Origin of the sequence: Candidatus Frackibacter sp. WG13 (genome assembly GCF_900114655.1) — a bacterium.
Classification (GTDB): domain Bacteria; phylum Bacillota; class Halanaerobiia; order Halobacteroidales; family Acetohalobiaceae; genus Frackibacter.
This window is the reverse complement of the sequence record NZ_FOTT01000021.1, coordinates 1-52,398: the sequence shown is the minus strand read 5'-3', so window position 1 is coordinate 52,398 and position 52,398 is coordinate 1. Positions and strand designations below refer to the sequence as shown.

The following is a 52,398-nucleotide window of genomic DNA, read 5'->3' as shown; positions in this document are numbered from 1 at the left end:
CAGCACTTCAAATCTATCTTCATCAATTGCAGGAAATATTATCTGCTGAAAAGGATGAGCCCAGCTATCTTGAAGTATTTTTTTAAGATATTCGGGCATATTTAAGACAGAATCATTAAAAGACAGTTGTTGAAATTCATTTTTAGAAAACATAAAAGCACCCCAATTAGTATTATTTGTTATACTAATTATACCACATAATCACTGTTATATCAACGATTATGGAGGTTTTAAATGCTTTTATTATTGTATTTAAAAGACTTAGTTTAGTATTTATATTTTAATGAATTGGAAAATATTATATGCTTTTTGTGTTGGAATCATAATTTAATTAAAAAGCAACTAACAAGAACCCTGCGGCTGATTGCCACCAGTAATAGCAAATCCACTGCCGAAGAATGATTTCTTGTAATCTATTGTCGCTCCCTCTAACTGCTCTTCCATCTTTTCACTTAAAACAAACTTAAGATTTCTAACCTCTACTACCTTATCATCTTCATCTTTTGACTCTACAAGAGTCAATCCATAGTTAGGACCACCTCAGCCAATAGACTGCAAAAAAACTCTAATTAAAGCTTCTGGCTTATTCTCATCGGCTAATAATTCTTTAAATTTAGTTACAGCTTTATCAGTAACAGTTAACATATTAATCACTCCTTAAATCTTTGTTTCCCCTCCCCCGTTAGTAGGGGTATTTAAATTATATAATAAAACCCTTATACTGTCAAGGGTTTCTAAATATAAAAATGGCACGGGTGGCAGGATTTGAACCCGCAGCACCTGGATTTGGAGTCCAGTGCTCTGCCAATTGAGCTACACCCGTACATAAAATTTACTTAATTTATCTTTAATTGTTAAATGGCACGGGTGGCAGGACTTGAACCCGCAACACCTGGATTTGGAGTCCAGTGCTCTACCAATTGAGCTACACCCGTACACTAAATATATCTGTATTTCTCTAACACAATTAATACTTTACCATACTATCTATTAAATTGCAAGCGTAATCATTAATTTTTTACCCATCATCACTTAAAGATTCTGCCATCTCTAGAATCTTATTCCCTAGCACATTCAAACTCTGCATTTCAGCATGGATTTTGTTAACTACACTAGCCTGTAAATCACTAGCCTCAGCAAGCTTCTCAGAAACATTATTTAACTCTGAACTAATCTCATTAACTTTTTCTAGCGTCTCTTCTATATTTGTAGTTGACTCAACACTTTTCTCTGCTAAATTTTGTACTTCTTTTGCTACTACCGCAAATCCTTGTCCCTCTTCACCTACTCTTGCTGCTTCAATCGACGCATTAATCCCTAATATCTTTATCTTATCAGCAATATCTTTAATAATTTCAACAATATTATCCGTATTCCTAACTCGAGCCTCAGTTTCATCAGAAATTTCTTCTAATTTCTCTCCCATTTCTACCATATCTTCTGCTTCAATTGCAATCTCTTCTACTTGATTATTTACTTCTTCAGTAGTACTTAATAAATCTTTAGACATTGCTAATAACCTTTCTTTCTTTTCGGTTGGTTGGGAAATAGTAATTCCACCAACTAAAGTACCATTCTCATTAAAAATTGGATTACCAACACCAATATAAGGCACACCACAAACAGACTCATCTACCTCATTTACAACCCTTCTCCGTTGTTTTAGCGCCTCATCTACTACCCAATTCTTATCAATTGCTTCTCCAACCTTAATTCCAAAGTCTAATCTCTCACCAGGATAATAGGCCAACACTTTTTCTGTATCCGTTATTAGTATCCCTATATCCTCTAGCATAAATTCATTTAATAGTGGAGCAATCTTTAATAATGCATCTATTTCTTCTGAATTATAAGACAATTTAACAGACTCCTTTCTATTTAAGCAAATTTCATAATTAGATTTCAAGCATAATTAACACAAAAATTTTGGCGTCAACAATTAATTATGCAAGATTTTTATTCAAAATCTTAATTTTTATGTTATATTGCTATTATAAGTACTTTTTCGACAAAGACTATTATTTTTCCTTTAAAATTAATTATAAAATAAAAAAGACCACCTTAATGGTGATCTAATAATTTAAAATCTATGTACAATTAAATTAATTTATAATTTGGTGGAGGTGGGCGGATTCGAACCGCCGTCCTTAAGTATCTCCACTCGGGGTTCTACGAGCGTAGCTTCTGCTTTAAAATCACAACTCTAGCTCCCAGAAGCAGGATCTAAAGTTGCTAGCTTGTAAAGTTCCCCATCCTTCTACAAGCTTCAAAGGATGAGTAGCCTGCTAGTTATGACACTTATAGGCATCCACAGACAAGTTACCTATAAGTGTAACGGATGCTTACGCAGCCGCTAAAGCGTAATTATTATCGTTTGCAGATAATTTTAAGTTTCCAGTATTTTACGAGTGAAAGGAGTCCTCGGCTCGCTTTCCCGGTGTCCATACTCAAGTCGAGTCCCAAGACACCCCCAAATTATTTGGCAGAAAGCTTAATATCTATTCAATTGTTCATCCTTAAATGCTCTTTCAATCTCTCGTTGAGCAGTACGACGTTTAATATCTTCTCGTTTATCATGAAGATTCTTACCTTTAGCTAATGCCAGTTCAATCTTTACCAGATTCCTCTTAAAGTAGACACTAAGCGGAATTAGAGTATAACCACTCTCTCTTGTCTTACCAATAAAGCGCCTAATCTCTTTTTTATGCATTAAGAGCTTTCTAGGTCTTTCTGGTTCATGATTATAGCGATTACCATGACTATAAGGCGCAATATGCATATTATAAAGAAGAAGTTCGCCACTCTCTACAATAGCAAAACTATCTTTTAAGTTAACTCTACCCTGGCGAATAGACTTAACTTCTGTCCCCTGTAAGACAATGCCTGCCTCATAAGTCTCTTCAATATGATATTCATGTCTTGCTTTGCGATTTCTTGCAACTACTTTATTCTTATCACTCACAGTCTATTCACTCCTTAATAGAGCGTGCATTTAATATTATAACAGTTCTAAGCTAACTGTCAAGGAAAAACGGAATAAAATCGAGGTTTTTAGTTGGGAACTATTTACAATTATTCAGCTAGTACTAAATCAACCTGTCTTTCAACTAAATTCACCTTATAAACCTCTACTTTAACCTCATCTCCTAAACGATAGATATTTCCTGTTCGCTCACCAATATAAGACTGCTTATCTTCGTGATAAGTGTAATAATCATCAGTTAAATTACTAACATGGACTAACCCTTCTACTGAATTTGGTAGTTCCACAAAGAAACCAAAAGACATCATGCCACTAATAATTCCTTCATATACTTCTCCTTCTTTACCCTGCATATATTCTACCTTCTTCAGGTCTTTAGACTCCATCTCTGCGTCAGCAGCCTTTCGCTCTCTAATTGAAGCGTGATTAGCCGCTTTTGATAAATCATCTTCCAATCTCTTACTCTGCTCTTCACCTAAAACCCCTTGATTAATTACTCTTTTAGTAATTCGATGGATAGCTAAATCAGGATACCGCCTAATTGGTGACGTAAAGTGGGAATAATATTCTGCCGCTAAACCAAAGTGACCTATATTTTTTACTGCATAATGGGCTTGTTTCATTGAACGTAATAATACAGTATTAATAATCCTTTCTTCAGCTTCTCCTTTAACCTTTTTTAAGACTGTCTGCAATGCTTTAGGATGTGTCTCATCACTGATACCTTTAATATGATAACCAAAATTATGAATAAATTCATTTAACGCTTCTAAATCGCTCTGGTCAGGATAATCGTGAACTCGATAAATAAAAGGAACTTCCCGCCAGTATATCTCCTCAGCCACCACTCGATTAGTAGCTATCATAAACTCCTCAATCAACTTCTCAGCTATACTTCTCTCCACTTTAATAATATCTATCGGTTTTCCATCTTCATTTAATATTACTCTTGATTCTGGAAAATCAAAATCAATACTACCTTCCTCAACCCTGCCTTCACGCAACTCTTTACATAATTCCTCCATCAACCTTAACTCATCAATGAAGTCATTATATTCTGCAATCAAATCTTCATCTTCATTAACCAAGATCTCTCTTACTTTATTGTAAGTCAGACGATGATTAACATTAATAATACTTTCTAATATTTCATGGTCAAGTAAGTCTCCACTTTCCAAATCGTAAGTCATCAGAACTGTCATTGCCAATCTATCCTCACCAGACCGAAGACTACATAGATTATTAGATAACTTCTCTGGTAGCATAGGAATCACACGGTCTACTAGATAGATACTTGTAGCCCTAGTCCTTGCTTCTTCATCTAAGACTGTATTCTCTTTAACATAATACGAAACATCAGCAATATGAACTCCAAGCCTTACTTTATCCCCATCTAACTTCTCAATTGAAACTGCATCATCAAAGTCTTTAGCATCTTCGCCGTCGATAGTTACCATCTTTAAATTTCGTAAATCTTTTCTACGTTCTGATTCGTTTTCTGGAATCGTCTCTGGTATATCTCGTACATATTCCTTAACCTCTTCTGGGAAATCTTTAGGAAGCTCTAATTTACGGATAATTGCTTCTATATCTACTCCTGGTTCACCTAAATCACCTAGTATTTCAATAATCTTGCCTTCCGGATTACGACGTTCTTCTGGCCACCGTGTAATCTCAACAACCACTTTCTGGTTCTGTCTTGCCCCATTAATCTCCTTTTGTGGCACAAAAATATCATAGTAAATATGAGAGTCATCTGGAACTACAAATCCAAAATTACGACTTGATTCAAAACTTCCTACAATCGTTTTATTATGTCTGTCTAAAATTCTAATAACTTCTCCTGATAGCTTCTTACCACTTTTAGTACCTTTTATTCTTACAATTATGTGATCGTTATTCATTGCTCCATTCATATCACTAGCACTAATATAGACGTCTTCTTTCTCTATATCATCCGGAATCAAGAAACCAAATCCCTTACTATGGCGTTCTAATCTACCAACGACTAAATTCATCCTATCAGGAACGCCATACCTTCCTCTTCTTGTCTTTACTATCTCACCATTCTCTTCCATCCGCTCTATAATATCGATAAACCTATCTTGCTCTTCCTTAGGTATCTCAAAAGCAGCCAATAATTCTTCTGCTGTCAATGGTTTATAGGCTTCATTTCTCATGAAATTTAATATCATTTGCTTCGCACTCATTTTACCCCTCCTTATTCTTTAACTCCAATAAAGTAGACACCCTTTATCTTATAGGGTGCCCAAATAAGACTAAATCTATACTCCCTCATTAACCTTCTCTCATAAATACCGCTTCTGCTTCCGCAACCTTCTCCCCATCTTGATTTATTATCTTAGCTGCTGTATCGATAGTTCTCCGCTTCTTTCTTTCTATCCAACCTGTTGTCGTCAATTCTCTTCCAATCTTGATTGGTTTGCGAAATTTAACCTCCATTTTGGCAGTGACTGCTTTAATTTCTTGTAAATAAAGCACATTAGCCATCACTTCGTCTAAAAGTGTAGAAATTAAACCACCGTGCATAATACCTGTAAAGCCCTGGTGTACTTCTTGTGGAGTAAATTTAGTCTCTACAACATCGTCCTTCAACTCAAAATCTAACTTTAAACCGATCGGGTTCTTAGGTCCACAGGCAAAACACATTTCATCGCCTTCAATCTTCATCTTCATTCCTCCTGCCTAAAATGTACTTCCTGATATCTATTTCCAGATTGAAATTAATTTTCCTGTTTTTTCACTATCTTTGTTCAAATTTTTCAAAAGTCATCGCACTCATAAACTCATTTTGAAAATCTTGTCGTCCGGATAATTCTAAATACTCCACTTGTTTAGCTATCTGCTTAGACTCTTTTCGTTTGGTTTGGCTCAACAAGGCAGCTTTAGCCCCACTACCAGCAGCATTACCAATTCCTCTAATTTCTAGCTTAGAAGAAGTCGGTAATACACCGACCGTTACTGCATCTTGTGGTTGAATATAATTACCAAATCCGCCTGCAATTAAAACTTCTCCAATCTCTTCAATACCAATTCCTAATTCATCCATTAAAATTTTAATTCCAGCTCTAATTGCACCTTGGGCTAATTGAATAGCTCTAATGTCTTTTTGGCTGATCGTTACTGATTCTTCACCTGCAGCTTCTTCTGCCTTGACTAAGATCAATTTTCTACCTTTATCACCCTCAATAATTCTTTCTTTTATCTCCGGTACGACTGAATTATCTATTTCATCAGGCGACAATAGTTTACCACTTTTATCCATGATACCTGCTTTTAATAACTCTGCCAACAAAGAAATAATTCCTGAACCACAGATGCCTTTAGCTTTTTGGTTCCCGATTACACTAACTTCTATTCTATCGGTAATTCTTATCTCCTCAATAGCTCCCTGCACTCCATTCATACCAAACTCTAATCCAGCCCCTTCAAAAGCAGGCCCAGCCGCCGCTGCACAAGCCATCATCTTCTCTTTATTTCCTAAAACTATTTCACTATTTGTTCCTAAGTCAACCAATAATTTAAAATCATCACTTTGGTCTATTCTATTGGTCAACAAACCTGCTACTATATCTGAACCTACATAGCTAGCAACATTAGGTAAATAAGTAACTGAAGCATTAAGCTTAATACCTAATTCATCTGCTGAAATAGATTGTGGCTCATTAATTACGGCAACGTATGGTGCTTTGGCTACGTGCTCTGTCTTCAAACCCAATAATAGATGACTCATAACCGTATTCCCAACAAAGACTAATTCATAGATTCTTTCCCTAGATACTTCGTATTTATCGATTAACTGATCAATGATTTGGTTAATTACTTCGATAATTCTATCTTGTAGATCCTTAGTCCCACTCTCTTTTTCTAGGGTATGGTTGACTCTAGAAATAACATCACTACCATAATCACTTTGCCGATTAGCCATTGCTACTTTACCAACTTGTACACCAGTTACTAAGTCTAACAAGTATCCAACAACAGTAGTCGTTCCTATGTCAATAGCCAAACCATAGACTACATCAGTAGTATCATCTTTTTCTATGTTAATAACTTTCTTACCTTGTCTAACTATAGTTACTTTATAATTAGCATCACGTAAAATATCAGGTAGTTCTTTTAATAACTCTAAATCTACTTCTAACTCCTCACCAATACTCTTAATAATTCTTGTCCAATCAGAAGCTTGGTCTTCTAATGTAGGTTCTTGTAACTCTAAATAATCTTTTTTAATCGTTGGCTCTAAATTTAAATCATCCTCATCACCTTCATCCAAAATCCTTAAAGTGGCTCTACCATCACTTATCAACTCAACTTCAACTTCACCTTGAATTTCAGTTAAGCAGGCCAATCTAATTCCACTCTCTAACTCTAATTCAGATAATAAGTCCCGTTCTTTAAGACTTATTTCAGATACTTCTCCTTTTACTTTAACTTTGCATTTACCACAAATTCCATTTCCACCGCAGATAGCATCAGTTTCTATATTATGTTTTCGCAAAAAATCTAAAAGATTCTCTCCTATCTCTGCTTCTAAGACCAATTCTTCTTCTGACGTCTGCACTCTTACTTCCACCACTAGTTATTCCTCCTTTATCAACTTATTATTATTAAAATTCTGTATTTACTGACATTTTCCTTTGTAGAATTTAGTTCTTCACATATATTTAATAATAAAAGACCCTCTAGCTCAACCATTACATTAGCTAGAGGGTCTTTATTCACTATATAAACTTATACATTCTAATTTATCCAAATAACGGTGCAAATACTAACGACACGATAGTCATTAACTTAATCAAGATATTTAAAGCAGGTCCAGAAGTATCCTTAAACGGATCACCTACTGTATCACCTACTACTGTAGCATCATGTGTCTCTGTACCTTTACCGCCGAAGTTACCACTTTCAACATACTTCTTAGCGTTATCCCAAGCTCCACCAGCATTAGCCATCATAATTGCCATTAATACACCTGCAGATAAAGCACCAGCTAGTAATCCACCTAAAGCTTCAGCACTCCATAATCCAACAATGATCGGCGTAACTACTGCCATTATACCTGGTAATATCATCTCTCTTAAAGCAGCAGCAGTACTGATATCTACACATTTAGCATATTCTGGTCTAGCTTCACCTTCCATAATTCCTGGAATCTCTCTAAATTGACGTCGAACCTCTTCAATCATCTCAAAAGCAGCCTTTCCTACTGCTTCCATAGTAATTGCCGAGAATAAGAAAGGTAACATAGCACCAATAAATAGACCAATGATTACGTTTGGATTAGTTAAGGCGATCGTTTCTAAGTTAGCTGCTTCTGTAAATGCTGAGAAAAGTGCTAAAGATGTTAAAGCAGCAGAACCGATAGCAAAACCTTTTCCAATCGCTGCTGTAGTATTCCCTACTGCATCTAATTGGTCAGTAATATCTCTAACTCCTGATTCTAATTCTGCCATCTCTGCAATACCACCAGCATTATCAGCAATCGGACCATAAGCGTCAACTGCTAATGTAATACCAGTAGTCGATAACATTCCAACAGCAGCTAAAGCAATTCCATATAATCCACCTAATTTAAAAGCAATAAAGATTGCAGCTGCAATAACAATGATCGGTAAGGTTGTACTTCTCATACCAACAGCTAATCCACTAATAATATTAGTAGCTACACCAGTCTGTGACTGGTCAGCAATATGCTGCACTGGTGGTTTGTGATCAGATGTATAGTATTCAGTAATTCGACCAATGAGTATTCCGGCTACTAAACCAGCTAGTATTGCCCAGAAATACCCCATCTTTCCAATTAGTGAACTAACTAAGAAATAAGTAGAAATTAAAGTTAAAACACCTGCAACTAAAGTTCCGCGTTCTAAAACAGCACCTAAGTTAGCCTCATCCTTTGCTTTAACGAATCTAGTTCCAATAATAGCAGCAACAATACCAATCGCAGCTATATACATCGGCAATAAGACAAAATTAACACCAATCTCTGGCATCTTAGCCGCTAAACTAGCACCTAAAGCCATTGCAGCAACAATAGAACCTACATATGACTCAAATAGGTCAGCACCCATACCGGCCACGTCACCTACGTTGTCACCTACATTATCAGCAATTACACCAGGGTTTCGTGGATCATCTTCTGGAATACCAGCCTCTACCTTACCTACTAAGTCAGCTCCAACATCAGCAGCTTTAGTATAAATTCCACCGCCAACACGAGCAAATAAAGCAATTGAACTAGCTCCAAAAGCAAAACCTCTGATAGAGTTTACGGACTCAATTCCTCCAAATAATATGTAAAGTCCACCTAATCCTAAAAGACCTAAGCCAACAACCGACATCCCCATAACTGCCCCACCAGAAAAAGCAATCTGCAAAGCTTCATTCATTCCACTACGAGCAGCATTAGTAGTTCTTGAATTAGCTATAGTAGCTATCTGCATACCAAAGTAACCAGCTAATGCTGAGAAGATAGCTCCCGTAACAAAAGCAATAGCAGTTTGAATATTAAGGAAAATACCTATAACAATTGCTACAATAACTACAAAGATAGATAGATTTCTATATTCAGTATTCAAAAATGCCATAGCTCCTTCGTTAATGGCTGCAGTTAATTCCTTCATTCTTTCAGTTCCCATATCTGCTTTAGTAACCTTATTACGTAGAATGAAAGCAAAAATTAGAGCTACTATTCCTGCTAAGGGTACTACATAAATTCCCACAACATATTCCTCCTTTTAAATTTATATTTTATTTTATGCCATATTTTAAACCCCTAGGATAGGGGTTTAAAATTTAAAGCGCAGCTAGTAATAATGAACTAACCATAAATAAAATTGCTGCTACCGTTGTTAATTTACTTAACTTTTCATCAACCTGCTTGTCTTGACCTAAAAGAGCAGACGCACCTCCATCAATAGCACCAGACATTCCTGCGCTCTTACCTGACTGTAATAATACTCCAGCAATGACTGCTATTGATATAATAATATGAAAAACTTTTAATACTGCCATCTTATTTTGTACACCTCCCATGAACTAGACCACTATTAATTTTAACATAATCCTCTTAAAAAAACAACAATATTTTTAGATTTAATGACATTTATTGGTTTTATAGACGAAGAATATAATTTAGACTCCTGTATAATTATAATATTAAGGAGTAGAGTGTATTCTTTAATACACTCTACTCCTATTCTTACCTAAAAATTATAAATTATAAAAAGCATCAATTCCTTTATAGAAACCGATTGGCCCTAATTCATCTTCAATTCTTAATAACTGATTATATTTAGCTACCCGGTCTGTACGCGATGGAGCACCAGTCTTAATCTGTCCAGCATTAGTGGCAACTACTAAATCAGAGATAGTCACATCTTCTGTCTCTCCTGAACGATGTGAAACTACCGCTGTAAATCCAGCTCTTTTTGCCATTTCAATTGCTTCTAAAGTCTCAGTAATAGTCCCGATCTGATTAACCTTAATTAATATCGAATTACTTGCTCCCATCTCAATACCTTTAGCTAATCTTTCAGTATTAGTTACAAATAAATCATCACCAACAATCTGAATCTCTTCTCCTAGCTTGTCAGTCATCTCTTTCCAACCATCCCAATCATCTTCAGCTAATCCATCTTCAATAGAGATAATTGGATATTTGTCTACTAATTCAGCATAGAAATCGATCATTTCAGTGGTCGTCTTTTCAACTCCCTCGCCGGCTAAGATATACTTTTCATCTTTATAAATCTCAGTTGCAGCAACATCAAGAGCAAACATAACATCTTCACCAGGAACATATCCTCCTGCTTCTATTGCTTCTACAATTACTTCTAATGCTTCTTCATTAGAACCTAAATTAGGTGCAAATCCACCTTCATCACCAACAGCTGTATTTAGACCTTTTTTCTGTAAAACTTTCTTTAAGTTATGGAATATTTCAGCACCTATACGTAAAGCTTGACTAAATGTATTAGCACCTACTGGCATAACCATAAATTCTTGAATATCAACGTTATTATCAGCATGTTCACCACCATTTAAGATATTCATCATGGGTACCGGTAATTCTTTTGCATTTACACCACCGATATAGCTATAAAGTGGTAAGTTTAGAGCATTTGCTGCGGCTTTGGCTACTGCTAACGAAACTCCTAAGATAGCATTTGCTCCTAACTCTCCTTTATTCTCAGTACCATCTAGTTCAATCATAATCTCATCGATATCGACTTGTCTAGTTGCGTCCATACCTATTAATTCTGGAGCAATCTCTTCATTAACATTATTAACAGCTTGTCTTACCCCTTTACCTAAATATCTCTCTTCATCTCCATCCCTTAATTCTACTGCTTCATAAGCACCTGTTGAAGCCCCTGAGGGAACTGCTGCTCTTCCCACAGCCCCACTATTTAAGATAACCTCTACCTCTACTGTTGGATTACCTCGCGAATCAAGAATTTCTCGTGCATAAATATCTTCAATACTAGTATGGAACATATTAATCTCCTCCTTATATTAATTTAAACAATATATTATTCAAACAGTGACTCCCCCGTCATTTCTTCAGGTTGGTTAATCTTTAATAACTCTAACATAGTTGGAGCTACATCTGCTAAATTACCCGCTTCTACTAATTCTACATCTTGATTGTCTTGACTAACATAGATAAATGGTACTAAATTAGTAGTGTGAGCAGTATAAGTATCACCTGTTTCACAGTCTAGCATCTGTTCAGCATTACCATGGTCAGCAGTAATTAAGACTTCTCCACCTAAGCTTAGTATCTTATCCACTGCTTCTTTCAAACCATCATCTACAGCTTCTACAGCTGCTCGGCAAGCAGTTAGATCTCCAGTATGTCCTACCATATCTGGATTAGCAAAGTTCATAATAATCACATCATAGTCTGTTTCATCTAACCTCTTAGATAGACTTTCAAGCACTTCATAAAGACTCATTTCAGGCTTCTCATCGTAAGTATCTATCTTAGGAGATGGAATCAGTTCTCTATCCTCCCCTGGGTTAGGCTTCTCCTTACCGCCATTAAAGAAGAAAGTTACATGAGCATACTTTTCAGTCTCTGCAATTCTTAATTGTTTTAAGTCATTCTTCCCTAGAACTTGCCCTAGAGTATTAGTGATTGTCTCCGGAGGATAAGCTACTGGGGCTTCAATGGTCTCATCATACTCTGTCATACAGACAAAATGCACTTTTGGAAGTTCAGACTTTCGCTCAAAACCATGAAAATCAGAATCAGTTAGAGCACGAGTAATCTGACGAGCCCGATCAGGTCTAAAATTATAAAAGATAACAGAATCATTATCTCTAATTGTAGCAATCGGTTCTTCATTCTCTACTATTACTGTTGGGAGCACGAACTCATCGGTAGTATCTTCTTCATAGGCTTGTTCTACTGCTTCTAAAGCACTTTGGGCAGTAACGCCTTCACCAGAAACCATAGTATTATAAGCTTTTTCAGTTCTATCCCACCGTTCATCACGGTCCATAGTATAATATCTACCGCTAACAGTTATAATCTGCCCTACCCCTATCTCTTCTATTTTTTCTTCTAAATCTTTAATATATCCCTTAGCACTAGACGGTGGCACATCTCGACCATCTAAAATTGCATGGATATAAACATCCTCTATTTCGTTCTGTTTAGCTAATTTTAATAGACCATAGAGATGTTTTATATGACTATGGACTCCACCATCTGATAACAATCCTAGCAAATGAAGGGCAGAATTATTTTCCTGACAGTTCTTTATTGCTTCTAAAAGCACATTATTCTTAAAGAAAGAACCATTTTTAATTCCTAAACTAATTTTAGTTAAATCCTGATATACAACTCTTCCAGCACCTAAATTTAAGTGACCAACCTCTGAATTGCCCATCTGTCCTGGCGGTAAACCAACCTCTTCACCAGAAGCTACTAAGGATGTATGTGGATAACTATTCCATAACTCTTCAAAGTTTTTCGTATCTGCTTGTTGGATTGCATTTCCTTCTTCATCTTCGTCTAACCCCCAACCGTCTAAAATAAGTAAAGCCAAGGGTTTAGGTCTCTCTGTCACATCATTTACCTCCCTTAACTAATCAAACTTAACTATATCAGCAAAAGATTCTGCTTCTAAGCTAGCACTACCTACTAAAGCACCATCAATATCAGAGGTAGCCATGAATTCGGCAATATTATGAGGCTTAACACTACCACCATACTGAATTCGCATTTTATCAGCTACTTTACCAAACTCTTCCCTTAATACTTCACGAATATATTTAATTACTTCATTAGCATCCTCAGCTGTTGCTGACTTACCAGTACCAATCGCCCAAATTGGTTCATAGGCAATAGTAATAGTCTCTAAATCAGACTCCTCCACCTCTTCTAAAGCTGCTAAAGCCTGTCGTTTAACAATATCTTTAGTTTCACCAGCCTCTTTTTCTTCTAACTTTTCACCAATACAGATAATTGGCTTTAACTGATGAGCTAATGCAGTCTTCACTTTCTTATTCACATCTTCATCTGTTTCATTAAAATATCCTCTTCTTTCGGAATGACCTAAAATTACATATTCACAACCTACATCATTTAACATCAAAGGAGAAATCTCTCCTGTATAGGCTCCCTCTTCTTCCCAAAACATATTCTCTGCTCCTAACGCTACATTAGTATCTGCAACCTCTTTATTAATATCAGATAATGCTGTCGCTGGAGCACAGATAGCTATATCAACATCTTCCACTCCTGAAACTAAATCTACTAATTCTTTAACCATCTTTACTGCTTCACTATTTGTCTTATGCATCTTCCAATTACCAGCAATAAAAGGCCTCCTCATAAACACACTCCTCCCAGTTTCTTTAATTGACAATTAAGTTCATCAAAATCTTTTTTGGTTTAAGCTGCCTACGTATTAGCATGAAGGCTATGCTCTTTTTAGATAACTTTAAAGTAATTATTATTCTTTATTGTCTAATGCCTCTACGGCTTGCAATGGCTTCCCTTCCATGAACTGCAGCGATGCGCCTCCGCCAGTTGAGATATGCGTCATCTGATCGTCTAACCCGGCTTTTTTGACTGCTGCTGCTGAGTCTCCACCACCGATGATAGTCGTTGCATTAGATTCAGCTAAGGCTCTTGCTACTTCTGTGGTTCCTTTAGCAAACGGATCCATTTCAAATACTCCCATCGGTCCATTCCAAACTACAGTCTGTGCATCTTTAATGACTTCAGCAAAGCTCTTTATTGTTTCTGGGCCAATATCTAATGCCTGCCAGCCTGGTTCAATTTCGTTTGCGCTCACTATCTTTTGCGCTGCATCAGCAGTAAAATCATCAGCGACCATGACATCTACTGGTAATGATAAGTTAACCCCTTTTTCTTCTGCTTTCTCGATTAATTCTTTAGCTAAGTCTATCTTTTCTTCTTCTACTAAAGAATCACCAGTCTCATACCCTTTGGCTGCAAGAAATGTATTTGCCATTCCTCCACCAATTAATAAAGCATCAACCTTATCAAGAAAAGTTTCAATAACACCGATCTTACCTGAAACTTTGGCTCCACCAATAATTGCTACAAATGGTTTGTCTGGATTTTCTATCGCCTGCCCCATAGTCTCTAACTCATTCTGAATTAGAAAACCCATTACTGCTTCATCAACATATTTAGTAACCCCAGCAGTTGATGCATGGGCACGATGAGTGGCTCCAAAAGCATCATTAACATAGATATCTGCTAATTCTCCTAATTGCTTAGCAAACTCTGGGTCGTTCTTCTTTTCGCCTGGATTAAAACGAGTATTCTCTAATAATACTACATCCCCATCTTCCATTTGCGAAATAGCTTTTTTTGCTTCTGCCCCTACTGTTTCGTCAGTTTTATAGACAGTTTTATTTAAAAGATTGGCCAGTTCTTTAGCAACTGGGTCTAATCGCAAATCTGCTTTTGGCTCTCCACCTGGCCTACCTAAATGAGCCATTAAGATTACTTTTGCATCTTCCTTAATCAAATATTCAATTGTAGGTAAGGCGGCTCTAATTCTAGTGTCATCAGTCACTTTCCCATCTTCCATTGGTACATTGAAATCTACTCTAACTAGTACTTGTTTATTCTGCACTTTTACATCCTTTAGTATCTTCTTTGCCATATTGACTGAACCCTCCTAATTTAAGATTTAACCGCAGAAATAGTTATCTATTACAACTACTTCTGCGGCTAAATGATATTTTTATAACATAGCTGCTAAATCTACTACTCTATTAGAATAGCCCCATTCATTATCGTACCAAGATAAAACCTTAACTTGATTACCAGCAATCACTTTTGTTGATTGTGCATCAATTAATGAAGAGTATGGTGAACCAATAATATCACGTGATACAACCTCATCTTCAGTATAACCAAGAACGCCTTCCATTTCACCTTCAGCTGCTTCTTTTAAAGCAGCATTTACTTCTTCTTCTGTTACATCGGTTGATAAATTGAAGACTCCATCAACAATAGAACCATCAGGAACCGGCACTCGCATTGCCATACCATCAATCTTACCTTCTAATTCTGGTAATACTTTAGTCGTAGCAATAGCCGCTCCAGTAGTAGTTGGAATAATATTCTCCGCAGCTGCTCTTCCTCTTCTAGTCTTCTTCATCGGTGCATCTAAGATTGCCTGACTAGCTGTATAACCATGTACTGTGGTAATTAGACCTTTTTCAATACCGAATTTATCATTTAACACTTTAGCTAACGGCGCTAAGCAGTTAGTTGTGCATGAGGCATTCGAAACAATTCTATCAGAATCTTTCAATTCATCATCATTAACTCCTAATACAATTGTGTTATCTATCTTATCCTTAGCTGGAACAGTTAATATTACTTTGTCAGCACCAGCCTCTAAATGCTTCTCTAATTGCGCCTTCTTACGAAAGACTCCAGTAGCCTCAATTACTATATCTACACCTTTTTCATCCCAGCCTAAATTTGCAGGATCTTTTTCTGATGTAACTTCAATTTCTTCACCATTTACTTTAATTCCATTATCAGTAGCCTCTACTTCACCATCGAATCTACCATGTACAGAATCATATTTAAGTAAATAAGCTAATGTTTCTGCATCTGTCAAATCATTAATAGCTACAACTTCCATATCCGCTTTTTTCTTTTGAAGAATCCTAAATACATTTCTTCCAATTCTACCAAACCCATTAATTGCTAATCTCTTTGTCATGATAATTCCTCCTTATAATTTGCTTTTCGCTGTAGATACTTATTAGTTTTTAATCTATTATATGAGAACCAATTTTTATTAAATCAAAATTGGTTTCATCACCTCCTTAGTAAAGATAACATCTCTTCAGCAGCATGCTGATCTGTAATTAGAACATCCTGATATTTATTTGAAACAACAGAAATAATTGCTTCTGCTTTAGTTCTGCCACCAGCTATCGCAATAGTAGTTTCAATCTCTTTTAAATCATCTAACTGGATTCCTACACTAGCCGTTGAATGAACTATCTCTCCAGTTTGACTAAAGTAATAACCAAAAGCCTCTCCTACTGCTCCAGCTGTTAATATTTCTTTAATCTTTTCTGCTTTAAGGCCCCTTCGTTTTGCCATTACTTCAGCAGTTCCAATCCCATGTATTAGGATATCGGCCTTTTCAACTAAACTTAACACCTCTTTAATCTGAGGCTCTTTTATTATCGTCTCTAGTAAACTTTCATTTAAATTATCCGGCACATGTAAAAGATGATAGTCTCCACCTAGCTTCTTAGCAATCTTAGCAGCTATAGTATTTGCTTGAATTTCTACTTCTTCACCTAAGCCACCTCGCCCTGGTACTACTGTAACCTCTAATAAATTTTGGTTAGGAAGCATTAAGTCAGCAACTACAGCCAATGTAGTCCCTCCAGTAACAGCTAACACATCTTCATTCTTTAGTTTTCTCTGTAATAACTTAGCAGCGAATCTACCTAACTCTTGCTGCGTATCAGTATTATTCATCGTATTAGGTACAATATATACCTCTTTTAATCCTAATTTACGACTTAATTCTATCTCTAATTTATCTAAACCTTGTAATGCTTTAACATAATCATCTAATTGATAGAATAATTTATTACCTCTAGATGTCATCCTAGCTCCAGCGCTAGTTGAATTAATAAAACCTTCTTGCTTCAAAAATTCTAAATCATTCCTAATCTTACGCTCACTTATTCCTAATTTCTCAGCTAATGATCTACGACCAATCGGCTGGAGATAGAAAATGGCTCGCAGTATAGTATATCTTCTTTCCACTACTTTTATTAATTCAGGGGCAATTTTTTGTTGAATTTTGATAATTTCTTTCATAATATAGCTCCTACTTTCCGGGTGTAATTAGTCCCGTTAATACTATTATGTCCCACAATGCTTAAAAATTAGTTTTCTTTTAGTTTTACTGACCTACTAATATTTTTATTCTAAATATCTTTTTTATTCATTGATTTAAATTAAAATCAACCATGGGACTTATGTGTATCCGATGAGTCAAATCGGTCCCATGCTAGCTAAAATAAAAGATTATGAAATTAGTATGTATGAGATTCAATTAATTATTCTTTACTTAGATTTATTCTATACTGATGTTTAATTTCCTGCAAAAAAGTCTAATTTTCTAAAATTCATTAAATAATATATTGACCTAACAGAAAATGATAATTTAAGCAGGAATTTTTGTTACAAAAGGCAAAATTGCACTTAAGTGCAATTTTGCTTTTTTATCATTCATACCTCTTTCGCTTTGTAGAGGATTTTATCCCCAATTCATTACGATATTTAGCTACTGTTCTCCGCGAAACTTTAGTACCTAAATCACCTAACTTATTAGCTATCTTTTGGTCACTTAATGGTTTAGTTACATCTTCATTATTAATTATCTCTTCAATTATCTTCTTAATACTAACTGACGAAAGTGATCTTCCGCCTTTAGCTTTAACTCCTGATGAAAAGAAAAATTTAAGTTCAAACAAACCATGAGGTGTTTGAATATACTTTTGAGTAGTAGCTCTACTAACAGTTGACTCATGCATATCTATCTCATCAGCTACATCTTGCATAGTCATCGGCTTTAAATGTTTTAAGCCTTTTTCTAAGAACTCTCTTTGTAGTTCAACAATCACCTGTGCAATGCGATAGATAGTCATTCTTCTTTGTTCAATACTTTTAATTAACCATAATGCTGAATCTATCTTTTCTTTAAGATATTCTTTAGCCTCTTTATCGGACTTGAATTTTCTTAATAACTTCTGATAATAAGAATTTATTCTTAATCGCGGAGCATTACTCTGATTCATAGTTACTACATAATTGTTATTAACCTTCTCTACTAATAGATCAGGTTCAATATATTTAGTCTCTCCTTGGCGTTCAAATTGACTAGCTGGTCTTGGATTCAAAGTTTTAATAAAATCAACTAACTTCTGACTTTGCTGAGGAGTAATCTTTAACTCTTTAGCTATTTTCTTTACCTTATTCTTACTTAGTAGCTCAAAATAATCATTAATAATCATCTTTATTAATTTTCTCTTCTTTCCCAAAAGTAAATTATCTACTTGAATTAATAAGGAATCTTCTAAATTTCTAGCTGCTACTCCTAGCGGGTCGAACTGCTGAATTTTATTTAAAAGAATTAAAACTTTTTCCTCCTCTACCTCTAACTCTTTAGAAAGTTCATTGATGGAAACATCTAAAAACCCATCGCTATTTAAGGAACCAATAATATATTCTCCAATTTGAATCTCTTGGTCTGTTAAGTTTAATAGTTGTAATTGATTGATTAAATGTTCTTCTAAAGTTATTGAGGCAGAAATAAAGTTCTCATAATTATATTCATCTTCATCTTGATTATAGGTAGTATAATTAGAACTTGAATCAACAAAATACTCTTCCCAATTTAGATCTTCAAACTCATCTTCATCAGCCGTCTCCACTTCTTCAATCTCTTCTTCTACCAATTCCAAAACAGGATTTTCTAACAACTCTTCTTCTAAACGATTATTTAATTCTAATTTAGACAATTGTAATAACTCAATTGCTTGCTGTAACTTAGGAGTCATAATTAACTCCTGCTTCTGTTCTAAATTAATTGTGGGAGCTAACTTCACAACAATCAACTCCTTGTCTAACTAAATTTATCTTTCTTAATCTGTTTAGCCATCTTATTAATGCGCCTTAAACGGTGATTAACTCCTGATTTACTTAGCGTTGGTTCTAATAACTGCCCTAATTCCTTTAAACTAGCATAAGGATTCTCTAATCTTAATTTAGCTATCTCTTGTAAACTCGCTGACAATGAATCCAAACCTTTAATTCTTTCAATTAACTTAATATTCTCAATCTGCTTACGTGCCGCTTCTATAGTCTTATTCAAATTGGCAGTTTCACAATTAACGATCCGATTTACCTGATTTCTTACCTCTTTTAAAACCCGCGCATTTTCAAATTCTAAAAGTGCTGAATGAGCACCAATAATATTTAGAATCTTTACAATTTCATCGGCACTCTTTAAATAAAGCATGTAATCGTCACCTTTACTTCGAATCTTAAATTCTAATTCAAACTTTTCCTTAACTAAATTAGCAAACTCTTCAGCATAATCATAACTATGGACCCTAATTTCTAAATGATAATCACCACTAGGATCATTAACTGAACCACTACCTAAGAAAGTCCCTTTAATATACGCTTTCTGACAACAGCGTTTTGTAACCAATTGATCACTAATTTTATAGTTTAACTCATAATTATCTTCAATTAAACCACAGTTAACTAGTAAATCTTTGACTCCATTTTGAGGAGGCAACTTAATAACATAGTAATTCTCTTTAGAAAGATACATAGACCGACGAACTATTATCTTGGTAAAGAAATTAAACTTCTCCTTAAGTAATCTATATATCTTTCTAGCTACTGCTGCATTCTGAGAAACTATCTTTAAGGCTAACCTTTTTCTAACTATCTCCAAAGATCCATTTAGCCTAACTAAGGCTGAAAGCTCAGCCCAACCACAACACTCATCTTCTGGATTTATTCTAGCTACTTCATTCTTTACCTGATCACTAAATGACATTCCCTATCACCTATCTTTTTTAAACTTATTCCTCAAATATAAATCTATTAATGGTCCCTGCTCTGTATTCTGCTTTAATTTTATAATTAACTTAATAATTACTTCTGCTAATTTATGCGGATTATGTCTAACCAAATCTTCTTTGTTTAATAACGGTGCTTGTACGACATTAATCCCTAACTCTTCTAGACGACCAAAATCTACTTCTACTGGTTCTGCTCCCTCTTCTTGATACTTTTCTAATAATTCCGCAGAAATTCCCTCATTATTAACAAGTATATAGTCTACTATTTCTGATCCACCATGGTCATATAAAGCCTGAATATGATCGGCGGCCGTATAACCTGTTGTTTCTCCAGGTTGAGTCATCACATTACAATTATATATCTTTAAAGCATCAGTTCTTTTAATTGCCTCACTTATTTCTGAAACCAATAAGTTAGGAATAACACTTGTATAAAGACTTCCTGGTCCTAAGACGACTGCATCTGCTTCTTCAATCTCCTTAATCACTTCTGGTAGTGAATCACAATCGCCAGGTTCAAGAAAGACTCGTTTAATTCTTTTATTAACTTCTGGAATCTTTGATTCTCCCTTAATTACTTCACCATCTTCGGTTTCAGCAAATAAGACTACATCTTCTAAAGTTGATGGCAATACACGACCTCTAATCGCTAAAACTTTACTTGATTCCTTAATTGCTTCTTCAAAATCACCGATCACTTTAGTCATCGTAGCTATAAATAGATTACCAAAGCTATGACCATTTAATTCTTCACCTGTATCAAATCTATATTGAAATAAACTTTCCATTAAAACCTCTGTATCAGCCAATGCTACCAAGCAGTTGCGAATATCCCCAGGAGGTAAGATATCCAATTCATCTCTTAAAACCCCAGAACTTCCACCATCATCAGCTACCGTTACAACTGCTGTAATATTACTAGTGAACTCCTTGATACCACGTAACATAGTAGGCAATCCAGTTCCTCCACCAATAACAACAATCTTTGGCCCTCTCTTCAGATGTCTTTGTTGGTAGACCAACTCTACTAATTCTTCTTCATTGTCAGGTAATAAAGCTTCAATAATCGAATTAATCATTTTACTAATTCCGTAAATAACACAGATAATACCTATGACAATAATTAATGCCCCAACTACAACATTAAACACTTGTGAAAAATGACCAGTTAAATCATAAATTAAAGCTAATAACTCATTCTCTAATACCGTCAAAAATTCAAATCCTATCGCTACTGTAAGACCGACACTAATTAGTAAAATACCTACAATCGATAAGAATAACCATCGCTTTATCTTTAGTCCTGGATATAACCATTTAAAAATCTTCATAAGCGTCAACCCCTAAATATCTTTCTCTATATCTCGGTGCTCTGTAATTACATGATACTGCTCTCTCCGTAAAAATTTAGATAATTTATTTGCAAAAGTAACTGAACGATGTTTGCCACCGGTACAACCAATTGCAATCGATAGATGAGCCTTACCTTCTTTAATATATTGTGGAATTAAGAATTCTATTAAATCAAAGAATTTATTTTTAAACTTTTTAGTAACCGGCCACTTCAGAACATAATCCTGAACCTCTTTATCATTGCCAGTTAAAGGCTGCAATGAATTAACATAGTGTGGATTCGGCAGGAAACGAACATCAAAAGCTAAATCAGCATCTAATGGCATCCCGTACTTAAAACCGAAAGAGATTACTGAAATATTAATCTTAGTATTTAGTTCTATCTTTGAAAAATTAGCCTTTATTTCCTTCTTCAAACCTTTAGTCGATAGCTGTGAAGTATCTATTATCTTATCTGCTTTACCACGCAATGACTCTAATTTTGTTCTTTCAGCCTTAATTGCATCTAAAACCCTACCTTCTTTTGCTAAAGGATGACGTCTTCTTGTCTCTTTATACCTTTGGATTAATGACTCAGTTGCCGCTTCTAAGAATAAAATTTTATAATCAACATTCTGGTCTTCTAAAGCCTGTAGCTCTTCAAATAGAGCATCAAAGAAATCTCCACCTCTAATATCTATTACCAAAGCTACTTTACTTACCTTGCCTTCGGATTGCAAACATAACTCAGCAAACTTTGAAATTAAAGCCGGAGGCAGATTATCAACACAGAAAAAACCTAAATCTTCAAATACTCTAATCGCTTCTGTCTTTCCTGCTCCTGACATGCCGGTAATAATTACAAAATTGATCTCTTTCATATTACCACCTCATATAAATCATATCACCTTTTAATCTTAATAGCAAATACCATGCCATGTAAAAAGGTGGTAGTTATTAATAATCTATTCTAAACCTATACCACATTAATGACCTGTTCTAAATTAATATTAGCATCTCTAATCAAATCTAAAGCAGCATCTACCTTGCCAATCTCTTCTGAAGTATGGGCATCACTATTTACCACAAACTTTGCTCCTGTTGATACTGCTACATTTATGAAATCAACTGTTAACTGATGGTGGCTATTATTAATTTCTAAAAGAGTGCCATTTTCTTTACACACTTTAGCTAACTCAATCGTATCAATATCCAGTTGAAATCCCGGATGAGTAACTATATCGATGTCATAGTTCTGTACAGCTCTTATTAAAGCTTGAGTATTATAATAACGAACATCTTCCAGAGCAGTCAATCCTATCTTGCTACCAATTAAATTATCAAAAATCAATCTCTTACCCGTATCCCAGTCTTGAGGTTTGACCCATAAATGTAAGCCTGCTAAAACTATATCTAATTCTTTTAGTATGAATTCTGGAACATCTAACCTACCATCTAGGCTAATCACATTAGCCTCTACCCCTGCTAAGATATTAATTTCTTCAAATTCATGGTCAAAAGCCTTCGCTTCTTCTTTGATTTCTAATAATTGAGCACTATCTCTAACTCCTAGTCTTCTAATACTATGGCTTGCTGGCCCATGTTCAGTAATAGCTAACTCCTCTAGGCCTATATTTATGGCTTGTTGGATATTCTTTTCAATCTGTCCAGTACCGTGACCATAATTAGTATGAGTATGATAATCTGCCAATAATCGCAATGAATAAGCCCCCTTCTATTTAGGTGCTCCTGCTTCTACCCATGCTTCAATAGTATTAATCTCTTCGATACTAATATACTTACGCATTGAATTATCATCCTGAATAGAAATAATTAATTTACTTTTTTCTGGCTGATTAGGCTTCACAAATCTCCTAACCTCTTGATAATTACTAAATTTATTCTTCTTGCCTACTACCGACTCTTTTTTATGACAGTTAATACAGTTTTCATCCAATATAACCTTAATATCCGCCTGATAAGTTAACTTTTGGTCTTGACCATCTAATCTATCTCCTTCGGTAAAATCATCACTTTCATCTATCGATCTTTCTGTCTGCTCTTCTAACTTATCTGGTCCAGTAGGACTACTATACTCATCAGTTTGAGGAACTTCCTCACTAGGTCTATCCTCCTGCCCTGGAACCTTCTCCTGCCCTGAACATCCAGTTATTATAGTTAGCATTACTAATATAATTACAACCAATTCTCTTCTCATTATTAGCACCTCAAAATATATTTTAATCCTAACTCTTAATATTAATAATCTTTCCTAAAGAAAAGATGGATATACAAAAAAATCTACAGTCATTAATGACTGTAGATTTAATATATGATCTGAAATTTTGAGATTACATCTGCTCTAACTTATTCAAGATCTGTCTTGCTTCTTGAAAGTCTGGGTTCAAATGAAGAGTTCTCTCCAGGCTCTCCTTAGCATCTTCTACTCTTTCTAACTCCGCATAAGCATGAGCTAGTTTAAACCAACTCAAATAGTAGGTTTTATTTGAACGGACTGCATTTTGATATGACTTTAAAGCCTCTAATCTTTGACCTTGTTCCAAATACAGGTCACCTAATCCTAAGTAAGCTCTAACATAAGTAGGGTTTCTTTTAATTGCTATTTGAAGGTTACTAGCCGCTTTCTCCACACTACCTAACTTACGATACGTAGCACCTAAATAGTAGTAACTTGGATAAGCCCATTTATGATCATTAATCACTTTTTTAAAGTAGTCAACTGCTTTCTGATAAGTACCTTGTTTATAATTAGCAATTCCTAGTTTTTGGTCAACAATAAAGTGTGATGTCATATCATTTGCTAATTTATATTCAGCAATAGCATCCTCATAATTATCTTTCATTAAATAAAGATCACCTAATCCAATATGGGCAACAACAAGGTCTGCATTTAAATTTAATGCCTTTTGGTAATAATTAATAGCTTCGTCAATATTCCCCTGTTTTCTAGCAATTAAACCTAAATTAGTATAAGCCTCTACTTTATATTCTGGAGATTTTAATGCATCTTTAAACTGAACTTTGGCCTTCTTTAATTTGCCTTGGCTATAATAAGATAAGCCCGCATTGATATCATTTACTGTTGCAAAAGCTACAGAAGTTAATGTTACTAACAAAACAGATATAACCAATAACTGCATTACTCTCTTCATCATTAGTTTCCTCCTCATTAATTGTGCTTAAAATTTAATTATAGAATCTTTCAATTTATGTATCTCTAAGAACAACTTAAAAAACTATATCTAATAATATAATTTCGATAAATCCTAATATAAGTCCTGCAAGTTTATAATAATTTTATACTTGATTGGATTTTAAGCTTTGCTTAATCTCAGCCTTATCTTTGCTAAATTTATTAATTCGTTTATAAGAAGTATTCACAATATTATCTTCACTTAAGCCGACCTTCTTTACTAAATCTATTGCTTTATCTACCCTTCCTACATCCCTTGAAAAATGAGCATCACTACTTAAAATTAAATTTAATCCACATTCCTTAGCTTGTCTAGCTATCTCTAAACAGTTATCATAACTTCCTTGGCGACTCTTACGAAAAGAGCTATTATTAATTTCTAGAAGAACATCATATTCTAAAGCATTCCTCACTACCTCTTTAGCATCAATCTCAAACTGAGGATTTCCAGGATGTACAATTACATCAACCAAAGGATTCTTAATCGCATTAATCATCGCTTTAGTATTCTCAGCCTTACTGCCTCCATCAAAGCCAGTTAAAGGATGCATCCCAGCTAACACAATATCTAGCTTCCTTAAAGCTGCGATCGGCAAATCGAGAGTTCCATATAGATCTGTAATATTAGTTTCAACACCTTTCAACACCCTAACCCCTTCTATCTTAGAGGGTAAAATCGGCAAATTATAAAAATAATAAGGATGACAACCTCCAGGCATAGATGGCCCATGGTCAGTAGTCCCAAGGATTTGAATACCATTCTCCTTAGCCCCAGCCACCATCTCTTCTAGAGTACTATAAGCATGTCCACTAGAGATAGTATGTGTATGTAAATCAGCTACAATCTTCAATTAAATCACCACCTACAATATTAGTCCAGCTTTACCTAAACTGACTCCTATAATTAAGATTAAAAAGTATATTTCGAATTGAGTAGTATTAAAAAATAGTAGTAATAACGTAGAAAGCGAAAGAAAAGCTTCAGACCATAGTACTAACTTTAATTGTGAATCAACTAAAGACCCCGTTATCATTACTAAAAAAGGCGTCCCTATAATTACTAAACCTCCAACTATAAAACTAATAAACTGCTTTGAAACCCATACTCTATTTAAAATAACATAAAATAGTCCCCAAGCTATTAAGAAAAATAAAGGAGTTAGGTAGATAAACTTTAGCGAAAAGAATAGAGTACTTAATAGTGCTAAGAGATATGTATTCTTGACCTGCCCTCGAGCTTCTCCGGAGATTATGGCTTGGGCTAAAATAACTCCTAACCCTAAGCTTGGTAACAATCCAGCTGCTCTAGCTAATTTATCTAAAAACTGAGCAGGAATTGAACCTAAAAATTCCTTTAAAATCGGGGCAAAGTTCAGTATAGTAAAAATAAATAAAAAGATTCCTATTTCCAATAACCAACTATACCTTTCTGTGTTGAAACTATTTATTAATTCTTGCAATACATAACTGATTATTAAGGTAAAGGTAAGGATAACTACAAAACTAATATTACCTGTTAATAGAGTAAGAATAACTGTTAATATCGCTGTTAAATTGACATACTGCAACCCAAAATCATAGTTAAACAGATTGCTACCCCAAATCAATTCTAAAAGAAGCCCAATATTAATTCCAGTTGATAGATTTCCTAATATCCAACCACCAAGCGGAGCAATTAAGATTGGACGTAATAAATAACGAAAGTTATTCTTCTTCATCCTTCGTTCTAAAAAGTTAACCAAATTAATTATAATAGTGAGAAAAATTACCTTAATAATCAGTTTCATCTCCTTAAATTTAAGCTCTTTAATATCTATAGTTAGTCTATCTATGTTACTTCTAGACTTTTTTTAAAACTCCTCCCTAAATATTAAGCAGATTATCTTAATTGTAAATCAGTAATCATCGATGTATACTCTTCTGTTAAGGCAGTAGCTCTTTCAGGAGTATCGGCTTCAGTATAAACATGGAAGATAGGCTCTTCTGAATCTGGCAATACTAAAGTCCAACCATCTTTATGATGAACTTTTACTCCATCTACTAATTCTATCTTCTCTTGTGGCGTCTGTTGGATTAAGTTTCGCATTACTTTTCCTTTATTCTCCCAGGCACATTCTATAGCTTCTTCTGCTCTATGGAATTCAGGGATAGCGGCTATTAATTCAGATAACTTAGTATTCTCTCTAGCTAAAAACTCTAAGACCTTAACTAAATAAGCTAGTGCATCATTAACTAAGGGCAACCGTCCTACCCCTTTATTCACCTTATTTTCATAATCTACGATACTCATCAAGCGGTCTTTAGCTTGAGCTTTGGTCCAAGTCACTTCAGCACCATACTCAGCTGCTATATCTTTAATTACCCTCGGTGCTGTAACTGGAATGAATAGTTCTTTTACTCCATCTTCTAGATTGATTATTGCCCTAATTACTTCATTTAACTCGGGATTGATCAATTCACCTTCTTCTGTAACTAAGGTAACCTCTTCTCCATTATGGTCTAAAATTACTCCTAAATCTACTTCTTCATCCTCGACCATAGTCAAAATCAAGTCTTGTTTTTGTAATCGTTCTTTAAAGCTTAAAGGTCTATTAGTTTCAGTTTCATACTTTGTCTTAATCAACCTACAGTTCAACCCATTAATTAATGGTATCAGAATACTATCTAAGTTATCTTCTTCATAATCAGCTACTATTGTATATTGCATATCCTCTATTACTTCAGCATCTACTGATTCTAATATATTCTCCAAATATAGATCTACCATCTGTGGAACCCACTTGATTTCACCTATTGCATCGACACTTGCTCTTTGGAAATCTTCTCTGAAGAATACTTTTTCGATTCCTTTCTCTTCATTGCGCGAAATATTAACCCCGTATTCATTTAGAAATTCAATTACAGTATTTTGTGGTTCTCTTTGGCAGGCTCTAACATGAATACCTCCTTTGACCTCTAGATCTCTTACACTATATCTAGCTATAGGACTAGGCATCTCACCTATATCTTGCACTGTAACTCCTGCCGATGTTAAACCAGAAGCGATGGCCTGTTTTAGCATTTTAGACATGTCATAAGTGTCAGAGCTAACTGCAATTATTGTTTCGTTATCCAACATTGCTCCGTAAGCTGTCCCTAGCTTAGCTACAAATTCTGGCGTTACTTCAATATTGCTAATCCCTACAACGCCTTGATTCCCAAATAATGTTCGTGACCATTCACTCTCCCAAACTAAACTCTTATTTAAAATAGTTGAATCTGCTATCTCCTTATAAGGCCAAACCTTAACATTTGGCTTAATCTTCGCCTTCCTGCCAACTGTAGTAACATCTCCAATTGCAGATCCTTCGAAGATAGAGACATGGTCTTTAATGTTGACTCCATCACAGATTACAGAACCTCTTAATTCTGACTTTTGACCAATAAAAGAGTTGTTCCAAATTATACTCTTCTTTATTGAACTAGAACTTTCAATAATATTATTATCTCCAATTATAGACTTCTGTAGACTGCTTCCACTCTTAATAGTACAATTCTTTCCTATATAAAGGGGACCTGCTAACTGCACATCATTAGCTATTTCTGTTCCCTCCCCAACCCAAACCTGCTTAGCTATCTGCTGACCTGGAATGTCTACTTCGACTTTACCGCTGATAATATCATAGTGTGTCTGGCGATACTGTTGTAGATTACCGATATCACACCAGTACCTATCCATTACATGACCATACATCGGTTCATTAGCTGCTAATAACTTTGGAAATAAGTCTTTGCTAAAATCAAACTTTACACCATGTTCATAGTAATCAAAAACATGAGGATCTAAGATATAGATTCCGGTATTAACTGTATCACTAAATACCTCTCCCCAACTAGGCTTTTCTAGAAACTGTGTAATTGCACCTCGTTCATTAATCATGACTACTCCATATTCCAACGGGATATCTTCTTGAGTAAGAACTAGCGTAGCTACAGATTCTTTTTGCTTATGGTACTCTACAGCGGCTGTTAAATCTACGTCAGTCAAAGCATCTCCACTGATTACAATAAATGGCTCATCTAAAAATTCTTCTGCATTCTTTACACTACCCGCGGTTCCTAAAGGGCTCTCTTCTATATAGTAATGCAAATTAACTCCTAACTTTGATCCATCTCCAAAATAGTCTTCAATAACCTGTGGTAAATAAAAAGTAGTCACCGCTATATCCCTAATTTGGTGACGTTTTAGTAATTCAATTATATGTTCCATAACCGGTTTATTCATAATCGGTACCATCGGCTTGGGACAGTCACAAGTTAATGGTCTTAACCTTGTACCTTTGCCTCCAGCCATAATTACGGCCTTCACATTAATTCCCCCTTTATAACTATTATATTGTAGACCCTGATTTAACATGTGCCCATTCAGAAGTTTGATATTCATCTAAAACTTGTTGATATACCTCATTGGTCTTTCCTGCAATTCCTTGCCAACTATACTCTTCTACAGCCTTCTTATAACCATTAGACCGTAGCTTATCAGCATAAGGTTGATCGGTTAATAACTTAATTATCTTCTCCGCTAATGAATTAGCATTCCCTGGTAAAGCTTTTAAACCATCTTGCCCATCATCTATAATCTCATCCAATCCTCCTACTCCCGAAACCACTACTGGCGTCTTGCTGGCCATAGCTTCTAAAGCAACAATTCCAAATGGTTCATAAAGACTAGGAAAAACAGCTACATCAGCTACTTGATATAAATATTCCTTCTCCTCCTCAGAAATATATCCCGGAAAAATAACCTTATCACCAATTCCAGAATTATGAGCTTGTCCTTTGAGTTCATCTAGCATCGGCCCTTTTCCGGCAATTACAAATTGAGTATTAGGTGCTGCTGATAAGATTTGATGTGCAGCCTCTAATAGGACATGTACTCCTTTCTCTCGCACCATTCTACCAATAAAGAAGACCAGATTCCCTGTAGTATACTTCTCTTTGAAACCTGCAGGTGCTGTTACATCAAAATTATCTAAATCTACTCCATTATTAATGATATCTATCTTATCTCTTGGAGTTTGGAATAAACCATGAATCTCATCTTCCATATACTGACTACAGCAGATAACTCTCCATGCTTCATAACCAATTAACCACTCTACATCATTGATATATTTTTGTTGAGAATTGTATATACCATGATTTCTTCCTGATTCTGTAGCATGAATAGTTGTCACTAACGGCAAATGATTTCCATGTTTAAGACTCTTACCAGCAAATCCCACTAACCAATCATGGATATGAATCAAATCGAAATCATACTTATTTAATAAGCTATTTGCCATCTCTATAAAATTAAAGTTTACTAGCATCACCCAAGTCAAGAAGTCTGGTGTTGAAATCTCTGGCTTGTTAATCCGGTACACGTACACCCCTTCTTCTTTAGCAAAATTATCTGCTCCTTCACCTCCTTGTGTAATTAAGTGTATCTCAACATCTTCTGCAACTAAGGCAGTAGATAAATCTTTGACATGACTAGCTAATCCTCCAACACTAACCGGAGGATATTCCCAAGATACCATCAGTACTTTCATCTACTTTTATTTCCCTCCTAAATTCAAATTTATTTTAATTGGTTCAAAAATTAATATTTCCAATCAAATCATTTTTATTCACTATCTACATGTATAAGTCACGTTAAATTTAATCATATTAATAGAAGTAGAATCAAAAATTGGGAGGTTGGAACGTTGGAAAAAGGATATTTATCTTTAGTTTTACACGCACATTTGCCTTATGTTCGGCATCCAGAAAAAGAAGACATTATGGAGGAAGAATGGTTATATGAAGCAATTACTGAAACTTATATTCCATTAATTAATGTATTTGATGGATTATTAGAAGACGGAGTAGATTTTAATTTAACATTATCTGTTTCTCCACCACTCTTATCAATGTTAACTGATCCACTATTACAAGAGAGATATTTACGACATATTAACAATCTAATCGAATTAGCTGACAAAGAAGTAGAAAGAACAAAAACTCAACCAGAATACCACCAAATGGCCCAACAATATGCTTACCTATTTAAAGAAGCACGATATGTATTCGAAGAAAAGTATGATAGAAACCTAGTTAATGCTTTTAAAAAGTTTCAATATGAAGGCTATCTGGAAGTTATTACCTCTAGCGCTACTCATGCCTTCCTACCATTCTTTGATATTTATCCAGAAGCTGTTAATGCTCAAGTAGAATTAGCTAGTACTCTTTATAAGAAATATTTTGGAACTAATCCAGCAGGAATGTGGTTGCCAGAATGTGCTTATCAGCCAGGACAGGACCGTTTTTTAGCTAAACATGATATTAAGTACTTCTTTACTGATGCTCACGGAGTCTTACATGCTGACACGAGACCTAAGTATGGAGTCTTTGCTCCTATCTACACCCCGAATGGAGTCGCGGCTTTTGGACGTGACTTAGAATCTTCCAAGCAGGTATGGAGTGCTAAGGAAGGTTATCCTGGAGATTATGATTATCGAGAATTCTATCGCGATATAGGATATGACCTTGATTATGATTATGTAGAACCTTATATTCACCAAAGTGGAATTAGAAAGCATACAGGAATTAAGTATTATCGTATTACTGGTGAGACTGACTATAAAGAACCTTATAATCCAGACTGGGCTACTCATAAAGCTGGACTCCATGCTGATGATTTTATCTCAAACCGTCAGAAACAGATCAGTTATTTAACAAAACACATGGATCGTAAACCAATAGTAACTGCTCCTTATGATGCCGAACTATTTGGCCATTGGTGGTATGAAGGAATTCAGTGGTTGGACTTCTTAATTCGTAAAATAGCTTATGATCAAGATACTATATCTTTGATTACTCCTAGCCAGTATTTAAATGAATATAAAACTAATCAAGTAACTACACCTTCTTACTCTAGTTGGGGGCACAAAGGATACGGAGAAGTTTGGTTAGAAGGTAGCAACGACTGGACCTATCGTCATTTACATTGGGCCACTGAGAAGATGGTTGAAATAGCTAATGATTATCCTGATGCTACCGGTCTAAAATATGAAGCCTTAAATCAATTAGCTAGAGAATTATTATTAGCCCAAAGTAGTGATTGGCCATTTATAATGAAGACAGGAACTATGGTAGAATATGCTGTTAAAAGAGTTAAGACGCATATAACTAGATTTAAAAGCCTTTATCAAGAGATCAAAGACGACAATATCAATTTAAATATGTTAAGAAAGATACAGAGCTATGATAATATCTTTCCTGACATTGACTATCGCATCTATCGTTCAGATAATATTTCCTCAAAGCTGCAACGAGAATTAATTTAAACGTAGCTTAGGAAAATACGAGGTGAAAAACTATGACCTTTTTAATCTATTCATTCCTAGTTGCTATCCTGGGGATAATTCTATATCATTTTTTCTGGGAACCTGAAGGTAAAAGCTCAACCCAGGAAGCTAAGGAAACATTGAATGAAGAAGAAATATTCCAGGAGATGCCACAACAGACTAAGACTAAAAGTAATTTAAAATTTAATACAAAACGGAAGAATAAAGAATTTAAAGAGGGAAATAATAAATTAGCCGTTGATTGGGAGGTGGCAGAAGATTTGAGTACTAATTTAAATCGTAATACCCCAGCTATTGAAAGTATAACACCAAATATGGAGTTCTTTTCAACTCATGATTACCCGGAATTAGCAGATTATGATCTTAATACAAATTTTAATCAAAACCGAGTTACTGCTTTAGTTCGTGATTCCTATTGGGTTTATCTCTATTGGGAGATTAATCAGCTCTTTGAAGTAGATGGGCAACCAATTTTGAAAGTATTAGACATCACTAATAAGAACTACCCTCACTGTGATGCAAATAGCTTCTTTACTGTAGACATAAATTTAGAAGCAACTAATTGGTATCTAAAAGTTCCTTCAGCTAATTGTCAATATACAGTAGAATTAGGAATTCAAAAACCATCTGGAGAATTTAATCTAATAGCACGGTCTAACTACTTTAGGACACCAAGAGATCAACCTTCAGATAAATATGACCCGGAATGGATGACTATTGATGGAATCTTCCAACGTAGTTATCAAGCCGATGGTACTTTCAATGCTGGCAGTTCTCCACTGGGTGGAGAACAAGGGCTAGGTGTAGGTGAATATATTAGTTCACCATTAGGTGGCTATGTAAGTTCTCCATTAGGGGTTGGTGAATATGTAAGTTCTCCGTATATAAGTTCACCTATGAATGACAAGAATGAGGATTGGTAATTATACCAATCCTCATTTATATCAATTTAATTATTGATTAATAATAAAAAGCCTTTAATCATGCCGCTAGTGACATGATTAAAGGCTTTAAAGATTAATAAAAGCTATAATCTAATATTGGTCTCCATTATGAACCTCATAACTCCAGTTACTACCATCATTATTATCCCAATGTTCTGCTGAGTCTTTAAAACAGAAATTAAAACGTTGAGTAGTATTTAACTTAACCGTCGTCTTACAAGTTCCTTGTGGAGTCCAATTCATCTTAATCGTCTTAACATCCTGCCAATTTTGATTTTCTCCTACACCAGCATGAAGATAAACCTCATCAGCTCCAGCCTCTTTTAGCATACCAGCATACTCAATTGTCACGTTCTCTCCTGTAGTTATCGGTGTTGGATTTACATTGACGCTGTCAAATTCACTCATTATTAATAATTACCTCCTTGGATTTAAAATTTATTATATTATTTTATATAATCTATTTATATTATCTCTCTAATTACTTATTTTATCAGAGGTAATTACTAACATTTAAAATTAACAAAAATTTTAAATCTTGATTAATTATATAAGAGCCTTAATTACTATTCATCAATTTTAATCAATTCTTTTCTATATTTAACTATATTAAAGCCTAAGATAGCAATAGCTACTATAGCTATTAATACAAATAATTTATTAAATAATTGACTACCTCCGCCTACAGAATAAACTGTAGCCAAGCTTTCATCTTCTAAATTATAGTTACCCAAAACTTCGCGTTGACTCTTACCTTCTGGTACTAAAATATCTATAACATTAGGGTCGATATCGCTATTAGTACCTCCACCAAACTTCCATTCACTCACTTCCTCAACTACTGGACGATAATTATCATAGCTAAAACCATCTAGTGAACCAATCAAAACATAGTATTCTGCACCTTTTAAACCACCGATTAAATCTTTAGGCACCTTAATATGAATAGTTTGCTCATCATCTAATACTTTTGCCTCTACTCCTTTAACCTGCTTCTCTTCTTTAGGATTATCTTGATAGTCATAAACCTTAATATTCCAGCCATTAACTTTAATCAGCTTATTCCATGGAGCTTCTTCGCTAAATTTAATATTGGCACCTCTTTTGAATACAGTAGTATCTCCACCTTCAGCATTATCTATATAGATTTGAATTAATTGATGACTAAAGCCATACTTAGCATGCCAAGGATTTGTGATTTCAGCAAACTTTAGTGTAAATAAATAGTTTGATCTTTCTTCTTTAATACCAAATCTTAATAGGTCAAATAGACCTTCAAAAGGAGCAAACTGTTGATTAGTAGGATATATATAAGTACCAGGGCCATATTCATCACCTTGTGGATCATCCATTTGAAAAAGATATTCTTGACTGTTTATAATTGTACTATTCATAAGCAATAATACTAATAGACCAATTAAAATAATCCCTACTCTTCTTTCCATCTTTAAACCTCCTAAATCAGAATTAACTAAATCTGATTAATATTTATGAAAAGGGAGTAAGGATTATTCATTTTTTAATAGTTCTTCTAATTTTCAAGCCGTTTTAAAGCAAAACTCCAATTTCAACTAAAGCCTTAGCAATAGCGCCTATAACTCCTACATCATCGCCTAATTCAGCGGAAACAATTTCAACTACACCTGCTGGAGCATCTAAAGCTCGTTCGGCTACTATTTCTCTAATTGGCTCTAATATCATCTTACCTGCTTTGGTAACTCCACCACCAATAATGACCATCTCTGGATTTAAGATATTAACCAAATTAGCTACTCCAATCCCTAAGTAATTAGTTACTCTTTCTATAATCCCTAAAGCAACCTTATCAGCATTAGCAGCAGCCTTAGTAACCGTTGCACCATCTATCTCTTCAATCTCACTTACTAAGTCAGTCATCTTTGACTGCTTTCCTTGCTTTATCGCTTCTCTACCTAGACGACCGATTGCAGTTCCTGATGCTATTGCTTCCCAACAGCCTTGATCTCCACAACCACATTCTACATCTAACGTAGGATCTATCACTATATGACCAATCTCACCAGCACTATCATTTGCTCCGTGATATAAGCGACGATTAATAATAATCCCACCGCCAATTCCAGTGCTGATTGTTATATATATAAGATTATCTCTTTCTTGTCCGGCACCAAACCACTTTTCTCCTAAAGCCGCAGCATTAGCATCATTTTCAATAAAGACTGGCGCTGTTAACTTAGCCTCTAATGCTTCTTTAATATTAACATTCTTCAAATTAAGGTTAGGGGTATTGTAAATAATACCTTTTTCTACATTTAAAGGTCCTGGACAACCAACACCAACAGCCCTAATTTTACTATTATCTATATTAGCTTTACCAGTCACCTCTTCTATGCTTGCAACTATCTGATTAATTATAGCCTCTGGACCTTCTTTAGCCTTAGTAAGTTGCCTGCTTTTAGCTAAAATCCGTCCTTCTAAATTCGCCAATGCTGTTAGTATTTTTGTTCCACCTAAGTCAACTCCAACTACATACCCTTCCACATCTGTTACCTCCCTAAATCTTACTACGCCATGCAATCTTTATCTATCATTATAATTATATTAATCTCTTTAACCGTTTATTCTCAGCCGGACCAGGTATCCTACCTCTTTTCGCTATAGGTTTCCCATCCACTTCTTTAATATCCATCGTCATATTAATTGCTTCTGCTCCAGAAATATAACTACCAACGCCAAAGCCATCTACACCTTGATCCTTTAGCTCCAAAATTCGTTCAGGATTGATACCACCCGATACAAATAGGTTTACATGCTGATAACCTGCCTTGTCTAGACGAGCTCTTATCTCCCTTACTAAAGCTGGAGTTACTCCTCCTCTTTCTGAAGGTGTATCCAATCTAACCCCTTCTAAACGTTCTTTTAAATTATCTGCCAAACGTAAAGTTTCTTCTGCTTCATCCTTAAAAGTATCAACTAACATAATTCTCGGTGCTTCCTTAGGCATAATCTCATCATAAGCCTCTGCTACTTTAAGAGTATCGCCAACCGTTAGAATTAATGCATGGGGAACTGTTCCTGAAGGATTCATTCCTGCTAACTTAGCTCCTAAAATACAACTCGCCCCATTGACTCCACCAACAATAGCAGCTCTCTCCATTACAGGAGCAACTGCTGGATGCAAATGTCTAGCACCAAAACAAAGCACCGGAATATCATCAGCTACTTCTTTACATTCTGCCGCTGCAGTAGCCCACCCGCTTGAGCTAGCCAAGGAACCTAACATAGCTGTTTCAAAGATACCAAAATCATTATATGCCCCTTCAATACGCAATACTACTTCTTTTTTCTTCATCTTGCTACCTTCTTCTAGACCCCAAACTTTAACTTCCTTATTCTGCAACAAATTCAGCACTTCATCTACTCCCGCCAAAGTTCCTGCTTTGCTAGTAAATATATCTACTACTACTTTAGTCTTATCTAAATCTAACTCATGCAAGATTTCTCTTGTCTTGATAAAATAAATATCAGTTGTCAGTCCATCTCTAATCTCATCATGATTTGCAGAATAAAGTAATCTATCCTCTTCAACTTTAAAATTAACTACATCTTTTAAATTCTGTATTTCCTCTTTAGACATTATTATTATCTCCCTTTCCATCAAATATTAGTCAACTTTAACCTCTTCATCTATTTTAGGTCTCTCTTTTGAGTATGATAAATGAGTATTGCAGTTACAATCACTAGCACCAAACCCCAAAACCGGTTCTGTAAATTCTGATCTTTTCAGTAAAGACTGATGAATCTGACACTCTAACTCTTTAGACCCTTCCCAAGTCCTAACCGCAGCTACATCTGCTTCCTGTAATAGATAATCGATATGCCAATGTAACTTCTTATCCTTACTCTTATGTCTATTAATTCTAGCTAAAAGATTACGCTGAGCAGTACCAGTATAGACATAATAACCACTTTCAAATTCAAACTCACCTAAACTTCCTACCTTTATCACTTTATCTAACGGTAAATAAATAATTAAATTATAGATTCCACTATCCAATTCCATATCCATTATAACTCTACCTTTCTAAATTAAAGCTCATTTATTTAAAATTACAAATCAACCCTTGCTCCTTAGCTGCCGCCACCAAACCAAAACAACCAGAAAGCATCATATCACCTTCAGGAACCGCAAAGTAATAATCTAAATCGATTGCTAAATTGCGATTAGGTCCTGTCACCGCTACCATCTTAACATCAATATCTGGCATCTGAGGTTCTATATAAGCACCATGCCCTCGATCAGAGTATACTTCTTCATTAGGTAAATCATTAGCTATCAATCGTTTAACATAGTCCTCTAACTTTTCTGAATTCATCAAAGATGTATGATGTTCAAATAACCCACATACTCTGTTACCCTTAACTATAATTCCTAAAGTATGTAAGTTACCGATATTAATTACTACTACTCCTTCTTCTTGATACTTCGCTACATTATCATCACAAAGTGCACCACGAATCGCTGCTGCTCCAGTGTCCATTAATAATGCATTAGGAGCCAATGATTGATTAGCTTGCATTCTCGTTAAATAATCTGGCGCTTCTAAATAACTAAGCTCTTTAATATCTCCACCTGCTTCAATAAAACGCTGCCAATGCTCAAATCTAAATTTACGATCGCTTTTATCTAAAGCTTCTCCATGGTCTTGAACTGCAATAGCATACTTGTTGGGTAACTCTACTCCAAAATTTTTGAGACTATCGTTCAACTTATCCAAATCTATATCACCAAAAACAATCTCTTTATAATCAATATCTTTAGGAGAAGAATCTACTACTTTAATCCCCATTTCTGTAACAATTTCTAAGTTATCATTAAGTGTCTTAGCTGGTTGTGGCAGTGCATATACATCATAACCTGCTTCTAAATGTCTTTTTATAGCTTTGCTATTAGCTCCACCTCCCATTAATTGACCACTAATAAATATATCTTGCTTAGCAGCTGTAGCTGCTGTTATTTCATTATATTTAATCACGGTTGGTGAAGGTAAGACTAATTTAATTGAATTTTCAATAGGTTGTCCTGATTCATATAATAAAATATCCTGTGTCCCAGCTCCTACATCTATTGCTAATAATCTATCTTCTTGTCCCATATTCTCGCTCCTTTCCTCAAGTATATTATTCAGGATTATTGTTTAAGTCTCCTCCTTTTCTAATTTATAAAATCAAAAATCCTCTACCTAAGATAGATAGAGGATCTTCTGCTATATCTTTAATATATCTCTTACTTCATCTTGAATCTTCTTCATTGACTTCTTATCAGCTGTCTCTACATAAATACGAATCAAAGGTTCAGTTCCAGAAGGACGCATCAAACACCAACTACCATCTTCTAGAATAACCTTCATGCCATCTTTATCAATCTTTTTAACTACTCTTTGCCCGGCAACTTTCTTAGCATCAAATCCTTCAATTCGCTTTAGAACATCTGGTTTTTGAGCAGGACTGCATTCGATATCCAATCTTTCACTAATTAGCTTGCCATATTTCTCTTCTACCTGTTTAAGAATAGTAGTTAATCTTTCTCCTCTACTCATAATCATTTCCACAATCAAGACGCAAGCTAATAATCCATCTTTTTCAGGTATATGACCTTTGATGCTTAAACCGCCACTCTCTTCACCACCGATAATTATATCTTCATTTAACATCATATTACCGATATACTTAAACCCAACTGGCGTTTCAAAGACTTCTAAGCCATGTTTTTTAGCAATTCGATCTAACATATGTGTTGTGGCAACTGTTTTAGCAACTCCACCATTCAATTCTTTGTCTTCTACTAGATAGTCTAGCAATAAGAATAGTACTTGGTTAGGACTTAAATATTGCCCTTGACCAGTAATAATACCAAATCGGTCTGCATCTCCATCCAGGGCTAACCCTAAATTCCATTCATCCTCTTTAACTCTTGCCATTAATTCTGGTAGCTCTGCTTCCGTTGGTTCTGGCATTCCTCCTCCAAATAGTGGATCACGATAACCGTTCATCTCTTCCACTTTAACTTTAGTATCAGCAAAGATTTCTGTTAAGTAACCGATGCCAGCACCATACATAGGGTTTACTAAAATATTTAAGCTCTGGTTATTAAATTGTGAAAAATCAATCACTTCTTGAAGATGCTTTAAATAATTAGATTTAGGATCTAACTTCTTAACCTCTTGACTAGTTTCGTTGATATTAACTGCTTGTATATCGCCACTCTTCTGTACTTTAGCTACTTCCTCTTCAATTTGATCAGTAATCTCTGGTAAAGCAGGTCCTGCATATTCAGGAATAAATTTTATTCCTTGATAGTGAGCAGGATTATGACTAGCAGTTAACATTAACGCTCCATTAAAACCTTCTTCTTGAATAGCAAAAGCTGTCACTGGTGTTGGTAATGCTTCCTTAGCAACTATAGCTTCAATATCATTCCCAAGTAAGACTTCAGCTATTGCTTCTGCAAATTCCTCAGCTAAAAATCTGTTATCATAACCGATAAAGATTCCCTTATCAGTCTTATTATTATTCTTTAAGTAATTAGCAATCGCTTGGGTTACTATCTTTAGATTCCCAAAAGTAAATTCATCAGCTATGATTGATCTCCAACCATCAGTTCCAAATTTAATTGCCATTGATTATCCCTCCTACTATATACTTTGCTACACTCTATGTATTATATAACAATCCAAATAAAATTATGTCATAAAATTAAGATATCCGGTCGTTGCCACTCCTTACCATTTACTTTATAACACTGCTTTGGCCAGTCATCATCACTAGTAATAATTTCAGGACCAGATTCTGTAGCGATGACTGTATCCTCTAACTTTAAGCCAGGCAAAGTAGGTGTCCAAGCAAAGGGTTGATTGGCCTGGATTTCTTTTTCACAATCTGTTGTGGCTAAATAATCTCTAACTTTATAACCTAGCGCTCCTCCATGATCATCAAACTCCCATGCTTCTTCATAGCCTAGCTCTTGATACTTAGCTACTGCTTTATTAAATAACTCATTTACCTCTTGCCCTGCCTGGGTCCCATTCAAATAGATACTCTCAATTTTTAATAAATCTTCTAACTGTTCTGACAATTGATAAGATAATGACTTAAAAGCAACCATCCTTGTTAAGCTGACTACCAACCCACCTCTTTCAGCAGCTAAACTGATCATAAGCCGATTATTAGCCTCTTTATTAGTAGGTTGTGGATGGCAGTACTTAGATATTCTCTCATCAGCAGCAACCAAAAGTGAGACGGTATAGATTCCTGCTTCTCGTAATCCTTTAACTACTCTCGCTGCAACTTCATTCTCACTAATCCCCCGTTTGAAATCCTGACAGATATTAGAAACTATTTGGGCTGCTTCTCCTCCTAACCTTCTATACCTTTCTAGTTCAAATTCGGTTAACGAATATCTTAACTCACTAAGCTCTTTTCCCACATACTTCATTTCTTCTACTGGCAGATCAGAGCCTAATTTTAATCCAGAAATTAAGTTATCTAAGCTTTTATCTTGATACCACTTTCTACGTAAAAAAGTGAAGTTCTGGTTAAATACCTCTTCTTCACGAAGTCTTCGCTCTTCTAAATTATTAGTTAATATATATTTATCTCGGTTAGTAATTAATATCTCCGCCGCACCAGTCTCACGATTATTGACTATTCTATTATTACCACCAGCTGTCAACCAAGCAAAGTTATAATTCTTACTAAGAATAACCCCATCCAACTGTTCTTCTACTAATAATTCTCTAATTCTTTCTTCTTTAATCTTTACTTCTGTCGCCAACTTTTCTAAGTCTTTTTTACTTTGAGAATAATAAGTGCTCATTGGTTAACCCCCCCATTTTAGATAACAAAAACAGCTAATAATCTCTAAAAATTATAATTGTTTTACATTATAGTTAGATTAATAGCTGTCAATTATGCTTAATTGATATTATATGATTTTAAATTTTATTCATTATAAGATTTAATTATTAATTAATTCATAATAGTAGGCTTCATACTTGTCAACAATATTTTCGGCACTAAACTTAGTTACTACCCAGTGTCTAGCATTCTTGGCGATTTCATGATGCATTTCTTCGTTCTTTAGTAATTCTACTCCTTTTTTAGCCATCTCTTTAACTGCACCTGGTTTTGCTAAGAATCCGGTTACTTCGTTTAAGACTACTTCTGGAATCCCTCCGGCATCGGAGGCGATGACTGGAACTTTACAGGCCATAGCTTCAACTGAGACTAAACCAAAGCTCTCCTTTTGAGATGGTAATAAGAAGAGGTCAGAGATTGATAGAAGCGGTATTATATTATCCTGTTTCCCTAAGAAATAGACTTTATCTTCTAAATTTAATTTAGCTACTAGATCTTTAGCTTGATGACGATTAGGTCCATCACCGATTAAGAGTAGTTTACTACTGACTTCTTTATTAATTAAAGCAAATATCTTAATTACATCTGGAATATTCTTAACATCGCGAAAGTTAGATATATGCGTTATAATCTTATCTTCCCCACTAGCTAATTTGAGTGGTTCTTCTGGCTCAGTCCTCATATATTCTCTAGTGTCTACAAAGTTATAGATAGTCCTAACTCTATCTTCTGCTAAATCAAAAGCCTCTAGTGTCTCTTCACGTAAGTTCTCGGAGACTGCTGTAATGCCATCACTTGCTTCGATACTAAATTTCGTTATATTCTCAAATGAACTCTGATTTCCTACTAAAGTAATATCTGTACCGTGCAAGGTAGTTACTACTTTAACATCAGCCTCTTTCTTAACTTCTTTTGCTATATAAGAACATAAAGAATGTGGAATTGCATAATGAGCATGAATAATATCTAATTCTTCTTCCGAAATCAATTCAGATATCTTATTAGCTAAAGCTAATGAATACGGCGGATACTTAAATAGTGGATAAGAAGGTATCTCTACTTCATGAAAATAGATATTTTCATAATATTGGTCTAATCTAAACGGCGGCTCATAACTAACAAAATGTACTTTATGGTCTCGATTGGCTAGCTGCTTTCCTAATTCTGTAGCTACAACTCCACTTCCTCCATAGGAAGGATAACAGATGATACCTATATTCAATTCTAAACACCTCCCCTTAAAGTTGTTAAATCAGATAATTCGATGGCTTTCTTATATTTAAAGCCTTCTCCTGCTTCAGTGTTAATTAAAGAACCTAAATACTTAAATCTAGCATCTAATTTCTTTAAGAAGTTCGAAGTATTCAAAACAGTTTTGAAACTGTTCTTTTTTGTATGATTTACTTGTGAATCATGGGCAAATAAAGCTTCCAACTTAGTCTCATACACATTTGAAATATCTACTATAAAGTCTGGCTCATCTACTTGAGCTAAGAAATAATAGACTACTGCTTGGGGACGATAAGGTTCACCGCTAGCATCGAATTTCCTTAGTCCTGCTTTAAAACAAGCTTCTGTTATTAACTGGCTACTATTAATATGGTCTGGATGTCTGTCTTGCCAGTAAGGAGCTAAGACTATTTGTGGCCTATGCTTCCTAATCTTTTCTACTACTAATTTGATCGCTTTAGAATCATTCTTAACTTTCCCATCTGGTAGCCCTAAGCAATCTCTAAATTCTAACCCCATAATTTCACCTGCAGTTTGGGATTCCTTAGCTCTAATCTCCGCTGTACCATTGCTCCCCATTTCACCAGCTGTTAAGTCGATAATTGCAACTTTATAACCGGCTTGTTGGTGCTTAATTAAAGTCCCTCCTGCCCCAATCTCTACATCATCAGGATGTGCTCCAAATGCTAGTAAATCTATTGTCATCTTATTTATCACCTCGATAGTAATATAGACGATGTGTAAATTCTAATTCAAAGTAATCTACTAAGTCATCAATAAAAGTATGACTATATTTAATTAAATACGGAAAGATATTTAAGTATCTTTCTTGTAAGTTCTGATTAGGCAATAGGTTATTCTTCAATTTTTTGAATTGTCTAACTAAAACTTCACTATTCCTTTTGTGAAATTGTTGTGTTTTTTCTTCTAGATAGTCAACTTGTCCAATAATCCGCTCTAGATTCTGTTCCCCTAACTGCTGTAAATTCTGATCTATTTCACTTATCTGCTTAATTAATTCTTGATAATCGCAAGCAAATTTGTCTTTAACATCATTAAAGATCTGCGGAATATCTAACTCATCTTTATCTGCTAACTCTTCTTCTAATCGTTTGTCCAAATTAAAATTAATTATATCCTTTCTAGTTAATCCGTACTTATCCATATAACTAGCTAACCTTGCCTCAACCACTGTAATGCTCTCTCTTGGATATAAAATCGGCATTTGTAAATCAAAGATAGAATATAAGCCTTTTAATTGACTATGATAAGCTATCTCTCCTGGGCCTCCTACATAGGCGACAGTTGGCAGAAGATACTCTTGCACTATCGGTCTTAAGACTACATTAGGACTAAAGCGAACAGGTTCTTGCTCAATCATCTGTAGTATATCCTCTTGATTAACTTGCACCTTCTGATTCCGAGTCTCAAAATAATGCTTGCCCCCAGCTTTGGTCTTTGATAAAAGGGAATTTCTTTCTTGGTCAAAATAGATAAAGAGATGGGAATTATCCATACTCTTATCAACCTGTAGAGGATATCCGGCTTCGTTCAACTGATAATTAGTCTGCTGAAACTTCTCTTTTATTTCAGACTGTTTACAGATGATTTCTTGATAGATACCACTGCTTAATTGCCTAATTTCAGGCCACATAGGATCAAAGATAATCAAACCATAATCATTAAATAGATCTAACATTATTCTGCTAAACCATTCTGCTAAGTCATCTGCTTCTTGAGCTAAGTTTCTTAAGTTAGAAATTATTCGTTCTTTAAATTCTGTATCATAAGTCTCTTCAGCTAAACGATCTATTAACTTAAAGAGATCTTCGTTTACTTCAATATTGCCAATAGATGTGGCTATGTAATCTCCCACTAATTCAACAGTCTCTAACTGATTATTAGCATTGACCAAATTAATATGATTAATCTCCTGAAAGTCATGGTCTTCACTAGCTACCCAAAAGATAGGAACTACTTTAGAATCAGTAAGCTTACCAGTCCGTTCTGCTAATAAGATAGCATTTATTGCTTTATAGACTGTATAAAGAGGTCCAGTAAAGATGCCAGCCTGCTGACCGGTAACTACTGCTCCGGTTTCGTTTCTTTTTAAAGCTTCTATATTGGTGATTACTTCTTGACTACAACCTAATTTCTGATTATAATCTTTTAAAATTGCCGCCAAATGATCTCTATCCTGCTGGTAATTATTATTTAGATAGCTAACCCGTTCTGTAAACGCTACTTCTTGTCTTGAGTCATATTCATAAAAATCAGCTACTGCTTCAAAATTAAATAGATAATCATGATAAAGTTGATTCCCAATCACTGATTCTTCTGTCATCATATCACACTCCTAAAGACTACAGGAATATTATCGGCTAAATAACCTTAAATGTTTATAAGCGTTCGTAAGCCCTTATAAATTTGTTCACCTCAATCATGTTTGAAATCTAGGTTCTTACATAATCAATTGATACCGCCTACGAATTCCGCAACGACTTCCATAAATAAAGCATGGGTTGTTTTCAAACTCCCTAACGGTCAAACAGAAAACAACTTTTACCATGCTTTATTTATTCCAGTCTGCTACATTCTAAATGGCTAACATCAATCGATTATGTACGAAGACTAAATTTTCAGCCGATATTACTCTACAGTTCTATTTATATAATCTATTGGTACTCTGCTTCTAATTCAGTAAATTCAGCTTTAAATTTATTAATCAGTTCTTCTCTTTCATCTTTATTAATAAAAGCCGCTTCTACTCCATTCAAAATCAATTGCTTAATATCTTCTATTTCAAAATCAAAATTTTCATACAAAGCTATATATTCTTCACTTAAAGTTAGATTAGATACTGTCCGATTATCAGTATTGATAGTAACCAAAACTCCTAAATCAAAATACTCTTTAACCGGATGGTTACTAAGATTGTCAACTACTTTAGTATGTACATTACTAGTAGGACAGACCTCTAACGCTATCTTGCTTTCCTGAATAATTTCTAAGGTCTCAGTATCCTCTTTAGCCCTAATACCATGTCCAATTCTTTCAGCGTTTAAATAATCAATAGCCTTACGAACGCTATCGGCTCCAGCTGCTTCCCCTGCATGTACAGTACGATGTAGACCGATACCTTTTGCTAATTGAAAGGCCTTTTCGTGCTCCTCAGGTGGGAAGTCCGCTTCATCACCGGCCAAGTCTACACCTACTACCCCTTTACCTAAATAATCACTGGCTAACTGCACAACCTCCACACTCTTACTTGGGTCCTGATGCCGCATACAACAAAGAATTATATTAGTCTGTAAATCGTAATCTCTTTCTGCCTTCTTAAGTCCACTCAAGACTGCTTCTACTACTTCTTCTTTACTTAATTTTGACGCTAACATCAAAGGAGCAAACCTAACTTCTAAATACTTTATATTATCTTGGGCAGCATCTTCAGCTAACTCATAAGCGACTCGCTGTAAAGCATTTTTGGTCTGCATGACCTTTAAAGGAAATTCAAATTTCTTCAGATATTCAACTAAGCTTTCACATTCGTCATCCACCTGTAAATAACTCTTCAACTCTTCTTTATTATTGGTAGGTAATTCAACTTCTAATTCCTTAGCCAAATCAACTACCGTCTCTACTCTTAGAGAGCCATCTAAATGTAGGTGTAATTCTACTTTTGGTAGCTCTCTAATCAAATCTTTCATACTTACCCTCCTTGTAATCAATCACCATCACAACACAAATTTCTTAATTACTTCTGCTACCCCAGCTTCTTCGTTAGATTTAGTTATATAGTCCGCTCTTTCCTTAACTTCAGAAGCAGCATTAGCAACAGCAACTCCTAAACCAGCATATTGAATCATTTCTAGATCATTCAAACTATCTCCAATAGCTATTATTTCTGATTTTTTGATACCTAAATCAGCTGCTAATTCAGCTAAAGCAATCCCTTTAGATACTCCTTTTTGCATTATTTCTATAAATCTTGGTTTTGACTTTGTAATATTCAATTCTTCGCTAAATTTATTTTGTAATACTTTTGAAATTTCATCTGCTTGTCTTGCATCTTTACTTATAACCAATACTTTAGTCGATGGTTGAGATGATACTTCCAAAAAATCATCAATTAACAACGCTTCAATTCCAGCAATTTCTTCATAAAACTCAGATTCAGCTCCTAATTTATTTACGTATAATTTATCATTTAAATAAAGGTTTAAATGCCATTCTTCTTTGTCAGCTAAATCAATTATTTCTTTTACTATCCTACTAGGCACTGGACGATGATTTACAATTTGACCAGAAATTGCTTCTTTAACTAAGGCTCCATTATAAGTAATAATCGGAATATCAAGCCCCAAATCTTTTACATATGGTAGTGCTGAAGAATACATCCTTCCAGTAGCAATAGTGACTATTACCCCTTGTGCTACTGCTTGAGCTATAGCATCTTTAACTGCTACAGGCATTCTAAACTCATCAGATAATAAAGTGTCATCCATATCAATTGCTATTAATTTATAGGCCATTTACAGTCCTCCATCTATTAATTATATTCTCTTCTTATTTTATTTCTATAATTAAAATTTAATTCCTTGTTATTAATATTAAGATTTATTATATAGCTTCAGGCTACTCTCTAAAATGAATTTAGAAAGTAGCCTGAAACTAATAATATTATTTCATTTTAATCTACTCTACTTCATATGGCCCCGCCTCTGTAATAGCTGACTTTAAATCTTCAACCTCTAAGCCATCATAGCTGACAGCTACTGTCTCTGCATCTAAATCAACTTCTGCTGATTCTACACCATCTAAAGCATTTAAAGCTTCTTCAACAGCATTCTTGCAATGTCCACAAGACATACCACGTACAGTAATTGTTACTTCATCCATTTTTTATTAGTCACCTCCTTATCAATTAATGGTGATGACCATGATCATCATCATCTAAAACATCTTCTAAATTGCCCCTAAAGACTCTCTTAATTATCGGCTGATACTTACCCATTTCACTACCTCGTTCTCCATGTTGTCGTACAAAGACAAAAGATAATACTAGAAATAAGATTCCTGTAACTCCTCCTACTAAGTCTGCATTTCCAAAACCATAGTTATTACTTAACCAGCTACCTGCAAAGTAACCGACAAAAAGATTAATCAACGGTAAAAGATAGACTATAAATACAGCACCTAATAGATTCTTATCTTCTAATTCTATAACGACTAACTGCCCCGGTTTAGCACCAATTATATTTTTAGCTTTAACTTGTAAATCTTTATTCTCTTCACTACACTTTCCACATTTATCACAAGAAGCAGCTCGTTTAATCTCAACAGTAGCTAAACCATTATCAACTTCCTTTACCTCTGCATATTCTCGCAAAGTTAGGTTCCTCCTTCTAAATTCAAATGGTTTTATTTAGTAAACTTAAAGATAACATCCATCAACTCATCTATTATTTCATCACCTTGGTCGTCATCAGCTACTGCTTTTGTAACACAGCCATGAGTATGATCTTCCAAAATAGACATGCCTACTTTATTTAAAGCTGCTCTCGCAGCGGCAATCTGCGTCAAAACATCTACACAGTATTTTTCTTCATCGACCATCCTCTGAATACCACGAACTTGTCCTTCTACTCTTTTTAAACGAGTAATAAGATCATTTTTTTTCTTACTATAAGATCCCATTTTGCTTCCTCCTTCCATCTATATGTGCTAATCTATTTATTCGATATTTAAATTCAATCTTCCTGCATTTATTATATATCTTAGCACATTATAAATAATTAAACTGTTTGAGGGTTATATCGTTTAAGCAATAAAGAGTTAGAAACTACTGAAATTGAACTAAATGCCATAGCTCCCGCAGCCATAACCGGAATTAAGAATCCAAATGCAGCAACCGGAATTCCTACTGTATTATAAAAGAAAGCCCAGAATAAATTCTGCTTGATCTTACGCATAGTCTGCTTGCTCAATCGTATACTAGTAGCCACACTACGTAAATCCCCGCGCATTAAGGTTATATCAGCAGCCTCTATAGCTACATCTGTTCCTGTCCCAATTGCTAATCCGATATCTGCTGTAGCTAAAGCTGGTGCATCATTAATACCATCGCCAACCATAGCTACTACTTTACCTTCATCTCTTAATTGCTGTACCTCATTTGCTTTATCATCTGGCAGTACTTCCGCTAGCACACGTTCAATTCCAACCTGTTTTGCAATTGCTTTTGCAGTACGTTCATTATCTCCGGTTAACATTACTGTTTCAATACCCATTCCTTGCAACTCTTTGATAGCTTGAGCAGAACTTTCTTTTACTGTATCAGCTACAGCAATTACTCCTGCTAATTCACCATCAATAGACATCGTCATCGCTGTCTTACCTTCTGATTCTAATCGATGAATATCATCAATTAGTGACTCAATATTAACATCATTATCTCGCATTAATTTTGCATTACCAAATAAGATCTCTACTTCATTATACTTTGCTCTAACCCCATGACCAGGAATTGCTTCAAAATTATCTGGATCATCAGGCTTGATCTCTGCTTCTTTTGCATGCTCCATAATTGCTAAAGCTAACGGATGCTCTGACCCCTTCTCTACTATAGCTGCATGGTTTAATAATTCATCATCACTAAATTCATCTGTACTAATGATATCTGTAACCTCAGGCTCTCCCTTAGTAATTGTTCCTGTCTTATCAAAAACGATAGTTTCAATTTTATGAGCCTTCTCTAAATGTTCTCCACCTTTGAAGAGAATACCATTCTCTGCTCCCTTACCAGTTCCCACCATAATTGCTGTTGGTGTAGCTAGACCTAAAGAACAAGGACAAGCAATTACTAGGACTGCTGTCATGTTCAAAAGAGCAATTGTAAAGTCCCCTGTCGCTATATACCACCCGGCAAATGCTAAAATAGCAATCCCAACAACAATCGGCACAAATATACCAGAAACCTTATCAGCTACTCTCTGAATTGGTGCTTTTGAGCCTTGGGCTTCTTCTACCATCTGAATAATCTGCGATAAAGCAGTATCGGCACCAACTTTAGTAGCCTCAAACTTCAAAGCTCCATTCTTATTTAACGTAGCTCCAATTACTTCATCACCAGCTTCTTTTTCAACCGGTATACTCTCTCCGGTTAACATCGATTCATCAACTGCGGAGTTCCCTTCTTTAACTACACCATCAACTGGAATTTTTTCACCTGGTTTAACTATAATTAAGTCTCCTTCTTGTACCTCTTCAACTGGTATCTCAACCTCTTCACCATCACGAATAACTCGAGCATTATTAGCCTGTAAATCCATTAATTTTCTAATCGCTTCTGAAGTCTTACCTTTTGCTCGCGCTTCTAACAACTTACCTAAGCCAATCAACGCAAAAATAATCACCGCTGTATCATAAAAAACATGGCCATCTAAAATAAATGTATTAGCTACACTATATAGATAAGCAGCCGTCGTTCCAGTAGCAATTAAGACGGACATATTAGCGCTTTTGTTTTTCAAAGCATAGTATGAATCTTTATAATACTGATAACCAACAACTACTTGAATTACTGTAGAGATTACAAACTGAAATAATTTGTTCTCTAATAATTCTGGTACCGGCTGACCTAAAATCATGAAGGTAAACATAATTAAGAATGGAATAGAACCTATAGCCGCGACACCAAATAAAGTTAGTTGTTTCTGTTCTTCCGCCTTACGTTTCTTCTGTTCTCTATCTTCAGTGAAATCTTCTTCACTTTCATCGACATCATAACCTAAATCTTTTACTTTTGCTTTTAAATCAGAGACTGCCACCTGACCTGGAATATATTCTACTGTTGCTTTTTCTACTGCAAAGTTTACATTAGCATTAATCACGCCATCTAATTTATTTAAACCCTGCTCAACACGATTAGCACAAGCTGAACATGTCATCCCGATAATCTTAAAATCTGTCTTCTCTTGAGGCACATCATAGCCTAAATCTTTAATCTTATCTATAAAATCTCCTATACCTGCCTGTTCAGGATCGTAATTAACTGTTGCTTTTTCTATTGCAAAGTTAACTGTTGCATCACTAACACCTTCCATCTTGTTTAAACCTTGTTCTACTCTATTAGCACAAGCTGAACATGTCATTCCTCCAATCTCTATATTAACTCTGGATTCTGCTTTGGCTTTCTCTGCCATTATTAGTCCCTCCTCTATCCTTGTCATTATTATACCCAAAAAAGTATTTTTAATTTATATACCTATAGGGGGTATTTGGTTTATAAAAAGAATAACATATTCTATGGTAGTTGTCAACAATTTTTAATAAAAATTAAACTCTAAACTCTTCTGTAGTCTGTTCTAAATTCTTAGCAAATTCCTTTAACATTTCTGCTGATGAAGTTGTCTCTTTTGAACTATCAGATAAATTCTGAGTTATCTCATTAATATCTTTAGTCTTCATTACTATATCCTTTATCCTTTCGGTTTGGTTATCTGCCACATCGCTAATCTCTGACATCTGCTCTGTAATTAATTCTACATTATTTTCTATTTTTTCAAAATGTCCTATTGTATCTTCTGTTAACTTCATTCCTTTTTTAACAAGCTGATAATTGCTATTACCGAATTTAGTCGAGAAAGCCTCGCTCATGATAATGGACGGGGATGAATCGGCTATTTTAATTTTTCGTCAATCTGAAAATTAAAATTGTTTTGTATATAATCCAGTTATTGAATACGAATCCCTTTTATGGTATAATAATATTAATAGTTGACACTAAAGGGGTTTTAGTCATGAATACCTATAAAAGTACAAGACATGCAAAATTTCTTTTAAATTATCATTTTATATGGATACCTAAGTACAGAAAGCAGATTTTAGATAACCCTCAAATTAAGCAATTAATCTTAGATACCATCAATGAATTAGCTGATAAACATAATTTTGAAGTATTAGCTACTGAGATAATGCCAGACCATATACACCTTTTTATATCAGCTTTGCCTAAATATTCTCCCAGTAAATTAATGAATATTATTAAAGGTACAACTGGGAGAAGAATATCAAAGCATTTTCCAGAGTTAAATATTAAGGGTTCTGTGTGGACTAGAGCTTATTTTGTAGCTACTGCTGGTAATGTAAGTTCTGAAACTATTCAACACTATGTTGAAAATCAAAGGTGATTAATATGCAATTGACTTATGTTCTAGAGTTGTTAAAACCAACCAAAAGAAAAGAGAATATATTCTTTGAAAATATTGCAGAAGTAGTTAAGAATCGTCAAAGCATTGCTAACAAACTTAAAGCAGGAAAAACTAAATTGAGCTCTGCTGACTTCAAAGAAATAAACCTCCCCTCGGCTGTTAAGAATCAAAATATCAGAGAAGTTAAAGCACTCTATAAAAGGTTTTTAAAATCTAATTCTGATAAAGAGAATCTAGAATTTAAAGATAATCAACCTATTTGCTATAATAATCAAAATTATAAAATTGATAATCATATAATCTCAATACCTCTCTATACTAGCAAATGCCAAAGATTTGCTTTTCCTGTTAAAGAGACTAATAGATTAAAGGAATTGCAAAATCATATTAAGAATAGCTGTAAATTAGGCAAAGCCAGCCTTTTCTATAAAAGAGGCAAATGGTACTTTGCTGTCACAATTAAAATAGACAATAAAAAAAGCACTAACTCTAATGTAATGGGAATTGATATAGGACTTCGTCAATTAGCTGTTGCTAGTATTAAAACTACTAAAGGTAAAGAGATTAATCGTCAATTCTATGATGGTAAAGAAGCAGGTTTCATTCGTAAAAAATATCGTTCATTAAGAAGAAAGTTAGGTAAATCTAAAAAGATTAAAGCTATTAAGAATATTAATGACAAAGAGCAGAGATGGATGAGAGATTTAAACCATAAAATTAGTAAACAACTTATTAATCTTGCTGTGCAAGAGCAAGTTGGCACTATAATTATGGAGAATCTAGAGAATATCCGTAATACTGCTCAAAGTCTTAATAGAGCAGATAGAAACCTTCATAGCTGGACTTTCTATCAACTTCAACAATTTATTGAGTATAAAGCTAAATTAACTGGGATTAAAGTGGAATATATTAATCCTAAATATACATCCCAGAGTTGTTCTAAATGTGGTGAAGTTAAGAAATCAAATCGTAAAGCTAATTTATATTCTTGTGTGTGTGGTAATAATATCCACGCTGATTTAAATGCAAGTAGAAATATAGCAAATAAATATTT

At 34.8% G+C, this 52,398-nt stretch carries 47 protein-coding genes, 2 tRNA genes and 1 other RNA gene; 4 read left to right on the top strand and 46 right to left on the bottom strand.

Annotation, left to right across the window (positions count from 1 at the left end; all coding sequences use genetic code 11):
* Positions 1-342: 342 nt before the first annotated feature.
* The 28 genes from BM077_RS10830 to BM077_RS10695 all read right to left on the bottom strand — a co-directional run bounded on the left by BM077_RS10830 (position 343) and on the right by BM077_RS10695 (position 30,265).
* Complete coding sequence (locus tag BM077_RS10830; RefSeq protein ID WP_089750149.1) at positions 343-522, bottom strand: hypothetical protein; 180 nt, start codon at positions 520-522, stop codon at positions 343-345.
* A gap of 225 nt (positions 523-747) precedes the next feature.
* Positions 748-823, bottom strand: a tRNA-Trp gene (locus BM077_RS10825).
* 36 nt (positions 824-859) lie between these two features.
* A tRNA-Trp gene (locus tag BM077_RS10820) sits at positions 860-935 on the bottom strand.
* Positions 936-1,018: 83 nt separating this feature from the next.
* The gene (locus tag BM077_RS14130) at positions 1,019-1,858 is read right to left on the bottom strand and encodes a methyl-accepting chemotaxis protein (RefSeq protein WP_089750150.1); all 840 of its coding nucleotides are present in this window, start codon (positions 1,856-1,858) and stop codon (positions 1,019-1,021) included.
* A 257-nt stretch (positions 1,859-2,115) separates the two neighbouring features.
* Positions 2,116-2,472, bottom strand: a transfer-messenger RNA (tmRNA) gene (gene ssrA / locus BM077_RS10810).
* Positions 2,473-2,491: 19 nt separating this feature from the next.
* Positions 2,492-2,962: an SsrA-binding protein SmpB gene (smpB, locus tag BM077_RS10805; protein WP_089750152.1), complete on the bottom strand. Its 471-nt coding sequence runs from the start codon at positions 2,960-2,962 to the stop codon at positions 2,492-2,494.
* 110 nt (positions 2,963-3,072) lie between these two features.
* A complete protein-coding gene (rnr, locus tag BM077_RS10800) occupies positions 3,073-5,193 on the bottom strand; it encodes a ribonuclease R (protein WP_089750154.1) in 2,121 nt (706 codons plus the stop codon).
* Between the two features lie 88 nt (positions 5,194-5,281).
* Complete coding sequence (locus BM077_RS10795; RefSeq protein ID WP_089750156.1) at positions 5,282-5,674, bottom strand: PaaI family thioesterase; 393 nt, start codon at positions 5,672-5,674, stop codon at positions 5,282-5,284.
* A gap of 73 nt (positions 5,675-5,747) precedes the next feature.
* Positions 5,748-7,583, bottom strand: coding sequence for an ASKHA domain-containing protein (locus BM077_RS10790; RefSeq protein ID WP_089750158.1), 1,836 nt, complete (start codon positions 7,581-7,583; stop codon positions 5,748-5,750).
* Between the two features lie 169 nt (positions 7,584-7,752).
* Positions 7,753-9,729 carry a sodium-translocating pyrophosphatase gene (locus BM077_RS10785; RefSeq protein WP_089750160.1) on the bottom strand — a complete coding sequence of 659 codons (1,977 nt, stop codon included), beginning with the start codon at positions 9,727-9,729 and terminating at the stop codon, positions 7,753-7,755.
* A gap of 73 nt (positions 9,730-9,802) precedes the next feature.
* The gene (secG, locus tag BM077_RS10780) at positions 9,803-10,021 is read right to left on the bottom strand and encodes a preprotein translocase subunit SecG (RefSeq protein WP_089750162.1); all 219 of its coding nucleotides are present in this window, start codon (positions 10,019-10,021) and stop codon (positions 9,803-9,805) included.
* A 198-nt stretch (positions 10,022-10,219) separates the two neighbouring features.
* Complete coding sequence (eno, locus tag BM077_RS10775) at positions 10,220-11,506, bottom strand: phosphopyruvate hydratase (protein WP_089750164.1); 1,287 nt, start codon at positions 11,504-11,506, stop codon at positions 10,220-10,222.
* Positions 11,507-11,541: 35 nt separating this feature from the next.
* Positions 11,542-13,086: a 2,3-bisphosphoglycerate-independent phosphoglycerate mutase gene (gene gpmI / locus BM077_RS10770; RefSeq protein ID WP_089750165.1), complete on the bottom strand. Its 1,545-nt coding sequence runs from the start codon at positions 13,084-13,086 to the stop codon at positions 11,542-11,544.
* An 18-nt stretch (positions 13,087-13,104) separates the two neighbouring features.
* Positions 13,105-13,854, bottom strand: coding sequence for a triose-phosphate isomerase (tpiA, locus tag BM077_RS10765; protein ID WP_089750167.1), 750 nt, complete (start codon positions 13,852-13,854; stop codon positions 13,105-13,107).
* Between the two features lie 120 nt (positions 13,855-13,974).
* Positions 13,975-15,162 carry a phosphoglycerate kinase gene (locus tag BM077_RS10760; protein WP_089750169.1) on the bottom strand — a complete coding sequence of 396 codons (1,188 nt, stop codon included), beginning with the start codon at positions 15,160-15,162 and terminating at the stop codon, positions 13,975-13,977.
* Between the two features lie 81 nt (positions 15,163-15,243).
* The gene (gene gap / locus BM077_RS10755) at positions 15,244-16,239 is read right to left on the bottom strand and encodes a type I glyceraldehyde-3-phosphate dehydrogenase (RefSeq protein ID WP_089750171.1); all 996 of its coding nucleotides are present in this window, start codon (positions 16,237-16,239) and stop codon (positions 15,244-15,246) included.
* Between the two features lie 98 nt (positions 16,240-16,337).
* On the bottom strand, positions 16,338-17,363 hold the full coding sequence (locus BM077_RS10750) for a sugar-binding transcriptional regulator (protein WP_089750174.1): 1,026 nt from the start codon (positions 17,361-17,363) through the stop codon (positions 16,338-16,340).
* Positions 17,364-17,773: 410 nt separating this feature from the next.
* Positions 17,774-19,156: an RNA polymerase factor sigma-54 gene (rpoN, locus tag BM077_RS10745; RefSeq protein WP_089750175.1), complete on the bottom strand. Its 1,383-nt coding sequence runs from the start codon at positions 19,154-19,156 to the stop codon at positions 17,774-17,776.
* 17 nt (positions 19,157-19,173) lie between these two features.
* Complete coding sequence (gene whiA / locus BM077_RS10740; protein WP_089750177.1) at positions 19,174-20,121, bottom strand: DNA-binding protein WhiA; 948 nt, start codon at positions 20,119-20,121, stop codon at positions 19,174-19,176.
* Between the two features lie 6 nt (positions 20,122-20,127).
* The gene (locus tag BM077_RS10735) at positions 20,128-21,477 is read right to left on the bottom strand and encodes a gluconeogenesis factor YvcK family protein (RefSeq protein WP_089750178.1); all 1,350 of its coding nucleotides are present in this window, start codon (positions 21,475-21,477) and stop codon (positions 20,128-20,130) included.
* A gap of 12 nt (positions 21,478-21,489) precedes the next feature.
* The gene (gene rapZ / locus BM077_RS10730) at positions 21,490-22,359 is read right to left on the bottom strand and encodes an RNase adapter RapZ (protein WP_089750180.1); all 870 of its coding nucleotides are present in this window, start codon (positions 22,357-22,359) and stop codon (positions 21,490-21,492) included.
* Positions 22,360-22,454: 95 nt separating this feature from the next.
* Complete coding sequence (locus BM077_RS10725; RefSeq protein WP_089750182.1) at positions 22,455-23,198, bottom strand: PHP domain-containing protein; 744 nt, start codon at positions 23,196-23,198, stop codon at positions 22,455-22,457.
* A gap of 15 nt (positions 23,199-23,213) precedes the next feature.
* The gene (locus tag BM077_RS10720) at positions 23,214-23,696 is read right to left on the bottom strand and encodes a hypothetical protein (RefSeq protein WP_089750183.1); all 483 of its coding nucleotides are present in this window, start codon (positions 23,694-23,696) and stop codon (positions 23,214-23,216) included.
* 133 nt (positions 23,697-23,829) lie between these two features.
* On the bottom strand, positions 23,830-24,654 hold the full coding sequence (locus BM077_RS10715; RefSeq protein ID WP_176941705.1) for a tetratricopeptide repeat protein: 825 nt from the start codon (positions 24,652-24,654) through the stop codon (positions 23,830-23,832).
* Between the two features lie 142 nt (positions 24,655-24,796).
* Entirely contained in the window at positions 24,797-25,543 is a 747-nt protein-coding gene (locus BM077_RS10710; protein WP_089750189.1) for a phosphatase, read from the bottom strand.
* 12 nt (positions 25,544-25,555) lie between these two features.
* Positions 25,556-26,479 (bottom strand): hypothetical protein, encoded by a 924-nt coding sequence (locus tag BM077_RS10705; protein WP_090003534.1) that lies wholly within the window; start codon positions 26,477-26,479, stop codon positions 25,556-25,558.
* 92 nt (positions 26,480-26,571) lie between these two features.
* Positions 26,572-29,040 (bottom strand): sugar phosphate nucleotidyltransferase, encoded by a 2,469-nt coding sequence (locus tag BM077_RS10700; protein WP_176941706.1) that lies wholly within the window; start codon positions 29,038-29,040, stop codon positions 26,572-26,574.
* Positions 29,041-29,062: 22 nt separating this feature from the next.
* A complete protein-coding gene (locus BM077_RS10695) occupies positions 29,063-30,265 on the bottom strand; it encodes a glycosyltransferase family 4 protein (protein ID WP_089750195.1) in 1,203 nt (400 codons plus the stop codon).
* Positions 30,266-30,421: 156 nt separating this feature from the next.
* On the opposite strand from BM077_RS10695, the gene BM077_RS10690 reads away from it, so the two are divergent.
* Together BM077_RS10690 and BM077_RS10685 are read left to right on the top strand one after the other, a co-directional pair.
* Positions 30,422-32,041, top strand: a complete 1,620-nt coding sequence (locus BM077_RS10690; RefSeq protein ID WP_089750197.1) for a glycoside hydrolase family 57 protein — start codon at positions 30,422-30,424, stop codon at positions 32,039-32,041.
* Between the two features lie 32 nt (positions 32,042-32,073).
* Positions 32,074-32,985: a DUF4912 domain-containing protein gene (locus BM077_RS10685; protein WP_089750199.1), complete on the top strand. Its 912-nt coding sequence runs from the start codon at positions 32,074-32,076 to the stop codon at positions 32,983-32,985.
* Positions 32,986-33,096: 111 nt separating this feature from the next.
* On the opposite strand, the gene BM077_RS10680 is transcribed toward BM077_RS10685, so the two are convergent.
* From BM077_RS10680 to BM077_RS10595, 18 genes are all read right to left on the bottom strand, one after another.
* The gene (locus BM077_RS10680) at positions 33,097-33,414 is read right to left on the bottom strand and encodes a carbohydrate-binding protein (RefSeq protein ID WP_089750201.1); all 318 of its coding nucleotides are present in this window, start codon (positions 33,412-33,414) and stop codon (positions 33,097-33,099) included.
* Positions 33,415-33,572: 158 nt separating this feature from the next.
* Entirely contained in the window at positions 33,573-34,451 is an 879-nt protein-coding gene (locus BM077_RS10675; RefSeq protein ID WP_089750203.1) for a glucodextranase DOMON-like domain-containing protein, read from the bottom strand.
* A 103-nt stretch (positions 34,452-34,554) separates the two neighbouring features.
* Positions 34,555-35,526, bottom strand: a complete 972-nt coding sequence (locus tag BM077_RS10670; RefSeq protein WP_089750205.1) for an ROK family protein — start codon at positions 35,524-35,526, stop codon at positions 34,555-34,557.
* 55 nt (positions 35,527-35,581) lie between these two features.
* Positions 35,582-36,622: a nicotinate phosphoribosyltransferase gene (locus tag BM077_RS10665; RefSeq protein ID WP_089750207.1), complete on the bottom strand. Its 1,041-nt coding sequence runs from the start codon at positions 36,620-36,622 to the stop codon at positions 35,582-35,584.
* A 27-nt stretch (positions 36,623-36,649) separates the two neighbouring features.
* Positions 36,650-37,054, bottom strand: coding sequence for a GIY-YIG nuclease family protein (locus BM077_RS10660; protein WP_089750209.1), 405 nt, complete (start codon positions 37,052-37,054; stop codon positions 36,650-36,652).
* Between the two features lie 31 nt (positions 37,055-37,085).
* The gene (locus BM077_RS10655; RefSeq protein ID WP_089750211.1) at positions 37,086-38,141 is read right to left on the bottom strand and encodes a DUF1786 domain-containing protein; all 1,056 of its coding nucleotides are present in this window, start codon (positions 38,139-38,141) and stop codon (positions 37,086-37,088) included.
* A 111-nt stretch (positions 38,142-38,252) separates the two neighbouring features.
* Positions 38,253-39,665 carry a phosphoglucomutase/phosphomannomutase family protein gene (locus tag BM077_RS10650; RefSeq protein WP_089750213.1) on the bottom strand — a complete coding sequence of 471 codons (1,413 nt, stop codon included), beginning with the start codon at positions 39,663-39,665 and terminating at the stop codon, positions 38,253-38,255.
* A 68-nt stretch (positions 39,666-39,733) separates the two neighbouring features.
* The gene (locus BM077_RS10645) at positions 39,734-40,861 is read right to left on the bottom strand and encodes a M24 family metallopeptidase (protein WP_089750215.1); all 1,128 of its coding nucleotides are present in this window, start codon (positions 40,859-40,861) and stop codon (positions 39,734-39,736) included.
* A 141-nt stretch (positions 40,862-41,002) separates the two neighbouring features.
* On the bottom strand, positions 41,003-42,124 hold the full coding sequence (gene bshA, locus BM077_RS10640) for an N-acetyl-alpha-D-glucosaminyl L-malate synthase BshA (RefSeq protein ID WP_089750217.1): 1,122 nt from the start codon (positions 42,122-42,124) through the stop codon (positions 41,003-41,005).
* A gap of 2 nt (positions 42,125-42,126) precedes the next feature.
* Positions 42,127-42,837 (bottom strand): bacillithiol biosynthesis deacetylase BshB1, encoded by a 711-nt coding sequence (gene bshB1 / locus BM077_RS10635; RefSeq protein WP_089750219.1) that lies wholly within the window; start codon positions 42,835-42,837, stop codon positions 42,127-42,129.
* 1 nt (position 42,838) lies between these two features.
* On the bottom strand, positions 42,839-44,476 hold the full coding sequence (bshC, locus tag BM077_RS10630) for a bacillithiol biosynthesis cysteine-adding enzyme BshC (RefSeq protein ID WP_177175536.1): 1,638 nt from the start codon (positions 44,474-44,476) through the stop codon (positions 42,839-42,841).
* Positions 44,477-44,807: 331 nt separating this feature from the next.
* A complete protein-coding gene (gene add / locus BM077_RS10625) occupies positions 44,808-45,839 on the bottom strand; it encodes an adenosine deaminase (RefSeq protein ID WP_089750225.1) in 1,032 nt (343 codons plus the stop codon).
* 27 nt (positions 45,840-45,866) lie between these two features.
* Complete coding sequence (locus tag BM077_RS10620; RefSeq protein WP_089750228.1) at positions 45,867-46,664, bottom strand: Cof-type HAD-IIB family hydrolase; 798 nt, start codon at positions 46,662-46,664, stop codon at positions 45,867-45,869.
* A 163-nt stretch (positions 46,665-46,827) separates the two neighbouring features.
* Complete coding sequence (locus BM077_RS10615; RefSeq protein WP_089750230.1) at positions 46,828-47,031, bottom strand: cation transporter; 204 nt, start codon at positions 47,029-47,031, stop codon at positions 46,828-46,830.
* 25 nt (positions 47,032-47,056) lie between these two features.
* Entirely contained in the window at positions 47,057-47,521 is a 465-nt protein-coding gene (locus BM077_RS10610) for a SoxR reducing system RseC family protein (RefSeq protein ID WP_176941708.1), read from the bottom strand.
* A gap of 32 nt (positions 47,522-47,553) precedes the next feature.
* Positions 47,554-47,829, bottom strand: coding sequence for a metal-sensitive transcriptional regulator (locus BM077_RS10605; protein ID WP_089750234.1), 276 nt, complete (start codon positions 47,827-47,829; stop codon positions 47,554-47,556).
* Between the two features lie 98 nt (positions 47,830-47,927).
* Positions 47,928-50,336 (bottom strand): heavy metal translocating P-type ATPase, encoded by a 2,409-nt coding sequence (locus BM077_RS10600; RefSeq protein WP_089750235.1) that lies wholly within the window; start codon positions 50,334-50,336, stop codon positions 47,928-47,930.
* 133 nt (positions 50,337-50,469) lie between these two features.
* The gene (locus tag BM077_RS10595; RefSeq protein ID WP_176941709.1) at positions 50,470-50,730 is read right to left on the bottom strand and encodes a hypothetical protein; all 261 of its coding nucleotides are present in this window, start codon (positions 50,728-50,730) and stop codon (positions 50,470-50,472) included.
* 203 nt (positions 50,731-50,933) lie between these two features.
* Between BM077_RS10595 and tnpA the strand changes: the two genes are divergently transcribed.
* Positions 50,934-51,323, top strand: coding sequence for an IS200/IS605 family transposase (gene tnpA, locus BM077_RS10590; RefSeq protein ID WP_090003531.1), 390 nt, complete (start codon positions 50,934-50,936; stop codon positions 51,321-51,323).
* 5 nt (positions 51,324-51,328) lie between these two features.
* The coding region (locus BM077_RS10585; RefSeq protein WP_090095255.1) for an RNA-guided endonuclease InsQ/TnpB family protein at positions 51,329-52,398 on the top strand (1,070 nt) is incomplete at its 3' end.

Coding starts and splice junctions, on each gene's coding strand:
- rnr (WP_089750154.1), bottom strand. CDS start 5,193: ATGAGTGCGAAGCAAATGATATTAAATTTCATGAGAAATGAAGCCTAT.
- BM077_RS10795 (WP_089750156.1), bottom strand. CDS start 5,674: ATGAAGATTGAAGGCGATGAAATGTGTTTTGCCTGTGGACCTAAGAAC.
- secG (WP_089750162.1), bottom strand. CDS start 10,021: ATGGCAGTATTAAAAGTTTTTCATATTATTATATCAATAGCAGTCATT.
- eno (WP_089750164.1), bottom strand. CDS start 11,506: ATGTTCCATACTAGTATTGAAGATATTTATGCACGAGAAATTCTTGAT.
- tpiA (WP_089750167.1), bottom strand. CDS start 13,854: ATGAGGAGGCCTTTTATTGCTGGTAATTGGAAGATGCATAAGACAAAT.
- BM077_RS10760 (WP_089750169.1), bottom strand. CDS start 15,162: ATGGCAAAGAAGATACTAAAGGATGTAAAAGTGCAGAATAAACAAGTA.
- gap (WP_089750171.1), bottom strand. CDS start 16,239: ATGACAAAGAGATTAGCAATTAATGGGTTTGGTAGAATTGGAAGAAAT.
- BM077_RS10750 (WP_089750174.1), bottom strand. CDS start 17,363: ATGAAAGAAATTATCAAAATTCAACAAAAAATTGCCCCTGAATTAATA.
- whiA (WP_089750177.1), bottom strand. CDS start 20,121: ATGTCATTTAGTGATCAGGTAAAGAATGAAGTAGCTAGAATAAATCCA.
- BM077_RS10735 (WP_089750178.1), bottom strand. CDS start 21,477: ATGAAGATTTTTAAATGGTTATATCCAGGACTAAAGATAAAGCGATGG.
- rapZ (WP_089750180.1), bottom strand. CDS start 22,359: ATGAAAGAGATCAATTTTGTAATTATTACCGGCATGTCAGGAGCAGGA.
- BM077_RS10720 (WP_089750183.1), bottom strand. CDS start 23,696: ATGAGAAGAGAATTGGTTGTAATTATATTAGTAATGCTAACTATAATA.
- BM077_RS10715 (WP_176941705.1), bottom strand. CDS start 24,654: ATGATGAAGAGAGTAATGCAGTTATTGGTTATATCTGTTTTGTTAGTA.
- BM077_RS10705 (WP_090003534.1), bottom strand. CDS start 26,479: ATGAAACTGATTATTAAGGTAATTTTTCTCACTATTATAATTAATTTG.
- BM077_RS10695 (WP_089750195.1), bottom strand. CDS start 30,265: ATGAAAGTACTGATGGTATCTTGGGAATATCCTCCGGTTAGTGTTGGA.
- BM077_RS10685 (WP_089750199.1), top strand. CDS start 32,074: ATGACCTTTTTAATCTATTCATTCCTAGTTGCTATCCTGGGGATAATT.
- BM077_RS10680 (WP_089750201.1), bottom strand. CDS start 33,414: ATGAGTGAATTTGACAGCGTCAATGTAAATCCAACACCGATAACTACA.
- BM077_RS10675 (WP_089750203.1), bottom strand. CDS start 34,451: ATGGAAAGAAGAGTAGGGATTATTTTAATTGGTCTATTAGTATTATTG.
- BM077_RS10665 (WP_089750207.1), bottom strand. CDS start 36,622: ATGTCTAAAGAGGAAATACAGAATTTAAAAGATGTAGTTAATTTTAAA.
- BM077_RS10660 (WP_089750209.1), bottom strand. CDS start 37,054: ATGGATATGGAATTGGATAGTGGAATCTATAATTTAATTATTTATTTA.
- BM077_RS10655 (WP_089750211.1), bottom strand. CDS start 38,141: ATGGGACAAGAAGATAGATTATTAGCAATAGATGTAGGAGCTGGGACA.
- BM077_RS10650 (WP_089750213.1), bottom strand. CDS start 39,665: ATGGCAATTAAATTTGGAACTGATGGTTGGAGATCAATCATAGCTGAT.
- BM077_RS10645 (WP_089750215.1), bottom strand. CDS start 40,861: ATGAGCACTTATTATTCTCAAAGTAAAAAAGACTTAGAAAAGTTGGCG.
- bshB1 (WP_089750219.1), bottom strand. CDS start 42,837: ATGACAATAGATTTACTAGCATTTGGAGCACATCCTGATGATGTAGAG.
- bshC (WP_177175536.1), bottom strand. CDS start 44,476: ATGACAGAAGAATCAGTGATTGGGAATCAACTTTATCATGATTATCTA.
- add (WP_089750225.1), bottom strand. CDS start 45,839: ATGAAAGATTTGATTAGAGAGCTACCAAAAGTAGAATTACACCTACAT.
- BM077_RS10620 (WP_089750228.1), bottom strand. CDS start 46,664: ATGGCCTATAAATTAATAGCAATTGATATGGATGACACTTTATTATCT.
- BM077_RS10615 (WP_089750230.1), bottom strand. CDS start 47,031: ATGGATGAAGTAACAATTACTGTACGTGGTATGTCTTGTGGACATTGC.
- BM077_RS10605 (WP_089750234.1), bottom strand. CDS start 47,829: ATGGGATCTTATAGTAAGAAAAAAAATGATCTTATTACTCGTTTAAAA.
- BM077_RS10600 (WP_089750235.1), bottom strand. CDS start 50,336: ATGGCAGAGAAAGCCAAAGCAGAATCCAGAGTTAATATAGAGATTGGA.
- BM077_RS10595 (WP_176941709.1), bottom strand. CDS start 50,730: ATGAAGTTAACAGAAGATACAATAGGACATTTTGAAAAAATAGAAAAT.
- tnpA (WP_090003531.1), top strand. CDS start 50,934: ATGAATACCTATAAAAGTACAAGACATGCAAAATTTCTTTTAAATTAT.